The sequence below is a fragment of the Bifidobacterium sp. SO4 genome (assembly GCF_018555355.1).
GTDB lineage: Bacteria > Actinomycetota > Actinomycetes > Actinomycetales > Bifidobacteriaceae > Bifidobacterium > Bifidobacterium miconisargentati.
Genome location: NZ_JAFEJP010000002.1, coordinates 1 through 57671, shown reverse-complemented (window position 1 = coordinate 57671; position 57671 = coordinate 1). Strand labels below are relative to the sequence as shown.

45 protein-coding genes and 3 tRNA genes (1 of these 48 running past the window's edge) are annotated in these 57671 nt (G+C 64.1%); 12 read left to right on the top strand and 36 right to left on the bottom strand.

All coding sequences use genetic code 11. The annotated features are described in order from the left end of the window. The 5 genes from JS536_RS01705 to JS536_RS01685 all read right to left on the bottom strand — a co-directional run. On the bottom strand, window positions 1-1836 hold the 5' portion of the coding sequence (locus JS536_RS01705; protein ID WP_214355543.1) for a helicase. 1890 nt of this gene lie to the left of the window's left edge; 1836 of the gene's 3726 nt are visible here — the first part of the coding sequence; its start codon is at window positions 1834-1836; the stop codon falls past the left edge of the window. 8 nt (window positions 1837-1844) lie between these two features. After that, on the bottom strand, window positions 1845-3335 hold the full coding sequence (locus JS536_RS01700; protein WP_214355542.1) for an FHA domain-containing protein: 1491 nt from the start codon (window positions 3333-3335) through the stop codon (window positions 1845-1847). A 227-nt stretch (window positions 3336-3562) separates the two neighbouring features. Beyond that, entirely contained in the window at window positions 3563-3943 is a 381-nt protein-coding gene (gene rplL, locus JS536_RS01695) for a 50S ribosomal protein L7/L12 (protein WP_109057862.1), read from the bottom strand. Window positions 3944-4052: 109 nt separating this feature from the next. Continuing rightward, on the bottom strand, window positions 4053-4574 hold the full coding sequence (gene rplJ, locus JS536_RS01690; protein ID WP_109057861.1) for a 50S ribosomal protein L10: 522 nt from the start codon (window positions 4572-4574) through the stop codon (window positions 4053-4055). A gap of 425 nt (window positions 4575-4999) precedes the next feature. After that, the gene (locus JS536_RS01685) at window positions 5000-5875 is read right to left on the bottom strand and encodes a hypothetical protein (RefSeq protein WP_214355541.1); all 876 of its coding nucleotides are present in this window, start codon (window positions 5873-5875) and stop codon (window positions 5000-5002) included. A 413-nt stretch (window positions 5876-6288) separates the two neighbouring features. Between JS536_RS01685 and JS536_RS01680 the strand changes: the two genes are divergently transcribed. Then, complete coding sequence (locus JS536_RS01680) at window positions 6289-7683, top strand: NCS2 family permease (RefSeq protein WP_214355540.1); 1395 nt, start codon at window positions 6289-6291, stop codon at window positions 7681-7683. Window positions 7684-8504: 821 nt separating this feature from the next. On the opposite strand, the gene pstB is transcribed toward JS536_RS01680, so the two are convergent. The 17 genes from pstB to JS536_RS01595 form a co-directional block, all read right to left on the bottom strand. After that, window positions 8505-9284 (bottom strand): phosphate ABC transporter ATP-binding protein PstB, encoded by a 780-nt coding sequence (gene pstB / locus JS536_RS01675; protein ID WP_033890559.1) that lies wholly within the window; start codon window positions 9282-9284, stop codon window positions 8505-8507. 199 nt (window positions 9285-9483) lie between these two features. Then, window positions 9484-10476: a phosphate ABC transporter permease PstA gene (gene pstA / locus JS536_RS01670; RefSeq protein WP_214355539.1), complete on the bottom strand. Its 993-nt coding sequence runs from the start codon at window positions 10474-10476 to the stop codon at window positions 9484-9486. Beyond that, window positions 10476-11432, bottom strand: a complete 957-nt coding sequence (pstC, locus tag JS536_RS01665) for a phosphate ABC transporter permease subunit PstC (protein ID WP_214305066.1) — start codon at window positions 11430-11432, stop codon at window positions 10476-10478. The genes pstA and pstC overlap by 1 nt, the downstream gene beginning before the upstream one ends. A gap of 212 nt (window positions 11433-11644) precedes the next feature. Then, the gene (pstS, locus tag JS536_RS01660; RefSeq protein WP_109057856.1) at window positions 11645-12778 is read right to left on the bottom strand and encodes a phosphate ABC transporter substrate-binding protein PstS; all 1134 of its coding nucleotides are present in this window, start codon (window positions 12776-12778) and stop codon (window positions 11645-11647) included. 241 nt (window positions 12779-13019) lie between these two features. Then, window positions 13020-13724, bottom strand: a complete 705-nt coding sequence (locus tag JS536_RS01655) for a response regulator transcription factor (RefSeq protein WP_214355538.1) — start codon at window positions 13722-13724, stop codon at window positions 13020-13022. A 256-nt stretch (window positions 13725-13980) separates the two neighbouring features. Next, window positions 13981-15285: an ATP-binding protein gene (locus tag JS536_RS01650; protein ID WP_214355537.1), complete on the bottom strand. Its 1305-nt coding sequence runs from the start codon at window positions 15283-15285 to the stop codon at window positions 13981-13983. A 168-nt stretch (window positions 15286-15453) separates the two neighbouring features. Beyond that, window positions 15454-16767 carry an MFS transporter gene (locus JS536_RS01645; RefSeq protein ID WP_214305063.1) on the bottom strand — a complete coding sequence of 438 codons (1314 nt, stop codon included), beginning with the start codon at window positions 16765-16767 and terminating at the stop codon, window positions 15454-15456. A 291-nt stretch (window positions 16768-17058) separates the two neighbouring features. Then, window positions 17059-17772, bottom strand: a complete 714-nt coding sequence (mtnN, locus tag JS536_RS01640; protein ID WP_109057938.1) for a 5'-methylthioadenosine/S-adenosylhomocysteine nucleosidase — start codon at window positions 17770-17772, stop codon at window positions 17059-17061. A 139-nt stretch (window positions 17773-17911) separates the two neighbouring features. Then, window positions 17912-19114 (bottom strand): 3-deoxy-7-phosphoheptulonate synthase, encoded by a 1203-nt coding sequence (locus JS536_RS01635; RefSeq protein WP_214355536.1) that lies wholly within the window; start codon window positions 19112-19114, stop codon window positions 17912-17914. A 712-nt stretch (window positions 19115-19826) separates the two neighbouring features. Then, window positions 19827-20762 carry a hypothetical protein gene (locus JS536_RS01630; RefSeq protein WP_346427448.1) on the bottom strand — a complete coding sequence of 312 codons (936 nt, stop codon included), beginning with the start codon at window positions 20760-20762 and terminating at the stop codon, window positions 19827-19829. Window positions 20763-21105: 343 nt separating this feature from the next. Then, the gene (locus tag JS536_RS01625) at window positions 21106-22242 is read right to left on the bottom strand and encodes a 3-deoxy-7-phosphoheptulonate synthase (RefSeq protein ID WP_109057935.1); all 1137 of its coding nucleotides are present in this window, start codon (window positions 22240-22242) and stop codon (window positions 21106-21108) included. A gap of 434 nt (window positions 22243-22676) precedes the next feature. Continuing rightward, on the bottom strand, window positions 22677-24023 hold the full coding sequence (locus tag JS536_RS01620; protein WP_214355534.1) for a C1 family peptidase: 1347 nt from the start codon (window positions 24021-24023) through the stop codon (window positions 22677-22679). A 172-nt stretch (window positions 24024-24195) separates the two neighbouring features. Then, window positions 24196-25668, bottom strand: coding sequence for a cell division protein (locus tag JS536_RS01615; RefSeq protein ID WP_240544199.1), 1473 nt, complete (start codon window positions 25666-25668; stop codon window positions 24196-24198). Window positions 25669-25828: 160 nt separating this feature from the next. Beyond that, on the bottom strand, window positions 25829-26506 hold the full coding sequence (locus JS536_RS01610; RefSeq protein ID WP_214305060.1) for a pyroglutamyl-peptidase I: 678 nt from the start codon (window positions 26504-26506) through the stop codon (window positions 25829-25831). 108 nt (window positions 26507-26614) lie between these two features. After that, complete coding sequence (locus JS536_RS01605) at window positions 26615-27511, bottom strand: IspD/TarI family cytidylyltransferase (protein WP_214355533.1); 897 nt, start codon at window positions 27509-27511, stop codon at window positions 26615-26617. Window positions 27512-27616: 105 nt separating this feature from the next. After that, window positions 27617-28600, bottom strand: a complete 984-nt coding sequence (locus JS536_RS01600) for a polyphenol oxidase family protein (protein WP_214355532.1) — start codon at window positions 28598-28600, stop codon at window positions 27617-27619. Window positions 28601-28740: 140 nt separating this feature from the next. Continuing rightward, window positions 28741-30432: a U32 family peptidase gene (locus JS536_RS01595; protein WP_214355531.1), complete on the bottom strand. Its 1692-nt coding sequence runs from the start codon at window positions 30430-30432 to the stop codon at window positions 28741-28743. Window positions 30433-30542: 110 nt separating this feature from the next. Here JS536_RS01595 and trmD point away from each other — a divergent pair, with 110 nt between their 5' ends. Continuing rightward, complete coding sequence (gene trmD, locus JS536_RS01590; RefSeq protein ID WP_214355530.1) at window positions 30543-31472, top strand: tRNA (guanosine(37)-N1)-methyltransferase TrmD; 930 nt, start codon at window positions 30543-30545, stop codon at window positions 31470-31472. Window positions 31473-31660: 188 nt separating this feature from the next. Here trmD and rsmD read toward each other — a convergent pair whose 3' ends face one another. From rsmD to JS536_RS01570, 4 genes are all read right to left on the bottom strand, one after another. Next, window positions 31661-32248, bottom strand: a complete 588-nt coding sequence (gene rsmD, locus JS536_RS01585) for a 16S rRNA (guanine(966)-N(2))-methyltransferase RsmD (RefSeq protein WP_214355529.1) — start codon at window positions 32246-32248, stop codon at window positions 31661-31663. Between the two features lie 29 nt (window positions 32249-32277). Next, the gene (locus tag JS536_RS01580; protein WP_214355528.1) at window positions 32278-34926 is read right to left on the bottom strand and encodes an ATP-dependent DNA helicase RecG; all 2649 of its coding nucleotides are present in this window, start codon (window positions 34924-34926) and stop codon (window positions 32278-32280) included. Between the two features lie 179 nt (window positions 34927-35105). Beyond that, window positions 35106-35300: a 50S ribosomal protein L28 gene (gene rpmB / locus JS536_RS01575; protein ID WP_109057925.1), complete on the bottom strand. Its 195-nt coding sequence runs from the start codon at window positions 35298-35300 to the stop codon at window positions 35106-35108. 195 nt (window positions 35301-35495) lie between these two features. Continuing rightward, window positions 35496-36971 carry a PLP-dependent aminotransferase family protein gene (locus JS536_RS01570; RefSeq protein WP_214355527.1) on the bottom strand — a complete coding sequence of 492 codons (1476 nt, stop codon included), beginning with the start codon at window positions 36969-36971 and terminating at the stop codon, window positions 35496-35498. 239 nt (window positions 36972-37210) lie between these two features. On the opposite strand from JS536_RS01570, the gene JS536_RS01565 reads away from it, so the two are divergent. From JS536_RS01565 to JS536_RS01555, 3 genes are all read left to right on the top strand, one after another. Beyond that, window positions 37211-37942, top strand: coding sequence for a LysE family transporter (locus JS536_RS01565; RefSeq protein WP_109057923.1), 732 nt, complete (start codon window positions 37211-37213; stop codon window positions 37940-37942). A 248-nt stretch (window positions 37943-38190) separates the two neighbouring features. Beyond that, window positions 38191-39216 (top strand): PfkB family carbohydrate kinase, encoded by a 1026-nt coding sequence (locus tag JS536_RS01560; protein WP_109057922.1) that lies wholly within the window; start codon window positions 38191-38193, stop codon window positions 39214-39216. Between the two features lie 225 nt (window positions 39217-39441). Continuing rightward, window positions 39442-40722 carry an MFS transporter gene (locus JS536_RS01555; RefSeq protein WP_214305053.1) on the top strand — a complete coding sequence of 427 codons (1281 nt, stop codon included), beginning with the start codon at window positions 39442-39444 and terminating at the stop codon, window positions 40720-40722. A gap of 88 nt (window positions 40723-40810) precedes the next feature. On the opposite strand, the gene JS536_RS01550 is transcribed toward JS536_RS01555, so the two are convergent. The 4 genes from JS536_RS01550 to JS536_RS01535 all read right to left on the bottom strand — a co-directional run bounded on the left by JS536_RS01550 (window position 40811) and on the right by JS536_RS01535 (window position 45986). After that, a complete protein-coding gene (locus tag JS536_RS01550) occupies window positions 40811-43306 on the bottom strand; it encodes a DUF2156 domain-containing protein (RefSeq protein WP_240544218.1) in 2496 nt (831 codons plus the stop codon). A gap of 239 nt (window positions 43307-43545) precedes the next feature. Further along, window positions 43546-44970: an alpha/beta hydrolase-fold protein gene (locus tag JS536_RS01545; RefSeq protein WP_214355526.1), complete on the bottom strand. Its 1425-nt coding sequence runs from the start codon at window positions 44968-44970 to the stop codon at window positions 43546-43548. 305 nt (window positions 44971-45275) lie between these two features. Then, the gene (locus tag JS536_RS01540) at window positions 45276-45656 is read right to left on the bottom strand and encodes a hypothetical protein (RefSeq protein WP_109057919.1); all 381 of its coding nucleotides are present in this window, start codon (window positions 45654-45656) and stop codon (window positions 45276-45278) included. A 6-nt stretch (window positions 45657-45662) separates the two neighbouring features. Beyond that, window positions 45663-45986, bottom strand: coding sequence for a type II toxin-antitoxin system RelB/DinJ family antitoxin (locus JS536_RS01535; RefSeq protein WP_109057918.1), 324 nt, complete (start codon window positions 45984-45986; stop codon window positions 45663-45665). A 169-nt stretch (window positions 45987-46155) separates the two neighbouring features. On the opposite strand from JS536_RS01535, the gene JS536_RS01530 reads away from it, so the two are divergent. Further along, entirely contained in the window at window positions 46156-46836 is a 681-nt protein-coding gene (locus JS536_RS01530; RefSeq protein WP_214355525.1) for a LysE family translocator, read from the top strand. A 72-nt stretch (window positions 46837-46908) separates the two neighbouring features. Beyond that, window positions 46909-48462 carry an amino acid permease gene (locus JS536_RS01525; RefSeq protein ID WP_214355524.1) on the top strand — a complete coding sequence of 518 codons (1554 nt, stop codon included), beginning with the start codon at window positions 46909-46911 and terminating at the stop codon, window positions 48460-48462. Between the two features lie 285 nt (window positions 48463-48747). On the opposite strand, the gene JS536_RS01520 is transcribed toward JS536_RS01525, so the two are convergent. Beyond that, complete coding sequence (locus JS536_RS01520; protein WP_214355523.1) at window positions 48748-49407, bottom strand: HAD-IA family hydrolase; 660 nt, start codon at window positions 49405-49407, stop codon at window positions 48748-48750. A gap of 96 nt (window positions 49408-49503) precedes the next feature. On the opposite strand from JS536_RS01520, the gene JS536_RS01515 reads away from it, so the two are divergent. After that, a complete protein-coding gene (locus tag JS536_RS01515; protein ID WP_214355522.1) occupies window positions 49504-50874 on the top strand; it encodes a triacylglycerol lipase in 1371 nt (456 codons plus the stop codon). A 252-nt stretch (window positions 50875-51126) separates the two neighbouring features. On the opposite strand, the gene JS536_RS01510 is transcribed toward JS536_RS01515, so the two are convergent. The 4 genes from JS536_RS01510 to JS536_RS01495 all read right to left on the bottom strand — a co-directional run bounded on the left by JS536_RS01510 (window position 51127) and on the right by JS536_RS01495 (window position 52142). Beyond that, a tRNA-Val gene (locus tag JS536_RS01510) sits at window positions 51127-51199 on the bottom strand. 46 nt (window positions 51200-51245) lie between these two features. Further along, window positions 51246-51317, bottom strand: a tRNA-Val gene (locus JS536_RS01505). 38 nt (window positions 51318-51355) lie between these two features. Further along, window positions 51356-51428: transfer RNA gene (locus JS536_RS01500), tRNA-Gly, on the bottom strand. A gap of 261 nt (window positions 51429-51689) precedes the next feature. Next, window positions 51690-52142, bottom strand: coding sequence for a GntR family transcriptional regulator (locus tag JS536_RS01495; protein ID WP_214355521.1), 453 nt, complete (start codon window positions 52140-52142; stop codon window positions 51690-51692). Window positions 52143-52429: 287 nt separating this feature from the next. Between JS536_RS01495 and JS536_RS01490 the strand changes: the two genes are divergently transcribed. Next, window positions 52430-52990: an NAD(P)H-dependent oxidoreductase gene (locus JS536_RS01490; RefSeq protein ID WP_214355520.1), complete on the top strand. Its 561-nt coding sequence runs from the start codon at window positions 52430-52432 to the stop codon at window positions 52988-52990. A gap of 189 nt (window positions 52991-53179) precedes the next feature. Here JS536_RS01490 and JS536_RS01485 read toward each other — a convergent pair whose 3' ends face one another. Continuing rightward, complete coding sequence (locus JS536_RS01485) at window positions 53180-54331, bottom strand: Mbeg1-like protein (RefSeq protein WP_214355519.1); 1152 nt, start codon at window positions 54329-54331, stop codon at window positions 53180-53182. Between the two features lie 230 nt (window positions 54332-54561). Between JS536_RS01485 and JS536_RS01480 the strand changes: the two genes are divergently transcribed. From JS536_RS01480 to JS536_RS01470, 3 genes are all read left to right on the top strand, one after another. Continuing rightward, a complete protein-coding gene (locus JS536_RS01480) occupies window positions 54562-55143 on the top strand; it encodes a methylated-DNA--[protein]-cysteine S-methyltransferase (RefSeq protein WP_214355689.1) in 582 nt (193 codons plus the stop codon). A gap of 204 nt (window positions 55144-55347) precedes the next feature. Beyond that, the gene (locus JS536_RS01475; RefSeq protein ID WP_214355518.1) at window positions 55348-56718 is read left to right on the top strand and encodes a DUF2974 domain-containing protein; all 1371 of its coding nucleotides are present in this window, start codon (window positions 55348-55350) and stop codon (window positions 56716-56718) included. A gap of 116 nt (window positions 56719-56834) precedes the next feature. After that, window positions 56835-57518, top strand: coding sequence for a TetR/AcrR family transcriptional regulator (locus tag JS536_RS01470; protein ID WP_109057911.1), 684 nt, complete (start codon window positions 56835-56837; stop codon window positions 57516-57518). Window positions 57519-57671: the final 153 nt, after the last annotated feature.

The following is a 57671-nucleotide window of genomic DNA, read 5'->3' as shown; positions in this document are numbered from 1 at the left end:
ACGCAGCAGGCCCTTGGCCTCCTTGATGTGGCGGCGACGCTCCCAGAAGCCCATGGACGTGCCCTCGGCCTTGCGCACGGCCTTGGGTTTGGTGGCCTCGATCATGGCATCGATGTCCCGTTCGAAGATCTCGGGCTGGAACACGTCGAGCACTCGCCTGAGGTTCTTGAGCACGGTGACCTGCTTGCCCCACTCGTAGCTGCTCACAGGCACGGGGAAGCCGCAGGTCTGCACGGTGCGGGCCACCTGGTCGCGCGTGGCGGGCAGGAACTTGCGCAGCAGGTCGTCCACGCGCTGGTAGGCGGTCACGGCATCCTGCTCGGTGGTCAGGGAGGCACGATACCAGGCCGTGTCTTCGGGGCCGATGGAGAATTCGCCGAGCTCGCCGGCACGCTCCAGCTTGCCGATCCACGATTCCATGTTCTCGCCCACGGTCAGGGCGCTCTGTTCCTTCAGGCGCACGTGGGTGGCCGGGTGCGTGGGCAGCACGGAGATGCGGGCCAGGTTCTGGATGGTCTCGTAGGCGGAGACCTTCCACTTCTCGTTCACGCCGTGCAGGTCGCCCAGATAACGGGTCAGACGGGAGCGCACGCCCACGAGCTCGTCGGCCAGCTGGTCGAAGCGCTGCGTGGCGACGCCCGGCTGGAAGCCCACGGCGGCGATGAGTTGCTGGTCGATGGCCGTGTTCGCGTGCTCGTCCGCCACGTCCAGCAGCTGGGCCTTCATCTCGTTGGCGGCGGCCACCTGCATGAAGCGGCGGCGCTGTTCGGCGACTCCCGGCACGTACAACACGGAGCGGCCGTTCATCAGGCAACGGGATGCGATGGCCACGGCGGTTTCCGCGGTGCCCTTGGAGAAGGCACCGTCCACGACCACACTATGGCCGGAGGCCGCCAGGGATGCGGCGTATCGCACGGTGTTGTCGGCGTCGCCCACCTCGTATTCGGTGTGCGGGTCGGCGTCGAACGGGCTGTACTGCGGCAGGTCCACGGCCTTGAGCGTGGCCTGGGCGCTTTCGCTGCCGGCCAATGCGTCAAGCAGCGTGTTGCCGGTGGGGCCGGCCTTGAGCTGGTCGATGGTGCGACGGGCCTCGCTGACCATCAGCGAGGACGGGTCCATCAGGCAGCCGAGCAGGATCTGGCGTTCGATGCTGAAGTCCGCGATGCGATCGTCCGCCTCGGTGGCAATGCGGGAGAACATGGCGGAGGTCTCCGGGGTGCCGGAGTCGTAGTTGGAGCCGTCGAACAGGGCGTCCTCGTCCAGGAACACGCCCTGCTCACGCAGCGCGTTCACGAATGCGTTGTTGAGGCCCACGCGGCCGGAGAAGCGGATGGAGGGCACGCCGTCCTTGGGCACGGTGACGTCCACCGGATAAAGCAGCACGGGCAGCGCGTTGCCCTTCCACGTGGCCACACCCACCACCAGGGACAGTTCGGCCACGCCGGAGACGCGGCGCTTGGCGGACTGGTCGTCCAGCACGCGGGCCACATGGCGTTCGGCGGCCTTGAGCACGCCGGAATCACGGAACAGCGAGTCCAGCATCACATGGCCGGAGGCGAACAGCTGGGCCACGCCGGAGGGATGGGCGTGGGTCATGTCCAGTTTGGCGGTCAGCTGGCTCACGTCCTCCAGCGGGGAAGGCGCCAGCATGCCGCGGTACTGGTCGCGCCAGCGGCGGATACGGTTGAGTCCGGCCTCGATGGCGCGCTGCTGGGCCTGCGACTGGAGGGTCGGGACCGGCTGCGCGGGCGACTGGGCCGTGTTCTGCTCGGCCGCCTCGCCCTGGCCGTTCTGGCCGTCAATCGACGGGTTTTCGTTCGTCTGGTTCTGAGTCATCCTCGGGCTCACTTTCCAACCGCTTCGCGGTATTCCTGATAGCCCTTGTTGTGTGCCAGGGCCTCATCGATGTCAGCCTCGCCTCGCGCGGCGAGCCATGCGTACATGTCGTCATACAGATACGGGTTCATGGCCAGGAACGCCAGCAGCTCCGGGTGACGGGCGATCTCGAACTGCATCGAGAAATCCTGCGTGCGCTTGGCGTCGTCCGAGGTCAGTCCATCGACCTCGATCACTTCCTCCTGGGCCTTGAGTTCGCCCTTGGCCACACGGTCGAACACCGAACCGGGCTCGAAGGCGGGCGAGTAGACACCGGTGGCGTCCGGGTCGTCGTTGCCGACGATGCCGGCGGCGGCGTTTTGCTGCGTCGAAGCAGCGGCATCGGCGGACGGCTGCTGCGCGCCTTCGTTGGATGCGCCGGACACGGTGCCGGAAGACTGATGCTGATCCGCCGGGTTCGTCATCGCGGAGGGATCGGACGTGACGATCGGTCCGGCGGAATCGTTTCGCGCGTCGCCGGCGGCGGGCTGCTGGCTTCCGGACGGTGATTGGGACTGCCGGCCGCCCTGTTCCGGCTGGGTCACGGCGTTCGCGGCGTTGCCGGCGTTCGTCTCGACGTTCGCGACGGACGGGCGGGTCACGGCGTGGGCGATGGCGTCCACCGGCACCACATCCGGCACCGACGTGCGGATCACCGGACGCGCGGACTGCGGCACCACGCGGGTCTGCTCATCGCGGGAAGCCTCCACCGCACCGGCGACGGGCGTACCCGCGGACGGGCCGGACTGGCCGGGCTCACCGGCACGATCGGATTGACCGGCGTCGGAGGCGCTGGCGCCGGGCACTTCGAAGTCGTCGCCATGCTCCGGCTCGGACTGCTGGGAGAGCGCGTCGGCGAACAGGTCGCGCGGCTTGGCGGGTTCCTCCGGCTTGGTGGCGAGCTGCGGGATGCTGAGGCTGTCCAGGATCATCGCGTCCTCGCGGACCTTGCGCTTGACCATGTCCGCGCTGAACATGGCGGTGGGCTCGCCGGCGCGCAGATCGAGGATGTCGTCCACGGACATGTCCGCGGCGTCCGGTTCCTGCGGGGCCTCCCCCACGGCGTAACCGAACAGGTCAGGGACTTGCGGGTGCTCGTCGGTATCGTCCGACTCCTCGATGCGGATGAAGTCGGCCGGCACATCGCCGAACTGCATGCGCATCGGCGAAGTGGGCAGCAGGAAGTCGGCGTTGGCGGGCAGGCGCAGCAGGTCGCCGTTGTCCCGGACCACGTAGGAGCCGTTGGTGGAGCCGAGGTCGCGCACATAGCCGGCGCCGTTCTCACGCACGCCGAACAGCGCGTGGCGCTTGGACATGGATTTGGTCTGATCGACGATGTCGATGCGCGTGTTGCCGTCATCGGCAAGGGGACGCAGCGGCTTGCGGCCTATCTCCACGCTTTCGCCTGGTTTGACGCTGGCCTGGTCAGCACCATTGATTCGCACCGTCCATTCACTCACCGTGACTGCCTCCCTCAACACACTACTGGCCATACTACGTGCCATTGTGTCATTACTTCACGATTTTCGGCGTATTTGCCGTGGCTTTGGCACAGGACGTACGCCTGACGGTTCCGCCGCTTTCCGCGATGGGGCGCACGACTCCGGAATGCGGAAAACCCCGCAGCCTGCATGCAGGTGCGGGGTTCCCCAAAAAGCTGTGTGAGTTGCGGCTTATGCCGCGCAAATCACTTGAGCTCGACGGAAGCGCCAGCCTCTTCCAGCTGAGCCTTGGCCTTCTCGGCGTCTTCCTTCTTGGCCTTCTCCAGGACGGCCTTCGGAGCGCCGTCGACGAGAGCCTTGGCCTCGGCCAGGCCGAGGTTGGTGATGGCGCGGACGGCCTTGATGACCTGGATCTTCTTGTCGCCAACGGCGGAGAGGATGACGTCGAACTCGTCCTTCTCCTCCTCAGCGGCGGCAGCGGCCGGAGCGGCAGCGGCAACAGCGGCGACCGGGGCAGCAGCCTCGACGTCGAACTTCTCCTCGAAGGCCTTCACGAACTCGGAGAGCTCGACCAGGGTCATCTCGCCGAAGGCTTCCAGCAGCTCATCGTTGGTGTACTTAGCCATTATGGCTTCCTTTCAAATCTTGGCAGTGGACGAAGTGGAGATCCACCGCCTAAATAAACCTTGTTTATTGAATTATCGAAGCATCTGATTCAAGCCGCGAAGGCGAAAATCAGGCAGCCTTCTCCTGCTTTTCGCGCAGGGCGTCGATCGTACGCACGGCCTTGGTCGGCAGAGCGTTGAACAGGTACGCGGCCTTGGCCATCGTAGCCTTGACGTCGCCGGCGAACTCGGCGAGCAGCTGCGGGCGGGACTTGAGGTCCGCCAGCTTCTTGGCACCCTCGGCATCGTAGACGGTGCCGTCAGCGGCAGCACCCTTGATGACGAGAGCCTTGTTGTCCTTGGCGAAGTCACGGATGACCTTCGCAGCCTCAATGAAGTCGCCCTTCACGAAGGTGATGGCGGTCGGGCCAGCGAGAATCTCATCGAGACCCTCGATACCCGCTTCCTTGGCGGCGATGCGAGCCAGCGTGTTCTTAGCCACAGTGTAGGAAGTATCGCGGCCTAGCTTTTCGCGCAGATCGGAGATCTGCGGAACGGTAAGCCCGCGGTACTCGGTCAGGTAGACAGCGTCAGCGTTACGGAACTGCTCCGTAAGCTGGGCGACCACCACTTCCTTTTCGGGCCTCTTCATGGCGTTCCTTCCTTAGTCGGCCGTTGACTTTTGTCCGGAAACGTCTGGCAGGGCAATAAAAAAGCCCTGCGCACAGGCAGAGCAACATAATCTCGCAAGCGCTAACTTGCTGGCCCTTGACGGGCTTATATCTCTCAACCTGCGCTGGCCTGGCGAACCAAACTTCGGAAATACGCTCACGCGCACTTCAACCAACGGTCTGTGGTTTACGAGTGGATAGATTATGATGTGGCGGCGACAACGCGGAATTCGGGCGTGTCGCGGGTGGATTGGGCGTCAGGCGGTTTGGGCGGCGCTCCCCTCAGTCAGCTTCGCCGACAGCTTCCCTCGGGGAGGGGAGCCTGCGTCTCATTTTCCGGTTCCTCTCCTTGAGAGGAGCCGTCGCCGACGATGACTGAGGGGCGCACCGCCTCAGAAAGGCACCGTTACAGCGTGGCGGCGTACTGGGCCACCGATGCGGTGACTTCCTTGAGATAGTCGAGCGAGCGGCGCCAGTGGCCGGGTACCTCGATGGAGTGGTTGGCGTCCGGGTACTCGTGCACGTGCGGGGTCAGGGCGTTGGCGCGGATGCGGTCGTAGAACGGGTCGGCGGTGCCGGCGCACACCAGCGGTGCCGGACCCGGATAACGCGAGCCGGCCGCATGCGAGCTGCCGGAATGCTCGGAACGGATCACCTCGGCCGCGACCTCGACGGACGGGGCCTCGGGCTCGCCCACGATGTCGTCGCCCACGGCGGGCACCGGAATCACGCGCGCGGACGGATCGAAGTCGGCGTGGTGCAGCACCGGCGTGAGCAGTACGAACGGCAGGCCGTAGTGCGAGGCCACATGCGGGTAGGTCATGGTGGTCAGGGACTTGCCGATGAGCAGGAGCCGCTGGGACTTGGCGGGCGATGCGGAACCGGCGGAGGACGACGCTCCCGTCGCCATGCCGGAATCGCCGGCAGACCCGCTGCCGGACGTCACACCGGAATCACCGGAAGCAAGGGCTGTGTTCACGCTCTGGGCGGCATCATCCTTCGCATCCTTGCCCGCTGACTTGCCACGCACGGACCTGACCCATCCATCGATGGCCTCGTTGAGCACAGGAATCACGGTGGACAGGTCGTCCGAGGCGTTGCGCACGTTCATGCGGTCGATGCGCCAGCCGGCCTCGGCCAAGGACTGCGCCGCCCAGTAGAGCAGAGGGCGATCGCAGTTGTAGCCGGTGCCCGGCATGAGCAGCACGCGGCCGTGCTCCTGGCCCGGTTTGACGACGTTCTTCCTCCACGACGTGATACTCACTTCGACCGCTGGCTTCATCTGCTCTCCCCTATCGCGCACTCGAACGCGCCTCTACGCCTTTTTGCCCGTCATTCATTCTTCGGCACCGGCAGACCATATATACGGTGGCACCCGTTGGCGTCCGGCGATGCTCGCTGTCCACATTAGTCCCGCCAAGCGCCAAGGACCTCCCGGACAGCTAAGCAATCAGCGCGAATGGCCGCAGCCCGACCTTGGCCCTCACTTGAAGGCGATGGGATCGGCATCGCCGCCAAAACAAGCGCGTTATAGGCGTGGTTTATAATCGGCCACGGTTCTGATCGGGCGAGCGGCACCGGACGTGTGTCTGCCGGGCCGGTCAGGGCGAGTCGCAATTCTCGCCGGGGCCGCCGCTGCCGAGCATATTTCAGCCGCGACAAAAGAGCCCCGCACAACCCAAGGAAGTAGAGAGTATGGAGAAGTTCTTCCATCTGAAGGAGAACAACACGACGGCCTCGACCGAGATCCTGGCCGGTCTGACCACGTTCTTCGCGATGGCGTACATCATCGTCGTCAACCCGCAGATCCTGTCCAAGACGGGCATGCCGTGGGGCGGCGTGTTCCTGGCCACCATCATCGCGGCCATCATCGGCACCCTGGTCATGGGCCTGTTCGCCAACGTGCCGTACGCGCAGGCGGCCGGCATGGGCCTCAACGCATTCTTCACCTACACGGTGTGCTTCGGTCTGGGCTTCACCTGGCAGCAGACCCTGTGCATGGTGTTCCTGTGCGGCCTGATCAACATCGTCATCACCGTCACCAAGATTCGCAAGATGATCATCATGGCCATCCCCGAGGTGCTGCAGCAGGCCATCGGCGGCGGCATCGGCCTGTTCGTGGCGTACGTGGGCATGCTGAACGTGGGCCTCATCAAGTTCACCCCCGGCGACGCCAAGGAGGCCGCCAAGGGCGGTGCCGTGGCCGCCACCCCGGGTCTGGCCGAGTTCAACGACAAGATGCTGTGGGTCTTCCTCATCGGTCTCGTGCTGGCCATCGTCTTCACGGTCATGAAGGTCAAGGGCGGCCTGCTGCTGGCCATCGCCATCACCACCGTGGCCGGCATCCCGTTCGGCGTGACCAACTTCGGCTCCTCCGTGTCCATCTCCGAGACCTTCTCCCAGCTGCCGCAGACCTTCGGCGCGATCTTCTCCGCCGACGGCTTCCCGGCGCTGTTCTCCGATCCGACCAAGCTTCCGCTCGTGATTGTGACGATCTTCGCCTTCTCCATGTCCGACACCTTCGACACGCTGGGCACGTTCATCGGCACCGGCCGCCGCACCGGCATCTTCTCCGCCGCCGATGAGGAGGCCCTGGAGAACGGCCACGGCTTCTCCTCCAAGATGGACAAGGCCCTGTTCGCCGACTCCATCGCCACGTCCATCGGCGCCATCTGCGGCACCTCCAACACCACGACCTATGTGGAGTCCTCCGCCGGCATCGCCGCGGGCGGCCGCACCGGCCTGACCTCCGTGGTGGTGGCCATCTGCTTCGCGCTGTCCGCGTTCCTGGCCCCGGTGATTTCCGCCGTGCCGTCCGCGGCCACCGCAGGCGTGCTGGTGATCGTGGGCTGCCTGATGGCCGCCTCGCTGAAGGAAATCGACTGGGCCAACATCGACGACGCCATCCCGGCGTTCTTCGCGGCCGTGTTCATGGCCTTCTCCTACTCCATCTCCTACGGCATCGCCGGCGGCTTCATCATGTACTGCATCGTGAAGACCTGCAAGGGCAAGGCCAAGGAGGTCCACCCGCTACTGTGGATCGTCTCCGCGCTGTTCATCCTGGACTTCGTGTGCATGGCGCTGCTGTGATCCAAGCGCTGTAGCTGACGCACATGGGCCCGCATCGATTCGTTCGGTGCGGGCTTTTTTGGCTCTGTTAAACCAAGATTGACATGAATTCCATTGGACTACCCCTCAGTCGGCTTCGCCGCCAGCTCGTCCTGCAATTAGAGACGAACTTCGTTCGCAGTCTGTTGGCTCGACTGTCGTCTCGCACATCGCCTACAAACAGCTCTGCTGTTTGTTTCACGGCGATGTCCTGACAAGGGGAGCCAAGAATAAGGGCCATGTCAATCTTGGTTTAGCGGAGCCTTTTTGCCGCCGGTACATTCCCAATCCACTTGAAGAAGGACTCTCAAACGGGCCATACGCAACCTTCGGCGTCGGTTTCATGCTATTAGCGAGCGGAAACTAGCACGAAACGGACGCAAATCGGCCTGCGAGCGTCGGTTTCACGCTAGGACTGCATGCCTTCTAGCACAGAACCGACGCTGAATGGTGGTTTTGCGTCGGTTTCTTGCTAGTCGCATTAGTCTTCTAGCAAGAAACCGACGCCCGCACGCCCATAGACAGCCCACCGCCTCGCCGCGCCACCACACCGCCGGCCAGCCCCTCTCCAAAACGCGGGAAGCCCCGCACGGCAGATATATGCCATGCGGGGCTTCCGCTGTTGATAGAGGGACGGCGACTTCCGTCGCGGACAACGAGCTACGCACTGGTTGCCGCTCGGCTATCGCCGAGTCTTCGCCTACAAACAGTCCGGTGGACTGTTTGCTTGGCGGCTCAGCAGCTCCGTCACTGATCGTTTGACGGAAAAGCCCCGCCCGAAGCGGGGCCCTTCCGTCAAGCGATCAGCCGAAACGACCGGAGATGTAGCGCTCGGCCTCGGCGTTCTGAGGATTGTTGAACATCGTGGTGGTGTCCGCGAAGTACTCCAGGTGGCCCGGCTGGCCCACGGCCTTCAGGTTGAAGAAGGCGGTGTAGTCGGCGATACGGGCGGCCTGCTGCATGTTGTGGGTCACGATCACGATGGTGTAGTCGTCCTTGAGCTCGTTGATCAGATCCTCAACGGCCAGGGTGGAGATCGGGTCGAGGGCGGAGCAGGGCTCGTCCATAAGCACCACCTGCGGGTGGACGGCCACGGCGCGGGCGATGCACAGACGCTGCTGCTGACCGCCGGACAGACCGATGCCAGGGTTGTCAAGACGATCCTTGACCTCGTTCCACAGGTTGGCGCCGCGCAGGGCCCACTCGACCAGATCGTCCGCGTCGGACTTGCTGATGTGCTTGTTGTTCAGACGCACACCGGCGAGCACGTTCTCGCGGATGGACATGGTCGGGAACGGGTTCGGGCGCTGGAAGACCATGCCCACGTCACGACGGACGGAGACGGGGTCCACGTCCTTGTCGTACAGGTTCTTGCCCTCGAGCAGGACCTCGCCCTCGACGTGCGCGCCGGGGATGAGCTCGTGCATGCGGTCGAGCGTGCGCAGCACGGTGGACTTGCCGCAGCCGGACGGGCCGATGAAGGCGGTGACCTTGTTCGCCTCGATGTTGATGTTCACATCCTCCACGGCCAGGAAGTCGCCGTAGTAGATGTTCTCGTGGTTGACGTCAATACGTTGTCCCATGATGTTTCCTTATTGTTTTTATGTCTTCTGACGATTATGGACTACCCTCAGTCGGCTTCGCCGCCAGCTCATCCTGCAATTAAGGACGAACTTCGTTCGAGACCTGCTGGCTCGACTGTCGTCTCGCACATCGCCTACAAACAGCTCCGCTGTTTGCTTCACGGCAATGTCCTGACAAGGGGAGCCGAGAGAGGTGTCTTTAGCGCTCGGTCTTGACGGCGAAGACCTTCGCCACCAGGCGGCCGATGAGGTTGAGCACCAGCACCACGATGATCAGCACCAGGGCGGCGGCCCAGGCGCGTTCCATCGGGATGGTGGTCACGCAGGCCGCGGTGGCGTTGGCCGGGCAGTTGGCGGAGAGCTTGGAGTACTCCTGGTAGACGTACACAGGCAGCGTGGTCATCTGGCCGGCGAACAGGTTGACGTTCGTGCTGGCGATGTAGCCTGCGGTCATGAGCAGCGGTGCGGTCTCGCCGATCACGCGGGCGATGGCGAGGATGCAGCCGGAGACGATGCCCGGCAGGGCCGTACGCAGCACGATCTTGGTGATGGTGCGCTGCTTGGTGACGCCGAGGGCCAGGGAGGCCTCACGCAGATCGTTCGGCACGATCTTGAGCATCTCCTCGCAGGACTTGACCACGGTGGGCAGCATCAGCAGGGAGAGTGCCACGGAGCCTTCGAAACCGTTGATGGTGCCGGGGCCGAACACGATGGTGAACATCGAGAAGGCGAACAGACCGGCGACGATGGAAGGGATGCCGCTCATCACGTCGACCAGCAGGGAGATGGTCATGGCGAGCTTGCCGCCGTGCGCGTACTCGACGAGGTACACGGCGCACATGACGCCGATCGGGATGGAGATCAGCATGGCGCCGCCGGTGATCTCCAGGGTGCCGATGATGGCGTGGAGCACGCCGCCGTAGCCGCCGGAGGGGGTCGGGTTGCCGCCGACCGCGCCGGTCATGTTGTAGCTCAGGAAGTTGAGGTTCAGACGCTTGAAGCCGTTGACGATGGTGGTGTACAGCACGGAGATCAGCGGGATGCAGGCGATCACGAAGGCCAGCGCGATCAGGCCGGACATGAACATGTCCTTGCCCTTGCGGTACTGCTCGGAGGAGCGGGTGGGGCGGAACTTGTCGAAGTCGATGACGGGCGCGCCGTCAAGGTTCTTCTTCTTGGTTTCTTCAGCCATCAGGCACCTGCCTTCTCAGTGATCTTGCGAGCCGCGAAGTTGACGATGAAGGTAATGAGGAACAGGATCAGACCGGTTCCGATCAGCACGGAAACACCAAGATCGTTGGCTTCGGGGTACTGGGCGGCAATGTTGGATGCGATCGCGTTGCTCTGGGAGGCCTGCAGGATCTTGATGGAGTAGCCGGTGACGCTCGGGGAGAGGATCATCAACACGGCCATCGTCTCACCAAGTGCACGACCGAGGGCCAGCATGGATGCGGAGACGATGCCGGAGCGGCCGAACGGAATCACGGCCAGCTTGATCATCTCCCACTTGGTGGCGCCCAGACCGTAGGCGGCCTCCTGCTGGAGGGTCGGTGTCTGCAGGAAGATATCGCGCGACATGGAGGTGATGATCGGCAGGACCATCACGGCGAGCACCACGGCCACGGTGGCCACCGTGCGCTGCGGGTTGGCGGCGGGGCCGGCGAACAGCGGGAACCAACCCAGGTGGTTGGCCACCCAGTTCCAGAACGGGTAGATGGCGGGCACCAGAATCAGGCCGCCCCACAGACCGTAGATAACGGAGGGGATTGCGGCGAGCAGGTCGATGACGTAGCTCAGGCCGGTGGCGACGCTCTTCGGCGCGTAGTGCGAGATGAACAGGGCTATGCCGATGGACACGAAGAACGCGATGATCAGGGCCAGGATGGAGATGAGCACCGTACCGAACAGCAACGGCAGCACGTAACCCCAGAAGCTGGAGACCTTGCCGCCGGTGAAGCTGGAGATGGTCTCGCTGTTGGCCTTCTGGTCGCCGCCGATGAGCGGCCACGCGCGGAAGAAGAGGAAGAGGAACACGGCTGCGAGCACGACCAGGATCAGGATGCCGCAGGCGTAGGCCACGCCGCGGAACACCTTGTCGGCGGTTTTGCCGCCGGAGGGTTGCAGAGCCGTTTTGTCTTGCGAACTCACGGATTCTCCTTAACGAAGGATTTTCTTGAGGATGGGGTTTCAGCCAGATGATCGGGCCGTTCGGCGCCGTTTTCGGACATGTGCCTTAACCGGCTTTGAGCCGCAGCCGTAGAGGTGCTACGACTGCGGCTCAAAGTTCCGACTGCAGTGCAGTCTGCTATTCGGTTATCGGATCAGGATCCATGCCCGTGCCGTATGTGAGGCCCGTGCGATCACTTGGTCTTGATGGCTTCGATGGACTTGGTGATCTGCGAGGTCAGGCTGGACGGCAGCGGAGCGGAGCCGGCGGCGTCCTGAGCGGCCTTCTGGCCCTCGGCGGAGGTGACGTAGGTCAGCCAAGCCTTGGCGAACTCGCCCTGCTTGGCGTCCTTGTAGGCCGGGCAGACGATGTCGTAGGAGACCAGGACGATCGGGTAGGCGCCGTCGGCCTCGGTGGCGTGGTTGATCTTGACGACCACGCGGTTCTCGCCCTTGGCGGTGTCGTCGAGCTTGGAGTCCTCGATGACCTTGGAGCCGGCCTCGGCGGAGATCTCGTTGTACTTGTCGCCGACCTTGATGGCGGCGGTGCCCAGGTCGCCGACCTGGGAGAAGTCGGCGTAACCGATGGTGCCGTCGGCCTGCTTGACGGTGGAGATCACGCCGGAAGTACCCTTGGCGCCCTGGCCGACCTCGTTCGGCCAGTTCTCGGACAGGTCGTAGGTCCAGGCGTCAGGAGCCTGATCCTTGAAGTAGGAGACGAAGTTCTGGGTGGTGCCGGACTTATCGGAACGGTGGACCACGGTGATCGGGGTGGCCGGCAGCTTCAGATCCTTGTTCTGGTCCTGGATGGCCGGATCGTTCCAGGTGGTGATCTTGCCGTCGAAGATCTTGGCAGCGGTGGCGGCGTCGAGGTTGACGTGCTTGCCGGCGTCGGAAACGCCCTTCAGGTTGAAGACGATGGCGATCGGGGAGATGTAGACCGGCACGTCGAAGGCCTGGCCGGAGGCGCAGACGGACTTGGACTTGGCGATGTCGTCGTCGGACAGGGCCTTGTCGGAGCCGGCCCAGGCGGTGGCGCCGGTCAGGAAGGTGGTCACGCCGGCGCCGGAACCGGTGGGGTTGTAGGCGATCTTGGCGTCCGGGTTGGTGCCCTGGAAGCCGGCGATCCAAGCCTCGACGGCGGCCTGCTGGGAGGTGGCGCCGGCGCCCTGGAAGTCACCGGAGATCGGGGTGGACTTGGAGGAGGAGTCGGTGGAAGAAGAGTTGGTGTTGGTGGAAGCGGTGTTGTCGCCGCAAGCAGCCACGGAAGCAAGCATCACAATGCCGGAAAGGGCGGCAAGGGAGCGAACGAGAATGTTCTTCTGCATGATTTCTTGAATTCCCTCTATCAATGTTCGCGGGTCCGAACGGCCCGTTCGATTCATGACAACTACAAGCCTATGGGCGGTTGGAGGGCGGGGAGCACGAAATCAGTAAACGGAAGATGAACACTTGCTGATGAATGCGACTACGTTTGCGCTACGTAGTTTGCGGGTGCGCGACCGGAATAAAAAATGCTCCCGGCATCGGGAGCATGGTATGCGGGCCTTGGTCGGGCGACCGACCTGCTTACTCGGCGGGCGTATCGATCTTGTAGCCGAGGCCGCGCACGGTGGTCAGGTACTTGGGGTGTGCCGGATCCTCCTCGATCTTGGAGCGCACGCGCTTGACGTGCACGTCGAGGGTCTTGGTGTCCCCCACGTAGTCGGATCCCCAGATGCGGTCGATGAGCTGGTGGCGGGTCATCACGCGGCCCTTGTTCTGCATGAGGTATTCCAGCAGCTCGAATTCCTTGAGCGGGAAGAACACGGTTTCGCCGCGCACGGTGACCTGGTGCTGGCCCACCTGCATGGCGATGTCGCCGCAGACCAGCGGGATGTCGTCGTCCACGGAGCCGGAGGCCTGCATGGTGGTCTGGTTGCGGCGCATGACGGCGCGGATGCGGGCCAGCAGTTCACGGAACGAGTACGGCTTGGTCACATAATCGTCCGCACCGATCTCCAGGCCCACGACCTTGTCGATCTCGGCGCTTTTGGCGGTGAGCATGATGATCGGCACACGGCTCTGCTCGCGGATGCGGCGGCACAGCGCGGTGCCGTCGATGCCGGGCAGCATGAGGTCGAGCAGCACCAGATCGATGCCGCCCTTGGTGAACAGTTCCAGCCCCTCCTCGCCGGTGGCGGCGGCGGACACGTCGTAGCCTTCGCGCGTGAGCTGGTAAACCAGCGGCTCACGATAGGATTCCTCGTCTTCGACGATAAGAATGCGCGTCATAGTAGCCTTTCTCGGGTAGGTTCCCGTGCGCATCGGCACAAAATTTCCAGATTCCATCGTAACCATTCGCTCTCTGTTTGCCTGCTGTTTGACTGAAGTACGTAATTCTGCGGTATGTCTACGCCGGATGCCGCGCATAGTGTCCCCGCCCTGCAACGTGTGGCGCAAGTCGCACGGCGCTTGGCAAGGCCTGCCGTATCACATGTGTTCCACGTATCCGAGGACACGGTTGCCTACGGACGCGACCGCCCGTGCGTCACTGCCGCATGCGTCCGCCCGTGCCGTCACCGCCGTGTTCCTCCGGAGCCTCGGGCATGGTGATGGTGAACGTGGACCCCTCGCCCTCGCGCGACCATACGGCGATCTTGCCGCCGTTCTCCTGCACGCAGTGCTTGGTGATGGCCAGCCCCAGTCCCGAGCCGCCGGTCTGGCGGGAGCGGGCGGGATCGACCCGGTAGAACCGCTCGAAAATGCGGTCCAGCGACTGTTCGGGGATGCCGATGCCCTGATCGACCACTCGGATGACCACGCGGCCATCCTGTTCGCTCACGCCCACGGCCACGGTGGTGTGCTCGGGCGAATAGTGGATGGCGTTCTCCACCAGGTTCTTGACGGCGGTGTTCATCGCCTCCTTGTCGGCGACGATGGCCGGCGCCTTCGGGGCCTCGGCCGAATCCTCGCCCTCTCCCTCGTCCAGTGGCACGGGCTTGCCGTTGACGCTCAGACGGATGTCCACATGCCGCGCGTCCGCCTGCACGCGGTTGGCGGCGATGCCGGCGCGGGCCACGTCCAGCGCCGAAATGCGCTCCGGGTTCATCACGCCCTGCGAGGTCTGGGCCTTCTGCAGGTCGATGAGATGGCGGACGAGCTCGGTCAGTCGCGCGGATTCCTTGGTGATGCGACCGGAGAAATAGCGGACAGCGTCCGGGTCGTCGGCGGCGTCGGTGATGGTCTCGGCGAGCAGCGAAATCGCGCCGGCCGGGGTCTTGAGCTCATGCGAGACGTTGGTCACGAAGTCGCGGCGCACGGCCTCGAAGCGGCGCTGCTCGGACACGTCGTTGATGAGGATGGCGTAGAGGTCGTCGTCGATATCGCCGATGCGCACGCGCAGGTACAGCGTGTTGGACGGCAGCGACTGGCCGGCCTCGATGCCCTTGCCGTTCAGGGTCGGGAACTGGTTGCGGTGGACGGGCAGCTGGACTTCGCGTTCGCGCACGCCGCCGTCGGACGCGGCCTGGGTGAGGATGTCCTCGACCTCGCGCGAGTTGAGGCGGCCGCTGGACACCAGGCCGAACGGCACCGAACCGGGACTGGCGTAGTGGACGGTGCCGTTGCGGTCGGTCACGATCAGGGCTTCGGGCAGGACTTCGACGAGACGGCGTTCGGTGGGACGCACCGGCACGTCACGGCCGAAGAGCGACCATGCGTCCTCGTCCGTGGCGGCGGCCTCCTCGGCGGCTTTGCGTCCGGCGACGCGACCCTTGTTGTACGCGATGACGACGGCCCACGCCAGAACCAACGCGGCGAGCACCACAAGTACGACGAATTTCCAGATTCCCATGGCTTCTAGCCTAAAACGCCCGGGATGTAGCGCCACGGCCAAACTACGTAAGTTCGCCTACTGTTCATCTAGTTTTGCGTGCGACGACAACAAAAAACGCCGCCTCCCGCGAAAACGGAAGACGGCGTTTTGTCTGCGTCAGCCTTGATCAGGCCTGTCTGTCAGGGCTCACAGATCGTAGTCCTTGTCCTTGCTTTCCTTGATGAGGAACAGGGCGAGCAGGGCGACGGCGGCCATGATGGCCATGTACCAGCCCACACCGGCCACGCCGAACTTGGAGGTGACCAGGGCCTGGGCGATGGTCGGGGCGAACGCGCCACCGAAGATGGCGGCGAGGTTGTAGCTCAGGCCGGCGCCGGAGTAGCGCACATGCACCGGGAACAGTTCGGGCAGGTAGGCGCCGCACGGTCCGAAGAGGCTGCCCATGAACACGAAGCCCACGCACAGGAAGATCATGATGTGCGCCGCTGAGTGCACGAGGAGCAGCGGGGTGAAGAAGCTGAACACCAGCGTGCAGAAGGTCGCCGCGATGAGCACCTTCTTGCGGCCGATCTTATCGGCGTACACGCAGGAGATGATGATGAAGATGGCGAAGAAGACCACGGAGGTCATCTGCATGAGCAGGTACTCGCCCTGCGTGAACTTCAGGCCCTTGACGCCGTAGGCCAGGGACCAGGTGCCGAGGATGTAGAACAGCGTGTAGGTGATGCCCATGGCCACGGTGCCGAGAAGGACTTCCTTCCAGTACGGCAGCAGGTCGGTCAGCGGGTGCTTGGAGGTGCGCTTCTCGTCGGAGGCCTTCTGGAACACCGGAGTCTCGGACATGCGGGCACGCACGTACAGGCCGATGGCAACCAGCACGGCGGAGCACAGGAACGGGATACGCCAGCCGAAGGCCACCATCTGCTCCTGGCTCAGGTTGGACTCGAGCAGCAGGTTCAGGCCGTAGGCGCAGAAGAAGCCGATCGGGGCGCCGAGGTTCGGGAAGGAACCGTACAGGGCGCGCTTGTCGGCCGGGGCGTTCTCGGTGGCCACCAGCGCGGCGCCGGACCATTCGCCGGCGAGGCCCACGCCCTGGCAGGCGCGGCAGATGCACAGGATCACCACGGACCATGCGCCGATCTGGTCATAGCCGGGCAGGCAGCCGACCAGGAAGGTGGCGATGCCCATGGTCATCAGGGCGATCACCAGGGTCTTCTTGCGGCCCATCTTGTCGCCGAAGTGGCCGAACAGCATGGAGCCGAACGGACGGGCCAGGAAGGAGACGGCGAACGTGACGAACGCCATCAGCGTGGCGAGCGCCTGGTTGGACTTGGCGACTTCGGTGAAGAACACCATACCGAAGTAGCTGGCGGCTGCAATGGAATAGCAGTAGTTGTCGTAGAACTCGATGGCCGTACCGACCATGGATGCGGCGATGATCTCGGGAACCGAATCCTTCTTCACCGGTTTCGTCATCGCTGCGGATGCACTTGCAGACATGTTTCCTCTTCCCCTCATGCTGCATGGATTCCGCGTATTACCTATCCGCGGATATCTGTCTTCACGAAATGAAGCACAGCGACCGGCATGCGGAGGAAGGGTTGGTATGGCTTGTGGCCCCAGCGACGTTACCCCCACACATCGCTGTGCCTGACGCATGAGTATGGCTCAAGCGACGGCGGGGTTGGCGGGAACGCTCACATAGTGAACAGGCGGTCCGTGAGGGGCGGCGGGTCGGCGGGGAGGGGCCGGGGCTTGCCCTGAGCCCGCCCCGAGCCCCCGGCCGGAACCTTACAGACGCTTGACGATGTCCACGGCCAGACGGGCGGCGGTGTCGGCGTATTCGGAGATGTCGAATTCCTTGAACACCTCGTAATCGGTGTCGGCGTTGTCGGAAAGGGCGCGGATCACGAGCGCGGGCACCTCGTTGCGGGCGGCCACCTGGGCCACGGCGGCGCCTTCCATCTCCACGGCGTCCGCGCCGGTCAGGCGGATGACCTCCTCGACCTTCGCGGGAGTGTCCACGAAGTAGTTGCCGGAGGCGATGATGCCGGTGATGTGCGTGATGCCGGCGGCGGCGAGCGCCTGGTCGGCCACTTCGATGAGATGGTCGTCGGAATGGAATTCGGTGACGGGCGTCTCGGCGGTGCCCGGCTTCCACTGGCCCACCAGACGCATGTCCGTGTCGAGGTAGCGCAACGTGCCGCCGAGGACCACGTCGTTGATGTGCAGGTGGGTGTTGAGGTTGCCGGCGATGCCGGAGAAGATCACGGCGTCCGGGGCGAACTCGCTGATGAGCAGCTGCGTGGTGGCGGCCGCGTTGACCAGGCCCATGCCGCCCACGGTGGCGACCACCTTGATGACGTGCGAGCCGAAGGAGTCCACGGTGCCGGACACGATGTCAAGGCTGCCCTTGGCGGTGTGGGTGACGTGGGTGAGAGACTTGGCGATGAGCGCCACTTCCTCGTCCAGGGCGCCGATGATGGCGACGGTCTTCATGCCCATGTTGGTTTCCTTTCGTGGAGTAGTTGGCTGTGGTGGGGGTGGTCGACCCCGCGGCCCGGAGCGGTTGCGGATTGGCGGTGGCTGTGGGCTGTGGGGGCGGCGGCCTGCTGCCGCCGTTTATTGCCGGGGTTATGGAGGTTCAGTTCCAGCGACGGGTGGCCACGGCCTCGGCGAGCTCGCGCAGCAGCGCCTCGGTGTCCGGCCAGGAGATGCACTTGTCCGTGATGGACTTGCCGTAGACGAGCTGGCTGAGCGGGGCGGCCGGCTGGTTGCCGCCCTCGATGAAGCTTTCCATCATCACGCCGGTGATGCCGCGCTCCCCCGCGGCGATGCGCTGGGCGATCTCCCTCACCACCGCGGCCTGACGGTGCTCGTCCTTGCCGGAGTTGCCGTGCGAGCAGTCGACGATGAGGCCGTGCGCGGCGGCGGAATCGGCCGGCATGCGCTTGCGGATCGTCTCCAGCGCAGCGGCGATATCCTCCTTGCCGTAGTTCGGGCCGGAGCTGGAGCCACGCAGCACCACGTGACAGTCGGGGTTGCCGAGCGTCTTGACCACGGCGGCACGGCCCATGTGGTCGATGCCGAAGAACGTGTGCTGCTGTGCGGCGGCGAAGCAGGAGTCGGATGCGGCCTTGACCGAACCGTCGGTGGCGTTCTTGAAACCGATCGGCATGGACAGGCCGCTGGCGAGCTGGCGGTGAACCTGACTCTCGGTGTTGCGCGCGCCGATGGCACCCCAGCTCACGGCGTCGGCGATGAACTGCGGGCTGGTGGGCTCCAGGAACTCGGTGGCGGCGGCCAGACCCGTGCCGAGCACGTCAAGCAGGGTCTTGCGCGCGAGCAACAGGCCCTTCTTGATGTTGCAGGAGCCGTCGATGTCCGGATCGTTGATGAGGCCCTTCCAGCCGACCGTGGTGCGCGGCTTCTCGAAGTACACACGCATCACGATGAGCAGCTGCTCGCCGAGCTCGTCCTTGAGTTTGGACAGACGGCGGGCGTAATCGAGTGCGGCCTTGGGGTCGTGGACCGAGCAGGGTCCGACGATCACCAGCAGACGGTCGTCCTGGCCGTACAGACAGGCGCGAATCTCGTCGCGGGAATAAGCCACGATCTCCTGGGCCTCGGGGGTCAGCGGCTGGTCGGCCAGGACCTGGGCCGGGGTGGGCAGCACCTCGAATTCGAGGACACGACGGTTCACGATGCGGCTGATGCCCACCTGGTCCTCCCAGCGCGGCACATCGGTGACCACCAGCGGGTTCTTGCCCTCGTCCATGGCCTGGCGGATGGCCTTCAGATCCTCCGGACGGTTCAGCGGACGGATGCGATCGTCCTGTTGTTGCATAACGGGTACTCCTTGGAAATTTCTGCTTCCCAAGGATACCCAATGGTGGTGGCAACGGGGTGGTTGGGCAGTCCGATGGCCTGGCGCCGCTGTTTTCGGCTCGGTTTTCATGATGTACCGTGACTGGAAAGCTTGTCGTGCAGCAGTTACCAGCAATCGCGTTACTTTTTTCGAGATAAGCCCATACTTCGTGAAAAAGGAACGCTGGCATCGTCTCAGCGTTACTTTTTCTCGAAATCAGGCCATATCTCGTGAAAAAGTAACACTGACTAACACTCAGTGTTACTTTTTCACGAAGTTCCCTATTATCTCGAAAAAAGTAACGCCGGAATAGGAAAGCGAGACGGTATAGGGAAAATAGCAAGAGCCTAAGCAACCTTCAAAAGCGCGAGACGCATAACGTCATAATCACAGCATGACGATAAGCCTTGTCAATCCAAGTTTGCCGGGCTAGCTCCCAGCTGGCTTCTCGCCAGCGGCTCCTCCGAGAGGGGAATCAAAAGGCTCTGTTAGACCAAGATTGACATGAATTCCATTGGATTACGCCTCAGTCGGCTTCGCTGCCAGCTCCCCTGACAGGAGAGAACCAAGGAATATAGGATTCATGTCAATCTTGGTTTAACAGAGCCAATCAAAAACAGGAACCATACCGGTCTTGGCCGAACAAACCCGTTGACGTTGAATAGATTTCACGTCACAGCTCGTTATATCCTCATCGAATCTTAGGAACTCCGGCGTTTATGAGTTTGTTCTCCAATTTCGAAGGTGACATCAGCTCTTCGAACACTACATGAACGATCACGGTAACGCCCTGACTTTTCAGGTCCTGCTCTCGTCGGCGTTCATATTCCATTTTTGCCTGGAAGCTTGCACGGTTTGGGTTGCTGACATCGGCGTATTTGGCCATACCATCGTATTCCGCCACGATAATGCGCCCATCGGCAAGTTTCCAGCAGAAATCCGCCCGATATGGCATGGACCGATTGTATGGATTCTCAAATTCCCGCTGCAGCAGCGGCACCGCGAAATCTTGGTCGATCATAATGCCGCGCATCAGGGATTCGCCGCCGTTTTCACTGCGCGAATCCGCATATCGCAACAACCTCGACACCGCCTGCTGATCGCACACGGCCTGCACCGCCGCCGAGCCGATTGCATTCACCGTCGTCAAACCGATTCTTAGCGCGGAATCATATATTGCCAGCGCTTGGACGAATGGCCGCTCCGCGCAATCAATCAAAGTACGTTCCGGCGACGTGACAAAAATCCCCTTACAGGTGCGCTTCGGAACACGATTCATATAAAAGCGTCTGAGTCGGGGTTCGTCATGCCCACCGACACCGCCCGACGATGCGATACACACGGTTCCATCATGCAAGGCGTTTGCGTGCTGCAGCCCATAGAGGCAGACGGCGCTCAACTCCGCAAACACCCATTGGGGATGCTTACAAGCCAAAGCCCGTATGACATGCAACGACCGTTGCTCGGTGCCGAGATTATGCCAATATGTCTGCGCGGAATACAGGCCACGGTAGGGAGATATCAATTCGCCGGCACATTCCCTGCGTTTCAGGGCCATGCGTTGTGCCCGGTCACTCCCGTAGGCGCAACGACACTCCCGTTCCGCCGCGCGCAGGAGTGCGGTCACTGCTTTGTGTTCCTTCATGGTTCGACGCTAGGCATATTGCGGCGCGTGGCACAAGGGCAGCCGGGAAATGTGGATAACTCGACGGGGCGTTTCACGTCATATCGGTGGATAAGTCAGAGACCAGCCCAACAGTGTGGACAACTCGACAGGTTCCGAACTCTACGGAAGTTCCAATCAGTAAAACCAGCCCGAAGCTCGAGCACTTCACGTGGGGCCTTAACACCACCGGCAGACCAAGAACCTTGTCATCCTTGGGCGGCAACCAAGCACCAACAAAAAGCGTCCACCGCCAATAAGACGATGGACGCTTCTGAAAAGTTAAGGATGATGCCGGAGATGCGGATTACCTCGCGGCGGCGCGGCGCGCGGTGACGGCGTCGGCGAGCGTGTGCAGGAGCTCGTTGGTGCGGTCCCACGGCACGCAGGCGTCGGTCACGGACTGGCCGTAGACCAGCTGGTCGAGCGGGGCGGGTTTCTGGTGGCCGCCCTTGAGGAAGCTTTCCATCATCACGCCGGTGATGCCCTGTTCGCCGGCGGCCAGACGCTCGGCGATCTCCTCGATCACCTCGGCCTCGCGGTTCTCGTCCTTGCCGCAGTTGCCGTGCGCGGCGTCGATGACCAGGCCGTGCTCGCTGGGGCCGGACGCCTTGGAGGCGCGCAGGGCCTCAAGTGCCTCACGGACGGATTCGGCGTCGTAGTTCGGACCGGAGCTGGAGCCACGCAGCACCAGATGGCAGTCCGGGTTGCCCTTGGTCTCGGCGGAGATCACGCGGCCGTCCAGGTTGATGGACAGGAAATGGTGCTCGAAGCCCGCGGTGAAGCAGGAATCGGCGGCGGCCTTGATGGAGCCGTCGGTGGAGTTCTTGAAGCCCACCGGCATGGACAGGCCGGAGGCGAGCTCGCGGTGGACCTGGCTTTCGGTGTTGCGCGCGCCGATGGCGCCCCAGCTGATGGCGTCGCAGATGTACTGCGGGGTGATGGGGTCGAGCCATTCGGTGGCGGCGGGCAGGCCGAGGCTCAGCACGTCGGTGAGCACCTTGCGGGCCAGCCACATGCCCTTGCGGATGTTGAAGCGGCCGTCCAGGTCGGGGTCGTTGATCAGGCCCTTCCAGCCGATGGTGGTGCGCGGCTTCTCGAAGTACACGCGCATGACGATGACGAGACGGTCCTCAAGCTCGCGCTTGACGGCGGCGAGCTTTTCGGCGTACTCGTGCGCGGCCTTGGGATCGTGGATCGAGCAGGGGCCCACGATGACGAGCAGTCGGTCGTCGCGGCCGTTGAGGACGTCGCGGATCTCCTGGCGCGAGTGGAGCACCAGATCGCTCATCTCGTCCGTGAGCGGCTGCTCCTTGAGGAAGGCGCGCGGCGCGGGAATCGGGTCGAGCTGACGGATGTTGACATCGACCGTCTCCGGAAAGACGGCCTGCTCCCCCAAACGACGTTCGTCCTCGGAACTATCCGGACCACGAAGTGCTGCCATGCCGACTCTCCTCTCTTGTGTTGACGTATCGATAGGCATACAAAGGCGTAAGTGTACCTGTGGACGCGGGGATATGGAAACGGCCGCCCGTTTCGTGAAACGGACGGCCGTTGTGGGCGTTGATGAGGCTGGAAATGCTCCCCTCAGTCAGCTTCGCTGACAGCTCATCCGCAATTAGGGACGAACTTCGTTCTCGTCTCGCTAGCTCGACTGTCGTCTCGCACATTGCCTACAAACAGCTCTGCTGTTTGCTTCACGGCAATGTCCTCAGAGAGGGGGAGCCGGAGAACCGAGCAATTAAGGAATGCCGGCTCAGGAGCGCTTCGGTTTACGCCATCCCCAAGTGGGAGCTACCGGCCTGTCGGCCGGGAAGCCGGGAAAACAGTCCACTGGACTGTTTTCTACTTCCGGCTTCTAGCGCTGGCCTGACGAGGTCAGGCCAGCGCTCCCATCGGATCCCATGCCGGGAGCATGGTGGCGGGCTCTTCGAGGGCCTTCTGGTACTCCTCGGGGAGCATGGTCTTCGGGACGGCGACCTCGTAGACGTACTCGGTGAACCAGTCGTCGGACATGGTGAAGTAGCCCTTGTCGGCGATCTTGGTGCCCCAGGAGTTCTCCACGCGCCAGCGGCGGGTGGTGGTGCCGTCGTCGGCCACGTCCACGCCGGCGAAGGCCATGGCGTGGTTCATCGCGGAATCGGCGAAGCGCACGCGGGCTTCCTTGTCGAGGTCGAAGTCAACGTCGTAGACGCGGCCGTACTCGAACAGATCGGTGGCCCAGGCGCCGTTCTCACGGTCCATGAACGGGTGGCAGTCGGCGCCGAACCACACCGGGATGCCCTGCTCGACCAGGATCTTGCGCACGCAGTCCTTCATGAACTGGTTCGGCACGTTAAGGTACTCGGTGGCGTCGCCGCCGGCGACGTTGCCCAAGTGCTCGATACCGATCTTCTTGCCCTTGGCGTGCTCGGCGCGCGGGTCGTCCACGAGGCACACGTAGTCCTCGAGGCCGGCCGGGCCCACGTACTTGTTCCAGAACTCGACCGGCGTGATCTCGCCGTCGCGGTGGAACTCGCCGTCCTTGTCGGTCCACTCCCAGTCGAAGGAGACCGGCGGCTCGCCCAGGTGGATGGTCAGGATGCGGTGGCCGGCGGCGGTGGCCTCGGCGATGATCTCCTCGGTCTTACCGGCATCGCCCTTGGCGGCGTACAGGTGGGCCACGGCGGTGTGCAGCATGTGGCGCAGCTGGGTGTTCATCTCGCCGGTGTTCATCGAGGAGGCGGTCTCCGGGAACAGGTCCTTCGGCACCGCGCCGTACTTCTTGTACACGTTCATGGCCATGGTCCACTGGCCGCCGTCGCCCATCACGTCGGCGAGCAGGTGCTGCATCAGACGGGAGTCGGCGGGCTCGCCGGCGGCCACGAGGCCGGCCACGTCCTTGAGGAAGTAGTTGACGCGCTCGAGCTTGTCGAAGTACATCGCGTAGTTCTGGGAGAACTCGAACTCCTTGAGGTTCATGTTCTTCTTGGCGATGAAGCGGGCCACGTTCAGCGAGCTGAACAGCCAGCAGCGGCCGGAGCGATCCTGGTGGGTGGCCTCGCCGTTGTCCACGATGGTGGAGAAGCGGCGCTGCATCAGGCGGGCGCGGTCGTAGTTGCGGGCCACCTTGTCGATGCCGGCCGCGGTCACCGCGTTCATGGCCATACGATTGGTGCCGTCGGCATCGAATTCGCCGCGCAGGGCGTTCAGTGCGTCGCCGGTCAGCGGCGTCAATTCACTCATGTCTGCTCCTTTTTGGATTGGTGCGCTTGTGGCGCATACTCAATTCACCGTTCGCAAGCATATAAATGCGGCATCTGGCCGGAGCACAGATGCCGCAATTCTTGCCGTTAGTAGTCTAATCGATGGCTTGTCATTGTGGATGGGCCGCTACAGGGAAGCCGCAGACCGGGAATCAGTTCTGGGTGTTCTGGGGGATGGCCTGAGTGGATTCCTCGCCGCCGTCCTGCGCGGCGGCATCGCCCTGAGGCCCGTCCTCGCCCTTGTCCGGGGAGTCAGCGGACCGACCATCATCCTCGGCCTCGCCGGGAACCGGGTTGACCACCGGCAGCGGAACGGTGGCGGCCGGCGCAGCACCCTGCTTGCCGGCGGCCGCGGCGGGATCGGCGAACGCGAATCCGGCGAACGCCTGGGAGAACATGGCGCGCAGTTCGGAGACACGCTGGGTGATGGCGGACTCGCGCTGCTGCAGCTCGTTGATGTGCTTGGTCAGGCCGTCCAGCTCGCTCTGGGCCGCGGTGCGACGCTCCTCGATCTGGGCATCCGCGTCCTCGCCGGCCTTATGCACGATGGCGGCGGCCTGGTCGTCCGCCTCCTGACGCTTGGCGGCGGCGTACACGTCCGCGTCCTCGCGCGTGGCCTTGGCCTGGCTGATGAGCTCGTCCGCCTCCTTCTTGGCGGCGGCGCGGCTCTCCTCAAGGTGGGCCAGCAGCTCGTTGACCTTCTTGGTGGCCTCGTCCTGCTGGGCGGCGATGTCCTTGCGAATCTGCTCCACCTCGGCGTTGACCTTGCTCATGGTGGTGGTGCGGTTCACCTCGGCCTCGTCGGTGATCTCCTGGGCCTTGGCCTTGGCGGTGTCGGTGATCTCGCCGGCCTTGCGCTGGGCCTCGGTCATCATCTTGGAGACCTGCTCGCGCACGTCGGCCAGCTTCTTGTTGGCCTCGGCGAGCGCCGCCTCGATCTGGTCGTTGGAATCGGACTTGAGCTTGGCGATCTCCTCATTGGCGCTCTTGCGCAGTTCGGCCACCTTGCGCGTGGCCTCCGCCTTCATGTCGGCGATCTCACGCTCCTGGGTGGAGCGTTCGGAGGCGAGCTTCTTGTTGTGCTCCTCGCGGGCGTTGCTGAGCTCCAGCTCCACAGTCTGGCGCTGCTCGGCCACGTCCTTGGCGGTGCGGGCGCGCAGCTGGGCGGCGTCCTCGTTGGCCGAGGTGGTGACGGACTGGGCCTGATTGTTGGCGTTCGTCAGGATGGAGGTGGCCTTGGCGTTGGCGTCGTCCACGATGTGCTTGGCGTCCAGCTTGGCGTTGTTGATGAGGGTTTCGGCCTGCGCCTGGGCGCTGGTGCGGGTGGCGGAGGCGTCCTGCTTGGCGCGTTCGAGCAGTTCGGCGCTGGTCTGTTCGGCGGAGGCGAGCATCTGCTGGGCGTTCGCACCGAGGGAGGCGAACGTGTTGCCTTCCGGCTTCTTGTTCTTCTCCTCCTGCAGCTGGGCCTGGAGCTGCAGGATGCGGTCATCGTCCGCCGCGATCTGCTCGCGCATGCTGGCCAGCGTCTGCTGGGCCCGGTTCATGCTTTCCTGGGCGGCATCGAAGGCCGCATCTACCTTGTCCTTGTCATATCCACGCAGCACCACCGGGAAACGATCCACCATGGCTGTATTTTCCTTTCGCCCAACGCATGCGCCCCTTGGCGCGTACTCCATGCACTGTAGCGCATAGTCACGGCGGCACGCGCCATGCGTTCTGCAATCGTTACAATGCGTGCGAACCCTGTTCTATTCCGGGGCGCGCAACGGCGAAAAACAGCACCAGTCACGCAATGAGGATGTCGGAACTGGAGGGCTTGAGATAGTAGCGCACGGCCTCGCGCACCACGTCGCGGCCGGCGGCGATCTGCTGGTCCAGCGGCAGGCCGTGCTGGCTGGAGTGGGCCGGCCCGATCAGCGGAAAGCTCACGAATCCGCCGAGCACGCGATCCTGCGCGGACATCCAGTTGAGCAGGTTGTAGAACAGCGAATTGCATACGAAGGTGCCGGCGTCCGAACTCAGGGAGGCGGGAATCGAGTCGGCGGCGAAATCCTTGAGGATCGACCTGAGCGGCAGGCGCGTCCAGTAGGCGGCCGGACCGTCCGGGTCGATGGGCTCGCGGCGGGGAATGACGTTGTCCGCGTCCGGCTTGGCCGCGTCCATGAGGTTGGTGGCGCAGCGCTCCAACATCACGCTGCGGGCCGCGTGCTTGAGGCCTGTGGCGATGACGATGTTGGGATGCACGGCCTCGATGCTCTCCAGCAGGGTGGGCCATGCCTTGGCGAAGCTCACCGGCAGGCTGACGGCGTGGATGTTCACCGTGACCTGGTCGAACGGGTCGTCCGGGCCGCCGGCGGCGCCCAGCCCCTGCTCGGCAAGGGCCTTGGGCACTTCGACGGCAGGATTGACGTCCACGCCCTCGTACTGGTCGAAACCGGAGATCACCACATTGAGTTCACGCATACGCCTAAGTCTAGCGTCCGCCACGCTGGGGCGGCGGAAGCCCGGCCGGCGAGAGCCCGCGCTCCGGCAGGCCCGTCACGCATCGGGACGCCCGGAATCAACCGGGGATTATCGCAGCTGTCCGGCGGCCTGCGCGAGGAGCGCGTGCATGCGGGCGCGGGCCTCCTCCTTGGGGTCGCGGCCCAGGATCTCCTCGGCGATGCGTTCGGCTGTGGGGATGTCCGCCAGCGTGGTGACCTTGAGGTTCGTCTCCGAACCGGCCACGATGGCCACGGGTTCGTCCGGCAGGTAGTCGACCACCACGCGCGTATCGTCCGTGGGGTGGAAGTCCGGGTCGGCGGCGGCCAGCTCGTAGGCGTGACGAATGGTGGCGAAGCGGAACGACTGCGGGGTCTGCGCGCGGTAGGAGTCCGTGCGGTCCGGCACCGAGCGAATCACCTTGAGATCGCCCAGATCCTGGGTGAGCAGGATGGTGTCGGTGGACGCGAAGGCCACGGTGGCGGCCTTGAACTGGTCGAGCGCGTCGATGGAGCCGTCGATGGCGGACTGCTCCACGAACGGGCGGACGGCGTCGTGGATGAGGATCTTGGCGTCGCCCGGAATGCCGGCGGCCGCGAGCGTGTCCAGCGCGGCGGCGGTGCTGTCCACACGCTCGGCGCCACCGTCGATCACGATGCGGACCTTGCCGTACCCCTGCTCGTCGATCAGCGATTCGACCGTGCCGCGCACCTTGGCGTTGACCACCACCACAATGTCGCTCACGCGCTCGCAACGTTCGAAGGCCTCGATGCTCCAGCACACGATGGGCTTGCCACCCACGGAGACCAGCTGCTTGGGGTTGTCCGGATCGAATCGGGTGCCGAAGCCCGCGGCCAGCACCACGGCCACCACCGGCACGTGCTGCGCCGGGCGTACGGCCGGAGCGGGCTGCTCGGCTGCGGGTTCGGAACCGGCGGCGATGCCGGTCGTGGCGTCAACGGGAATATCGGATGCTCTCTCAGTCATAGGCACCACCGTAGGGTGAGGGCTGCCCGAGCGTGACCCGCGTCACACGTTCTCCACGGAATGTGCTCGCGGACCACGCCCCATCGGCCGTACCGCAATCGGACGCTACTGACGCACGACGAGGGCCAGCAGGCGGCCTTCGTGGGGCTTGCCGGCGAGCGCGGCGCGGCGGTGGGAGTACCACAGCGGGTTTTCGAGCGTGCACATGCTGCGGTTGATGGAGCCGATGCGTTCCGCGAGCGAGGCGGGGCCTTCGCCGTCGGTGCGGCACAGTTCGGCGAGCTCGGCGTCCTCCTCCAGGTATTCGGTGGCGGCGTGGACGCGCGGCATGGAGTCGACCACCTGATGCACGCCGGCGAAGGCCAGGTCGATCATCGCGGCTTCGGCGATGTCGATGCCGGCGCCGCCGAAGCGGGTGGTGGTCTTGGTCAGCGGGAAGCGCTTGATGAAGGTGTCGGCGATCTCGTCGCCCACCTCGTAGCAGTCGCCGCAGATGCGCGGGCCGAGCGTGGCGATGATGTTCTCGGGGGCCGCTCCCTTGAGCTTCATGAGTTCCACGGTGGCGCCGATGATGCCCTTCTCCAGGCCGCGACGGCCGCAGTGCGCGGCGCCGATGATGCCGGTGACGGGGTCGGCCATGAGCACCGGCAGGCAGTCGGCGGCGAACATGCCCAGGGCGATGCCGGCTTGGGAGGTGACCTGGCCGTCCGCTTCCAGCACGGTCACAGTGTCCGGGTCGACGCCCTTGGTGCCGGAGGCGTCGAAGCCGAACGGGGCGTTGGACTCGTACACGTCATCCACATCCACGGCCACGCCGGAGTGGACCTGCGAGACCAGGGAGAGCGGGGCGCCGACCGCCTCGGCGAGGGCCAGACGGTTGGAGAGCACGGCTTCCGGGTCGTCGCCGGACTTGCCGCCGAGGTTGAGGTTGCCCCAGTCGCCCGTGCTCAGGCCGCCGAGACGGGTGGTGTAGACCACGGTGATGCCGGGGGCCAGAGCGATCGGGATGGTCACCGGGATTGGCCGGCCTGCCTTGTCGGTGGAGCTGATGGCGTTGGAGTCGATGATTTCGTCGCTGTATTCGGGCATGGTATGCGGCTTTCTGGGGAGGATTCCTTATGGGTGAGACGGGCTCCCCTCAGCCCGCGGGTGCGGGCAGCTCCCCTCGGCGAGGGGAGCCAGAAAGAGCTATCGGTTCAGTGTTCTTTCCGGAAGAGAGCCAGGAAGGACTATTCGGCTTTGAGGGTGGGGCGCTTGGTGCGCGAGCGGATGGCGGCGTTGATCGGCACCTGATGCGGGCAGGGCATCGAGAACACGTGCGCCGGGTTGTTGATGGCGGGGACCGGCACGCCGTCCGCGTCCTTGAGGCCGCTCGCGGGCACGGTGTAGGCCAACGGCTGCGAACCGGGCAGGAGGAACTCGACCTGCTGGCCGGGCTCGATCTTGTTGCGGCTCATCAGCGTGACGCGACCGCCCTCGTCGGAGCTCCAGCTCAGGACCTCGCCCACCACCATCCAGGAGCGGAAGTAGGCGGAGCGGTCGGTGTTCTGCGTCACCTTGTGCTCCGGGTAGTAGAAGCCGGTGGAGTAGTCGCGGTGGGCCACCTTGTCCGGCTCGTCGATCAACCATGCGGGCAGCGTGACGTGCGGGGCGGGGCGGACGGCCGCATGCTTCCAGTCGGTCGTGATCTCCTCGGCCGCGGTGTTGGACTTGCGGCGCGTGGAGCGGGCGTGGTAGCTCAGGTTGTCAGGCTCGTTCAGCGGGCCGGACTTCGCGGACGCGGAAGTCGCGGGGGTGGCGGAGACGTCGGCGGCAGCATCCTGCGACTTGTCCGGCTCGGACGCAATCGTAACCGGTTGACGCTCGGCGACACCGTCGTTTGCGGCGTTCGCCTCCGCCGCACCAAGCTGCTCGTAACCCTCATCGGACACACCGGAGAAGGCGGCGTCGGCGTTGCGCATCACCTGATCCTCGCCGACCGCGGCCATCGCCTCGGCGAAGTCGGGGTCGGACGGGCGGATCACGCGGTCACGGAAGGGCTTCAGGACGGTGCCGTCGGCGGTTTCGAAGCCGCGCTGGATCATGTATTCGTTGACCGCGGTCTTGTAGGCGTTGGTCATGGCGGCGATGTAGTACGCGCTCTTGGCTCGGCCCTCGATCTTGAGGCTGGTGGCGCCGGAGTCGATGAGGTCGTCCAGGTGCTCCAGCATGTTCATGTCCTGCGAGTTGAACAGGTAGGCGCCATCCTTGGTCTGCTCGATCGGGAAGTACTGGCCGGGGCGCTTCTCCTCCACAATCGAGTACTTCCAGCGGCAGGGCTGGGCGCATTCGCCGTGGTTGCCGTCACGGCCGGTCAGGTAGTTGGAGAACAGGCAGCGGCCGGAGAAGGCCATGCACATGGCGCCGTGGACGAAGCATTCGATGTCGAGGTCGTCCGGGATGTTGGCACGGATGTCGCGCACGGCCTGCAGGTCCATCTCGCGGGCCAGCACCACACGGCGGGCGCCGAGCTCGTAGAAGGCGTTGGCGGCCTGGTAGTTGGTCACACCGGCCTGGGTGGAGACGTGCAGCTCCAGGTTCGGGGCCACCTGGCGCGCCATGAGCATCACGCCGATGTCCGAGACGATCAGCGCGTCCACGCCGGTGTCCTTGAGCTGGCCTACGTATTCGCGCAGGGCCTCGACCTCGTTGTTGCGCGGCAGCACGTTGCAGGTCACGTACACGCGGGCGCCGTGCTCGTGGGCGTAGCGGGAGCCCTCCTCGAAGTCCTCGAGGCTCAGGTTCTTGGGCGCCGAGCGCATGCCGAAGGCCTTGCCGCCGCAGTAGACCGCGTCGGCGCCGTAGTCCACGGCGGTTTTGAGGCCTCTCAGGTTGCCGGCGGGCGCCAGCACTTCGGGCTTCTTTCGTGTGGGGAGGTTCATCGTCGTATTCATCACCGCAATAGTGTAGTGGTGGCCGTGTAATGCGGCGGACTGCGGAGCGGGTGCCGTCGGGCCGCGGCGCGGGCGGGGCGGACGGTAGGCTGGAGCGCATGAAGATCGATATCGTGAGCGTGTTCCCCGAATACTTCGACGTGCTTGGCCTGAGCCTCATGGGCAAGGCGCAGGCCAAGGGTCTGCTGGACATCACCGCGCACAACCTGCGCGACTGGACCCATGACGTGCATCATTCGGTGGACGATACCCCGGTGGGCGGCGGCGCCGGCATGGTGATGAAGCCCGAGGTGTGGGCGGAGTGTCTGGACGATCTGCTGGGATTGCAGCCCGCGACCGTCGGCGAAACGGAGCGCACGTCGGACGCCGATGATTCCGCGACGATCGCCGATTCTACTGACGCTACCGTGTCCGATGAGTCGGACGGCGTACCTGCCGATATCACCGCGGAAAATGCCGCCGAAACCCACGACGCCCCGGTGCTCATCTTCCCGAATCCGTCCGCCCCGCTGTTCACCCAGCGCGACGCCACCGAGCTCAGCCATGCCGACCATCTGCTGTTCGGCTGCGGCCGGTACGAGGGCTACGATTCGCGCATTCCCGACTACTACCGCGCGCAGGGCATCGACGTGCGCGAGTATTCCATCGGCGACTACGTGCTCAACGGCGGCGAGGTGGCGGTATCCGTGATGCTGGAGGCCATCACCCGCCTGATGCCGGGGTTCATGGGCAATCCCGATTCGATCGTGGAGGAGTCGTACACCGGCGAGGGCGCATTGCTGGAGCACCGCCAGTACACCAAGCCGGCCACGTGGCGCGGGCTTGCGGTGCCGGACGTGCTGCTCTCCGGCGACCACGGCAAGGTGGACCGCTTCCGCCGCGACGAGGCGTTGGCCCGCACCAACGAGATTCGCCCGGACCTCATCGCCAAGCTGGATTGCAAGGCGTTGGACAAGGCCGACCGCAAGACGCTGATGGCGCTGGGCTGGGAGGTTTCCGCCGCCCATCCGCGCAAGCTGGGCGAATAAACGGCTCGCCCTACCGCACGGGCACAAGAACGTTCAAGGCGCCCATGATGTAGGGATTTGCCCATGATGTAGGGAATCCTCCATGGTGTAGGGACGGAAAACGGCCATTTTCCGCCAATCCTCGATTTCGCATCCCTACATCATGTGAAATTCCCTACATCATGTACGGCTGCATCACGCGGGAGCCGTCACTCGGCTTGGTCGTCGGCAATCGGCTCGATGTAGAACACGGCGGTCTCGCCGTAGTTGCGGCTTTCGGTGATCTCCCACCCTTCCGGGGCAGCGGGGGCGTCGGAGCGCACCGAACGCTCCAGCATGATTACCGTGCGGTCATTGGTGGCGGTTCCGGCGGCCAGATCGGCCAGCAGCTGGTTGCACGCGGCGGTCTCGAAGGCGTAGGGCGGGTCGATGAAGATCACGTCGAACGGTTCGCCGAAGCCACCAGCCACCACCTCGGCCTTCTTAGCGAGCACGCGGGCCTTGAGCTCCGGGCTCCACGAACGGTTGCGCTGCAGCTGGGCGATCGTCTTGGCGATGAGCGCCGCGGCCGGGCGCGAACTCTCCACCGCCACGAGCTCCCGTGCGCCACGACTCAACGCCTCGATGCCGAGCGCGCCCGTGCCCGCGAACAGGTCCAGCACGCGGGCGTCGTCCAGCACGCCCCATGAGTCGAGGTGGGAGAAGATGGCCTCCTTGGTACGGTCCGTGGTGGGACGGGTGCCTGTTTTCGGGGTGGCGAGCGCCACGCCCTTGAATCGTCCGGAAATTACGCGCATGGGCACTAGCTTAACCGCACGTCACGGCTTCAGCTGGAGGTCAGGAACGTCTCGTTGCCGCGGGTGAAGTCGACCACGGCCCCGGCCAACTGCACTTCACCGGACAGGTCGGGGTCCGCGGCCAGCAGTTGCTCGGCGCGGGCGCGGGCGTCGGCGATCAGGTCGGCGTCCTTAACCACGCGCAGCAGCTTCAGGCTCGATTTGCCGCCGGATTGGGCGTCGCCCAGCACGTCGCCGGCACCGCGGAACTCCAGGTCGGCCTGGGCGATTTCGGCACCGTCCAGCGAATGATGGATCACTTCCAGCCGCTGTTCGGCCACCGAGCCGGGCTCGGCACGCGAGATGAGGAACGCCCACGAATTGGTGCCGCCACGCCCCACGCGACCACGCAGCTGGTGCAGCTGGGACAGGCCGTACCGGTCGGCGTCGAAGATCACGATGCAGCTGGCCTGCTTGACGTCCACGCCCACCTCGATGACCGTGGTGGAGACCAGCACCGGAGTCGCACCGGAGTCGAAGCCGGCCATGACCTCGGTTTTCACGTCGTCCTTGTCCCGGCCGGTGAGCGTGGCGAACGGGATGCCTTGGAATTGCGGGAGTTTCTGGAGTCGCGCGGCGATCTCCTCCACCGAATGCAGCGGCGGGCGGGCCACGGTCTCGCCGTTGTCGTCGTAGGTTTCGTACGGGTCGTCGATGCCGATGTCGTTGCCGGCGCGGGATGCGCGCGAGGACCGGGAGCCGGCGGACGACGAACCCGCACCGGACGTACCGGATGCGCCAGTCTCCTCGTCCATGTCGATGCGCGGGCAGACGATGTACGCCCGCTCCCCCGCGTCGATGCGCGCGCGGATGTGCGCGAACATGCGGCCCATCGTGTTCGCGTCCGCCTCGTTGACCACCACGGTGCGGATGGGCTTGCGGCCGCCGGGCAGCTCGGTGAGCCAGGAGATGTCGAGGTCGCCGAACCAGGTCATGGCGGCGGTGCGCGGAATGGGTGTGGCGGTCATCACCAGCAGGTGCGGCGTGGTGCCGTCGTCCGCCTTGGCGTTGAGGCTTTCGCGCTGCTCCACGCCGAAGCGATGCTGCTCGTCGATCACCACCAGCGCCAGACGCGGCGCCTGGAAGGTCTTGGAGAACGCCGCATGCGTGGCCACGATGATGCCGGGCGCGCCGCTGGCCGCCACCCCAAGCGCCTTGCGACGGGCGGCGAGTTTCATGCCACCGGTCAGCAACGTGACGGGGATGTCCCCGCCGGATTCGCCGAGTCCCGCCACCATGCGGGAGATCGTCTCGTAATGCTGTTCGGCGAGCACCTGCGTGGGGGCCACGAGCACGGACTGGTAGCCGGCGCCCACGGCCTGCAGCATGGCGGCGAGCGCCACCACGGTTTTGCCGGAGCCCACCTCGCCCTGCAGGAGTCGTTGCATGGGCCAGTCGCGGGACAGGTCCGCGGCGATGTCGTCGATGACCTGCCGTTGGCCGCGGGTCAAAGTGAAAGGCAGTGATGCGATAAACCGGTCGCGCAGGTTGCCGGGGTGGCTGCCGCTGAAGCTGGCATCGGCGACGATGGCTGCGGCACCGGTGCCGTTGTCCGCACCGGCTGCAGCACCGATCAATGGGCAGGCATGCGCGGACGACTTGTGCGCGTGCTGCCGGGCCTTGACCAGCGAGGTCTGGGAGACGAACGCCTCCTCATAGCGCAGCGTTTCGATGGCCTGGTTGAACCGGGCGCGGGAATCGGGGTCGTGAATGGCCAGGAACGCCTCCGCACGATGCATCAGGCCTTTGGCGGCACGGATGGACTCGGGCAGAATGTCCGGGATGGCGCGTTCGAGTGTGTCGGCCCCGGATTCGGCGGTGGATTCGCCGGATTGGACGGCGATGTCGTCGGTGGATGGCGCCACAAGTGCGGATTCGGACCTTCCGGTCGTGCCGGGCACTCCGGATGTCCCAGCCATTCCGACCTCTGCCATGCTCGGCGCGATGGCACCCGCATTCCCCGTCGGCAGCGTACTGTCGCCGGCAGCGACGGGCAGTCCTTCGGGCATGGACGACGTGCGCGCGCCCATCATCCACAGCAGCCCCAGGATCGTATCGTGAATATGCGCCGAGGAGATGCGTGAACTGGCATGGTACACCGGGCGCGGGCGGGTGACGCGCAGTACCGCATCCTCCAGGGAATCGGCGTCGTATTTGAGTTTGGCACCGGCTGCCGCAGCGGATGCGAGCGCGGGCGGTGCCACGGTCAGGAAATCCGGATGCGTGAACTGCAGCTGGCCCATGTATTCGCTGGGCGTGCCTGAGACCACCAGCATCGGGCTTGATTTGAGCCGCATGCTCACCCAATCGATGTAGTTCTTGCGTCCACCGAAGAATGTGAGTTGCGCCGTGCCTCCGGGCATATTGCGGGTTCGTGCGAAATCGGCATCGTCAACGGTGGCGATGACGCGCAGCATGCGACCGGGCACCACGCGCACATCGCGCACGGTGGCCACGAACGCCATCTGCTGGCCGATCTGCGCCTCGCGGATGGTCTGCAGACGTACGGGATCGGTGACGCGGAACGGATAGTAGGTCAGAGCGTCGCCCACCGTGGTGACGCCCAATGATTTGAGCGCGGACACACGTCGCTTGTTGGTCATCAACGACCCCAGTGCGGTGCTCAACGTAATGCTCATAGCTGCCTATTCTATTGAAGTTTGATGTCCACGCCTCTTCCGGGGCCTCACCCACCACACCGTGTGGTTCCGACCACACCGTGCACGAATTGCCGCACCGCGGAAAACCTGCGGAAACAACAAAACCCGCCGAGCCGAAGCTCAAGCGGGTTTTGAGACGTAGTACGTTAGTACGCGATTCACGCGGCCACGCGCTGAACCTTGCCGGCCTTGAGGCAATTGACGCACACGCGCAGGCGAGTGTTCTCGCCGTCGATCGTGGTGCGCACAGACTGCAGGTTCGGGCGGAAGCTACGCTTGGTACGACGGTGCGAATGGGAAACGGTGTAACCGGTCTGCGGACCCTTACCGCACACTGCGCAACGAGCTGCCATGATGGACTCCCTTAAACCTTGTTGTGTCAAGTCTTTTCCGTGTCCAACCGGCGGTGTTACCCGACATGCCGAACACACAACTTCACAAATATACAGCTCAATACTGACAACCGCAACTCTTGCGTGTATCATGCCGCGCGCGGCGCGTCCGACGCACCGCCGGAAGGCAACGCTCGGACCGGAACCGGAACCCGCTCACACCAGTTCGGCGAGCACGGCAGCGGCCCGCGCGAACTCCTCAGGCGTGACGTAGGCGTAGCTCAGACGCAGCGCATTGTCGCTTTCGAAGTCATAGATGTCCCCGGGATTGAGCAGCACGCCGCGCTCGCTGGCCCGCTGGAACAGCCGGCCCATCTTTACCGGCCCATCGAAGGTGAGCCAAATGTAGAAGCCGCCGTGGGGCACGTTCCAATGCGCCCTGCCGGAGAACAATCCGTCCAGGGTCCCCAGCGCCGCATCACGGCGCCGGCGCAGCTCGGCACGCAGCGTGTCCAGATATTCGGAGTACAGACCGGAAGTCAGGAATCGCGCGAACACCCATTGGCTGAGCGTGCTCGCGCCGTAGTCCATCTGCATCTTGACGTCCGCCAGCCGGTGCACGATGCGTTCGTCGGCCACAATCCAGCCGATGCGCAGGCCCGGCGCCAACGATTTCGAGGCGCTGCCAAGAGTGATGACCATGCCGGTGCTGTCGTAGGTCTTCAGGGACCGCGGGGTCTCGCCCTCGAACACCAGATCCTGGTACGCGCAGTCCTCGATGATGGGCAGGCGACGCTCCACGCACGCATCGATTAGCGCGCGGCGGCGGTCCGCGGGCATCGTGACGCCGGTCGGGTTGTGGTTCGTCGGAATGGTGTACAGCACGGCGCCGCCCCGTGCAGGAGCACCCGGCACAACGTCCGGGGCCGGCAATACGCCGCGCAGCGCGTCCACATTCAGTCCTCGGGCATCCATCGGCACGCCGGCGAGCTTCATGCCGGCCGACTGGAATACCTGCAGCGACTTGATGTAGCTGGGCGCTTCGGCATAGACGGTCGAACCGGCGGACAGCAGGCTCATCGAGATCATCTGCAACCCCTGAAGAGCACCGGAGGAGATAAGCACCTGTTCAGGCCGGCAGTCGACGTCCCACTGCTTCATGTGGACGGCGACGGCTTCGCGCAGCACGTCCAAGCCTTCGGGCGGCGGGTAGCCGAGCGAGTCGATTTCGTCGGCCGCCTCGCGGGCCACGCGCCGCCACATGTCGCGCGGGAACAGCCTCGGGTCGAGCTCGCCGGTGCCGAGCCTTACTTTGGCGGGATCGAATTCCAGCCTATTGATGGCCTGGATGGTGTCGTTGTTCGCCTTGAAGAATCCGGAGGAGACATAGTCCGCCCAATCCGGTGCGCCGGACAGCATCAGCGACCAGGTGTTGCTGGCGATGCGCGTGCCGGCGCCGTGACGCCCTTCCACGATGCCGTAATCGGTCAGTTCCTCGATGGCGGCGATGATGGTGGACCGGTTCACGCCGAATCTTTCTGCCATGGCGCGTTGGCTGGGCAGTCGGGAGCCGATGGGCCACTCGCCGGAGGCGATGCGACCGCACAGGTAGTCGACGATCTGCTCGGTGACCGGCTTGCCGCTCTCGCGGTCCGGCCGCCAGTCGATATCCAGCGGTGCGCTACGGGCCATGGTCGGCTCCTCTCCCTCTATGAACACCCGACCATTACCGAAGATTTGGTTGGGTACAACAAGCATCACTTGGCTGGTTGCCAAGTGTAATCTACTGCATACCATAGAGCAACAGTATTGAAACATAAGGGATTTCCGGCATAGGTAATCCAAGAACGAATAACCAGCCGGACAAGGTTTGGCTGGTTTTGGTTGGGTGAATATGACCCAACCAAACAGAGGGTAGAGGGAACGGAATCATGGGTCTGTACATTCAGGGACTGACGATGGGACTGGCGTACATCGCGCCGATCGGCATGCAGAACCTGTTCGTCATCAATTCGGCGTTGACACGCACGCGCCGCAACGCCCTGATCACCGCGCTCATCGTCATCTGCTTCGACATGGCCCTTTCGCTCTCCTGCTTCTTCGGCATCGGCGCGCTCATGCAGGCGCACCCCTGGCTGGAGACCATCGTGCTGGGCCTGGGCGGACTTGTGGTGGTACGTATCGGCATGGGCCTGGTGTTGCCGAAGCGCCACGGTTCCGGCAAGGAAGCGGACGGCAATGGACGTGCCGAAGCCGTCAGCGGCACCACCGCGTCCACCCAGCCGGCAATCGCGGCCCGCGCGGACGCCTCCGCCGCGGTCGCGCCCACCGCCGCACCCGCTCAGCATCTCGGCATGCACGGCCTGCTGAGCACCATCGGCACCGCCTGCGCCGTCACCTGGTTCAACCCGCAGGCCATCATCGACGGCACGCTGATGCTCGGCGCGTTCGCCGCCACCCTCAGCGCGGGCCAGACCACCCCGTTCATCACCGGCGTCGAGACGGCCTCCGTGCTGTGGTTCCTCGGCGTCACGCTTATCGTCAACGCCTTCGCGCACAAGTTCAGCCCGAAGATCATCGACGTGCTCAACCGCGTGTGCGGCGGCGTCATCACCCTGTACGGCGTCAAGCTGCTGGTGGACTTCGCACTCGTCATGCTGTGAGCGCGTCACACCGCAAGCGCGGCGCAAACATGCATGCCGCAAACACGACGAGGCCGCTGTGAGCCGATTCACACCAGCCACAGCCTCCCTGAAATCCCCCTGAAACACCGGTAAACCATACAGCTTATCCAATAATGCGCGGCGATTTGTCCATTCCACGCACGCATCGCTCCCATATAATCTGCATATAAGAGACGTCAGGGACGAAGGGGCCCAGGACGTTCGATTTTCCAACGAAGGAGGCTGCGATGTTGAATCTGCGGCGTGGAATCGGTACCCACCAGCCCAGCGTGATTTCCTTGGGACAGGTCTGGGTGGACATCATGATGAACGTGGACGAGGTGCCACCGCAAGGCGGATTCGCCGTGGCCGACCATCCCAAGCCCTCCATCGGCGGCAGCTACCGCGTGCTTGAGGCCGCCAGCCGCATGGGCGTTCCGGCCGAGCATGCCGGCATCCTGGGCAACGGCCTGTGGGCGCACTTCATCCGCCAGTCCTTCCAGGACAACGGCATCACGCACATCGGTCAGGACCGTCTGGACGAGGACTCCGGCTTCCGCGTGGTGCTGAGCGCCGAGGAGCCCACCGATTCGCACAAGAAGACCTTCATCGCCTCCTACGGCGCCGAGGCGCACGGCGATGCGGACACCTTCGCGATGCTGGAGCCGCAGGCCAACGACGTGGTGCACATCAGCGGCAACACGCTGATGGACCACACGGCCACCGGCGTGGACGGCTTCCTGCTCAAGGCCGGCACCGACCCGGCCAAGCGCGACTACACGCTGGTCATCAACCCCACCAACACACTGCGGCTGGTCAACGACCACATGCTCGAGGATCTGGTGCTCGCACGCCCGATCTGGTCCTGCAACCGCCAGGAGGCCATGACGTTGGCCGAACGCCTCGGCGCACCGATCGACGACAGCAAGGTGACCATCGGCGGCGGACTGGACGACTTCATGCACCAGCTGTGCGACGGTTTGGGCTCCACGCTGCGTGCCCCGCTGGTGGTGCGTGTGGGCTCTCGCGGCGCATGGGTGCGCGAACCAGGCGGCGAGACCACGCATATCGAGGGATTCCCCACCAAGGCCGTACACACCCGTTCGGCCGGTGGCTGCCACACCGGCGCGATGTGCGCCATGCTGGCCGAGGGGCGTGATCTGGCGGAATCGGTGAAGGTGGCCAATGCCGCGACGTCCGTGGCGATCGCGCACAGCGTCAACGGCGTGCCCCAATGCCCCGACTACGACGAGGCCGCCGCCCTGCTGCAGTAGCGATTATCACCTCGGCTCCCCTCTTTGAGGGGAGCTGTCACCGTAGGTGACTGAGGGGAGTCTTCTCCACAGGGGCGTCGTTTACCTCGCTTACGGGAAGCCCACTGGGCTTCCCGCTTCACGGCTCGGCCCCAATATTGTTCACGCTCCGTTCAACTTAAACGGCACTTCGCCCATATCCTCGGCTTTTACGATGGAATGCAGTCAACGAATCCGAGGAGCATTATGAGCGCTGCCAGCATCGCAACGCCGCCGCAGAACGGCGCAAACGGCAAACTGTCCGCACACGAGAAAAAGTGGATCGTCTACGACGTGGGCAATTCCGCGTTCGTATTGCTGTCCACCGCGGTCATCCCGATCTACGCGAAGTCGCTGATGCCCGCGGACGGCAACATCGTGTCCGCATGGGGGTACGCGCAGACCATCGCCTCGCTCGTCATCGCCCTGCTGATGCCGTTGCTCGGCTCCATCGCCGACGTGCAGGGCATGAAGATCAAGTTCTTCCTGGGCTTCTTCGGCACGGGCGTGGTGATGTGCTGCGCGATGGCGCTGCCGCTGACCTGGCTGCCGTTCCTCATCGTCTACGTGCTGGCCACCATCGGTCTCAACGGCTCGCTCACGTTCTACGATTCGATGCTCATCGACACCACCACCAACGAGCGCATGGACAAGGTCTCCTCGCACGGCTACGGCTGGGGCTACGTGGGTTCCACCGTGCCGTTCATCGTCTGCATCGCACTGATCTTCGGCGGCCCGGCGCTGTTCGGCTGGTCCACGGTGGCCTGCACGCGCGCCTCGTTCGTCATCACCGCCGTGTGGTGGGTGGCGTTCACCATTCCGCTCATCACCAGCTACCGTCAGGTGCACTACCGCGCCACCCGCGACCACGCGCGCGAGGCGATCCGCGGCACATTCCGTGAGCTGGGCTCCACATTCGGCAAGATCGTGAAGAACAAGCCGCTGTGGATGTTCATGGTGGCGTTCTTCTTCTACATCGACGCGGTGAACACGGTGATCTCGATGAGCACGTCCTACGGCACGCAGCTTGGCATCGACTCCACGCAGCTCGTGGTGGCCCTGCTGGTCACGCAGTTCGTGGCGTTCCCGTGCGCGATCCTGTACGGTCGGCTGGCCGGCCGGTTCGGCTGCAAGCCGATGATCACGGTGGCCGTCGCGGCGTACATGGGCATCGTGTTCTTCGCCACGTTCTTCCTGAAGTCCGCGCTCGAGTTCTGGATCCTCGCGATTCTGGTGGGCATGTTCCAGGGCGGCATCCAGGCGCTTTCCCGCTCGTACTACGGCAAGATCATCCCCAAGGAGCACGCCAACGAGTACTACGGCTTCTACGATATCTTCGGCAAGACGGCTTCCATCCTCGGCACGTTCCTCGTGGCCACCACCACGTCCCTGACCGGCAACGCATCGCTCGGCGTGCTGTCCATCGCGATTCTGCTGGTCGTGGCCCTCGTCTTCCTCTTCCTTCAGAAGGATCCGACCAAGGCCTGATTGACCGACTCAGTGATGTGATAATGACTGTCCCCCCAAGGCGATACTCTCCCATCGTCTTGGGGGACAGTCGTTATCACGGGCGAGGCTACGCGCGCAACGTCTTGAGCATGCCGGTCACTTCGGCGGGCGTGACGGACGGCACGTAGGCACGCACCACCGCCAGCCCGATGGTCGGCAGCGCGGCCGGATCGGGATAGCACACGTACACGGGCACCTCGGCGGGCTGGAACTTGCGCTTGAAGTTGAACAGCGAGTGGAATCCGTAGGCCGGCTCCATCCAGTCAGCCACGATCTGCAGCGCGTGCTGAAGCACCTGCACGCCCTCGTCCGGCGCAGCTGCGTTTCCGGCATCCGCGGCACCGCCAACGCCCGCGCCGGCATCGCCATCGCCGCTCCGGTTGTCCCGCTCGGGATTCATGCCGGCCAGCGGCGCGGCGGACAGACTCATGAACTCCACGGCATGCTCCGGATCGGCCTGACCGTCGTCGCGCAGACGTTCGGCCATGCGCGCGATGAGAAACTCCATGATGCCGTTGGGGCTGTCCGTGCGGTGACGCATGAAATCGAGCGTCCAGCCGATCACGCGGCCGTCACGCCACGTGGGTAGCCAGCTGGTGACCGCCAGCACGCGGCCGTCCGCGTCCACGGCGTATAGCAGCCGCACGCGCGGATCACGCAGCTCCTCGACGCCGCCGAGCGTGAACTTCATCTCCGGCAACGCCTTGAGCTGCGCCCACTCCTCGGAGATGTCCTCGATCTGCTCGCGCACGTCCAGCGGCGCTTCCAGGAACGTGGACTGCACGTCGGTGATGCCGTCGCGCTTGGCCTTGTTGATGGCCGTACGCACGTCCTGCCATTTCTTGCCGGTGGTCTTCCACGCACGCGGATCGACCACCATCTCGCTGCCGACCTCGATGGACTGCCAGCCGCTTGCCACCAGTTGATCGCGCTGTTCGCGATGCACACTGTAGAACACCGGCGACCAGGACTGTTCGACGCAGTACTGCGTGAAGCCGACCAGATCGTCCTTCCATTCCGCGGGGTCGCCGAACGGTCCGGTGCAGGTCAGGGCGATGCCGTTGAGCACGCGGTACGCCACGGCCGATTTGCCGGTGGGTGACATCCAGTAGCTGTTACCCTCCCATGTGGTCATGAAGCTCATCGATTCACCGCCGGTCTCCACCAACCGGCCGGCGCGTTCCTGCGCACGTTCATTGGAACGGGTGACATCGCCCATCCAACGAATCACCACGCCCAGCACCACAATCCAGAACACCAGGCCGACACCCTGGTAGATCACGGACGCCATCGGGGTGCGCGGCACGAACGACAACTTCATATGGCTCAGGAATCCGATGGGCAGGAACCGGCCCGGCAATTCGGCCAGCAACGATGCGGCCGTGGCGTTCGGCGAGAATTCGTCCGGCTGGGCCAGTCCGTACAGCAGGTACACGCCGGCGCAGGCCAGCAAGGTCACCAGCATCGTCCCGATGCCGCCGATGAGACGACGCCAGCCGATACGAACCGGGAAATGCCGCATCGATACGATCAACGCGACGGCGAACGCCAGCGGAGGCAGGGTGTTCGCCACGCATGCGGACAGCGCGCCATGCTCCATCAGCGACGCCATGCCGTCCGGCGCGAAACTCAGCGGAACGACGAGATAGTAGGCAATGGCGAGCCCCGCGACGACCAGGTTGATTCCCACGGTCGCGATGGCGGCGAAACGGCGGCCCCGGTACAGGCCCCACGCCAGCACCAGCATGACGGCCGTGGGCAGCAGCGAGCGCAGCACGGCCCCCGGCATCGAGGCGCGCATCAGGTCGAACTGCAGGAAGCAGCCGTCATGGGTGGCGTCCGCCAGACAGCGGGCCAACGTACCGTCGTCGGCGGAGACGGGGCTCATCAGCAGGCCGATGGTGCTGAGCGGGCCGGCATGGTTGTGCGAGGTGATGGCGACGACCGGGCCCAGCGCCAGTACCACGGCGATTGCGGCGAACATCCTGCGGGCCTCGAAGGAGGTGCTGCGCAGCCAATGCCAGCCGATTTCGGCCGTTGAGGAGGAATCAGCTGATTCGGCAGCGGAGGAAGCAGAACGTTTCGCCATCACGTGTCCGGCGATATGCCCGGCGAGCGCGGCGACCAGAATGCAGTAGACGCCGGGGTTGCCGCTGTACAGCAGCACGACGAGGATTGCCGCATAACCGATGATCCGTATGCGGCGACGCCACAGATGGCTGCACCGTGCGCTGGCCGCCATCATCGCGCCGATCGGCAGTGCCAGCGGGCTCAGCGTGAATCCCATCCGCGCAACGAAGCTGGAATCCTGGAATATCCAGCCGATCGCCGAGCACAGGGCGAGTCCGACGAAGATGCCGATGACGGCGCAGGTGAACGCGGTGATGATGGTGAGGCGACGCCCCAATCGCGTTTCGGCGATGGACAGCATGACGATCCATAGCACGGCGTCGATGACGAGCTGCAGCACGCCTCGGGCCAAGAACAGGGTGGCGACGAGTTTGCCGAAGCTGAATTCGGCCATGCTGGTGCTCAGGCGCAGCGGAAACGCGAATCCGGCCATGACGGCCACCAGCCAGACCACGAGGTTCAGCACTACCAATCCGGCAGTGGCAGTGACGCAGAGACGGTGGCTACGCACCCAGCGCCGCGCGTCATCGGCCAACGCCTTCCAGTTGCCGGCCGCGTGGGAGGAGGCCGGGCGGCGCGGGGCTTGTTTCGGCTTGTTCGTCGCGGTGTTCGTCACTGTGGCTGTTGCGGCGTTCGTTGCGGCATTCACCGCTGTGTTCATTGCGGTTCCGCTCATTGCAGCACCTCCACTTGACTGTATTCCTTCACTGATTTCGTCATGGCTCCCAATCCGGTTCGCTGTCCGAACCATTCAAGTCCGGGTTTCCAGACGGCCTGCACGGCGTGCCAGTCGTGGCCGGTGCCGGGCACCAGCAATTCCGTGACCTCCATACCTGCCTTGCGAGCGGCCGCCGCAATCGTGCGCATGTTCCTGATTGATTCGGCGTCCCTCTCGCCAGCACCGGCGAACAACGCCTGACTGGAGGAACCGGTCGCGGCGATGGCGTTGACCGGCACCTGCGCGTCATAGGCGTTACGGTCGCCGGCGAAGTAGTTCTGGACCATCTCGTCGACGGTGCCGTTGGTCGGCTTCAGCTCGCCGTCCACCGGCAGCATGGCGCCGTAAAGGTCCGGGTGACGCGGGGCAAGCTGGGTGGTGCAGGTGCCGCCCTGCGAGAACCCGCCGATGGCCCACATCGAAGCTTTCTTGGCCACAGGCAGGGTGCGCTTGGCCCATGCCACCACGTCCTGGGTCAGATAGGTTTCCGCCTTGCCCTGGGTGGTGTCCGCGCACAGGCTGTTGTGGGTGTCGGCGCCGTTCTGGTCGGGCACCAGCACGATCGGGGCTAGGCCATGATGGCTGGCGGCGTACGTGTTCATCATCGCGGCAATGCCGCCGGCGGCGACCAGTCGCCCAGGACTGCCGGGCTGGCCGGCGAGCAGCTCCATCACCGGCAGCGCGGGCGGTTGCTTGCTCAGCGCCGCGGGCGGCAGGTAGATCATCGCCTTGCGGGCCGCGAAACCGGACTTGGTGTTCGGGATATCCACGGTGAGCACCTTGCCCTGCTTCGGCATGTCCGGCAGGGCGTTCTGCTGCGCCTTGTTCAGCCATTGCTCCACGCTCATCGAGACTTTATGGACATCGACCGAATCGATGGAGGCATAGGGCGTGTATCCCACGAGGCTACCGACGGTCTGGTACTCGCCGTAGATGCCATCCACACCCAATCCGGTGGACAGTATGATGAGCGGGATCAGTACGATCGCGCAGATTCGGCGAAAACTATGGGTCCTTATGGCCGCCGTGAGCGCGAAGCCCAACGCGGCGAATCCGGCGCCCACGGTGAAGATCACGGGCCAGCCCAGCGAGACGCCGAACACCACGAACACGTCGGAGACCAGCCATGCCGCGACCGTGCCGAGCACCTCGCATATCACCATGGCGATGAGCGAAACCAGCAGCGGCCGCAGCCAGACGGAGTCGCGCAACGCTTCACTTCGACCGCCGTTCCGGCCGACATCGCGTACCGCATCCACGAGCATCAGCACGATCAGCACGGCCGCGACGACTGCGGTCACGCCGAATACGGTCCGCGGCAGCGCACCACGGACCAACGACCACTCCATCACCGTTTTCATCCATACGGAGTTCTGCATGCCATCCTCCCCCACGGATTCCAAGCGCGTAACCCTAACGCGCAGACCATGGAGTATCGGCCAATTTCATAAAACCCAATGAAAGTTCCCAAGCTTTCTTCAGGTTTGGCTCTGTTAAACCAAGATTGACATGGCCCTTATTCTTGGCTCCCCTTGTCAGGGGAGCTGGCGGCGAAGCCGACTGAAGGGTAGTTCAATGGAGTTCCTATCAATCTTGGTGTAACAGAGCTTCAGGTTCCACCCATGTCGAAAGGAGTTCAACCTCCGATTGCCCAGTCTCCCTCTCCAGCCCTCAACGGACCGAATCACAGCCAGATAGATTCATCAGGAGGCACGCTGCTCAGCGCACCCACCAGCCTGATGGCGTCTTCCCTACTCAGCGTTCCCGTATATCCTTGCAAATCCTTGCGTTTGAAACGAACCAGCTGCGCACAGCGAGCGGTGGTAACGTGCGTCAAACCAGCTTGCTCCCAATCAAGCAGTTGAACGTCACCGGCACCTTCCCACTTCGGATTGCTGGTCAGCTTCACCGCTACGCCACCATCACCATCCACGTCGATGACGATGCACGTGACATAGTGGTTGCGCGAACGGGTCTTGTCCTCCTCGAACCTGACTGGCATGCGGTACACATCGAACGTGCGCAAAATCTCCGGCACGGGTTTCAGAACAGGACGGTCAGACATGATGATTCAGTCTTTCCATGATTGCGGCAGCACCGGCGTACCGTCCGCGTCACGTTTTGGCTCGGCAATCATTCTGCCGGGAATAGAAACAATCGGATACCCTCGATCGTCCAGCCCCTGATACACTACTCCATTCGCCGCAACCGTACCCGCTTCGGGCAATGCCGGAGCTACAGGCGCGGCGCTCGGCTGGAAGGGCATACGCTGCTCCTTGACCGACTGGCGCAGGAATACGTTGATCGCGGTGTTCAGGCTCATGCCCATCGATTCGTACAATTCGGCTGCTTGCTTCTTCAAATCCGCATCCACCCGATATGTTGACGTGACCATGACCTACCTCCACCATTTTGATTTCATTTGTATTCTATTCCGAATATAAACGAAATCAAAATGACGTCAACATGACTTAACTGCACCACCATCCGTAACATGTCGCCAATGAAAGGCGGGTTCAATGGGCGGAAGACAGCCACGGCAGTGAAGGAGGCATCACATCACCATGACATACGCACAGGCATTGCTGGGGTTCGCGTTGGTGGCGGGGTCGATGGCATTGCTGCCGGGACTCGACATGATGATGGTGGTCAACGAGACCATCAACACCACCCGCAGGCGCGGCATCGCGGCGGCGTGCGGCATCTCGTTCGGCGTGCTGGTGTGGGCGATGGCGGCCGCGGTGGGCCTTGCCGCCATCATCAACGCCCTGCCCGTCGCCTATGACGCCATCCGACTACTCGGTGGACTGTACCTGCTGTACCTTGCGGTCAGCCTTGTCCGCAAGCCGAAGGACGAGCACAAAGCCGAGCAATCACAGGAGCGCGCTTCGCAACTTGCACCAACCGAAGCCGCCGGATCCCGCTTCCCCATCGTCTCCTCGTTCGTGCGCGGCTTCCTCACCGACTTGTTCAATCCGAAGATCGGCGTCTTCTACATCGCCGTGATCCCGCAGTTCCTGGTGCCCGGCGTGGACCATCTGCAGATGGGCGTCTCACTGGGCCTTATTCACTTCGTCGAAAGCATGGCCGTACTCATCACGCTGGCATGCATGGCCGCGTTCTTCGCCAGCAGACTCAAGTCCGGCCGTTCGCGCCGAATCCTGAGCTTGGTATCCGCCGGCATCATGGCGATTTTGGGCGGCGTGACCATCACCGAAGCCGTACGGAGCCGTCTGGCCGCGTAGCCCCGTGCCGGTATACTGTTCCGGGCCGTCTTGAGGCGGCCGCCATGGAACACGCATGTCAGAGAGAGCAGCATGAGCCAACCCGACCTTGATACGACGGCGCAGTCGCCGTCCCAGCCCGCAGCGGCATCGCCATCGATTCCCGCCGCGTCGAGCACCGGCGAACCCGCTACCGTTACCGGAACCAACCGCGAAACCGACGGCAAAGACCATACCAAGCACGCACTGCACACGAATCTCAAGCGCGGCATGGAATCGCGCCACCTGCAGATGATCTCGCTGGGCGGCGTGATCGGCACCGGCCTGTTCCTGAGCTCCGGCTACACCATCCAGCAGGCGGGCCCGATCGGCACGATCCTGGCGTACGGCATCGGCGCGGTCATCGTGTACCTCGTGATGCTGACCCTCGGCGAGCTGTCGGTGGCCATGCCGGTGACCGGCTCGTTCCACGTGTACGCCGAGAAGTTCATCGGCCCCGGCACCGGATTCGTGGTCGCCATCCAGTACTGGCTCACCTGGACTGTGGCGCTCGGCTCCGAATTCACCGCGGCCGGCCTGCTCATGCAACGGTGGTTCCCGCACACGCCCACTTGGATATGGAGCGCGGCCTGCATCATACTGATTTTCACGCTCAACGCGCTGTCCGTGCGGTTCTTCGCGGAGGCAGAGTTCTGGTTCGCCTCCATCAAGGTGTTCGCCATCTGCGCGTTCATCGGCATCGGTCTGCTGGCGATCTTCGGCGTACTGCCGATGAAGGGCTACGACCATGCCCCGCTGTTCGGCAACCTCACCAAGGACGGCATCTTCCCGAACGGCTTCATGCCGGTGTTCGCCACGATCCTGACCGTCAACTTCGCGTTCTCCGGCACCGAGCTCATCGGCGTGACCGCCGGCGAGACGCGCGACCCCGAGACCGCCGTGCCGAAGGCCATCCACACCACGCTGTGGCGTCTGGTGCTGTTCTTCATCGGCTCCATCGTGGTGATGAGCGCCCTGATTCCGTGGCGTCAGGCGGGCGTGGGCGAAAGCCCGTTCGTGCTCGTGTTCAGCTCCATCGGCATCCCGTACGCGGCGGACATCATGAACTTCGTGGTGCTCACGGCCGTGCTGTCCGCCTCGAATTCCGGCCTGTACGCCTCCACGCGCATGGTGTGGTCGATGGGCAACGAGGGCATGATCCCGCGCTGGTTCGCCAAGACGAACCGTCATGGCGTGCCGATGCTGGCCCTGTGCGCCGCGATGGCCGGCGGTCTGCTGGCGTTGCTGAGTTCGGTGATCGCCGCCTCGACCGTGTACCTGGTGCTGGTGGCGCTTTCCGGCTTGTCCGCGGTGGTGGTGTGGATTGCGATCGCGTACTGCCAGATCGTGTTCCGCAAGCGCTGGATCGCGTCCGGACATTCCGCGGACGAGCTCAAGTACAAGACGCCCGGCTACCCGTGGACCTCGTGGGCGGCGTTCATCCTGTGCACCGCCTCGTTCCTGCTGGTCTTCTTCGACAAGGAGCAGCGGTTCGCGCTGGGGGCCGAACTCGTGTTCATCGTGGTGTGCTACGCCGCGTATTTCGTGCAGCGCTGGTGGCGCAAGTCCCATCCGCGCGAGGAGGACAAGCCGCTGCAGCTGCCGTGAGGCTGTGCAAGGTTACGTAAGGCTGCCGATACGCACGATACGAAGTCGTGACGATCGCCTCTGTGCCGGACCTGTATGCAAACGCATGCGGCCCGGCACAGTTGTTAGCTCTGTTAAACCAAGATTGACATGTCCCTTATTCTTGGCTCCCCTTGTCAGGGGAGCTGTCGGCGAAGCCGACTGAGGGGTAGTCCGGCGGGATTCATGTCAATTTTGGTTTAACAGAGCCTAATTGTTTGCGGCACAGTTAGCACAGTTATTTGACCGAATCCGACTGAATCGTTTTCAGTCCAACAGCCGCGCCCGCAACGACGCGGCGTCGGTGAAACGGATGCCGGTCAGACCCGCCGCGGTTCCGGCTTGGGCGTTCCACGGCTTGTCGTCCACGAAGGCCGTATGCGCGGGCTCCACGCCGAATCGGGTGATGGCGCGGCGGAAGATCTCCTGATCCGGCTTGTGAATGCGTTCGGCGCTGGAGACCACCACATCCTTGAGCAGTCGCAACGCGGGGAACAGCTCGCGTGCGGCATCCACGTATTTGACGGTGAAGTTGGTCAGTCCCCAGCAGCGCACCCCGGCCGTGTCCAAGTCGCGCAGGAGTTCGGGCATGCCGGGCAGCATGCCGACCAGGGCCAAACGTTGCCGTTCGAAGTAGCGACGGAACGCCCGCAAGGCGGCGGTATCAGCCGTCGTACCATCACCGCCGTCACCCTCGCCATTACCGGAGTCGTCAAGCCCATGATGCACGGCATAATCGGCGAGAATCCGCTCCTCACTCCAACCCAGATCGGACAGCTCGTCGTAATGCCAGAAACCGTATGGATCAGCGCGGTCGAACAGCCGGTCGATGACCTCGGCCGGGACCTGCCCCTCCAGCGGCACGCGGGGTTTCCAATCGACCAGCACATCGCAGAAATCGAAGATCACATCGGTAAACGCAGCCATGGCCACTACCCTAGCCGGCCCACGCACCGTCGTTCCCGCAAAGTTCATCTACGGACCGCACCGCCGCGGCGCTACGGTGAATAGACTGAGATTGACATGGCCGTCAACGTAGGGGGAACAGTGGGGCATATGACCGGTCGCATCACCGCGTGCAGGTTCGGTGTCAACATGCTGAGGCTGTTCTGGTGGACCACGCTCATGGCCACCATCGGGCTCGCGGCAACGCTCATCACCATGCTCGCCATATCATGGCCAGCGCCATGGGGCACGGCGTGGCCGGTCTGGACTGCGGGGCTCACAGCCGTAATCGTCATCGAATCCATCGTCTTCTGGATCGGCATCATCACCGTATACGTCACGTCGGTGCAGCTCGGCCTCAAAATCCGCGTGATCGGCATACTGTGCGGCTGGATACCCGTTGCGAACCTCATCGCGTTGCGACTCATCATCCACACGGTCGGCGAGGAGGTGCGGTTCGAGACCGCCAAGGAACAGCTGGACCGCGCGCGGGCGTCCGAACGCATCTGTGCCACGCGATACCCGGTCCTGCTGGTGCATGGCGTGTTCTTCCGCGATACCGCACTGCTCAACTACTGGGGCCGTATCCCGGCGGAACTCCAGCGCAACGGCGCCACGATCTATTACGGCGAGCACCAGTCGGCCGCGTCCGTGCCGGATTCCGCCCGCGAGCTGACCGCGCGCATCCGGCATATCGTGGAGACGACCGGATGCGGCAAGGTGAACGTCATCGCGCACTCCAAGGGCGGGCTTGACATGCGTTACGCCATCGCCCGCTGCGGGGCGGCGCCGTTCGTGGCCTCGCTCACCACCATCAACACGCCGCATCGCGGCTGCGGGTTCGCCGACTATCTGCTGACCAACATCCCGCTCGCCGTCCAGCGGAAGGTCGAGGCCGCATACAATGCGGCGGCCGCACGACTCGGCGATGCCAGACCCGACTTCATGGCCGCGGTGCATGACCTGACTCAGGCCGGCTGCACGCGGCTGAATGCCGAAATCGGCGACCGGGCGGAACTGAACGGCACGTGCGGAAGCAACGCCGACGGTGATGCCGTGCCACGCGACGCCGGGATTCGGACGCCGCAATCGCCGCACCCGCAATTCCCCGTACCAGCGCACGGACCAGCTGCCGGGCCGGCGGATTCCGATCCCTTCGCCGGCATCGTCTGCCAGAGCGTCGGCTCGAAACTGGCGCACGCCACCACCGGCAAGTTCCCGCTGAACTTCACATACCCGCTGGTCAAGTGGTTCGACGGACCAAACGACGGGCTCGTGGCCCAACCGTCGTTCCCCTGGGGCGAACGGTTCACCTGGCTGGAGCCGAACGGCACGCGCGGCATCTCGCATGCGGACATGATCGACCTCAATCGCGAGAACATCCCCGGATTCGATGTACGCGAGTTCTACGTGCAGATCGTCGCCGCCCTCAAACGCCGGGGATTGTGAAAAATCACAGGGATTCCGTCTGTACCACTGCCGTTTCTGGGCATATACCTACCATGAATCGACCGCCATTCCCGATTCTGTGCATGCACGTACCACGAAGGCCCCGTTTCCCTGGTTTTCGTGATACGTATATGCCCAGACATTCGTTTGTGGTACGTATATGCACAGAATAACTGGCTGGTATATGCCCAGAATCGGGGCGAAGAGCCTGGCGAAACAAAAATCCCGCCAAACTTGGCGGGAGATGAAGGGTGGGCGATGTAGGAATCGAACCTACGACCCCTTCGGTGTGAACGAAGTGCGCTAGCCGCTGCGCCAATCGCCCAAGGGCACATAACAAAACCGGCAGTCGCCTGCCGGCCGCATGTGAGTGGGCGATACAAGATTCGAACTTGTGACCCCTTCCGTGTCAGGGAAGTGCGCTACCTCTGCGCCAACCGCCCGGGTCTAGGTCATCCGGCCGAGTGGCCGGCCTTCTGAGAGCGGACAACGGGACTCGAACCCGCGGTCTCAACCTTGGCAAGGTTGCGCTTTACCAACTAAGCTATGTCCGCATGTCGCTTGCGAGAAGCAACAGGTGAATAAGATACGCGCTTTTGCGAAAAAATGCATCTTACGGCGTGTCTCGGCGGAATTCCGCGGTTTTTGGATTTTCGCCATCAGACGCAAATCACCTCAAGCCACCTGAATCGAGTCACATTTCAATCGCAAATCGACCCGCACATCGGAGTGTCGCGAGCAACAGACCGCACCACGAACACCCGCCCGACGACCTCCACCTCACTCCAATCCATTCCAATCCGCGTTCCATAATCTCACAATTCGGGCGCCGGCATATCCCACATCGTGCCGATCACGTCCTGCACCTCACGCCGACTCACGCCTCGCCGATGCGCCGCGGCCACGAGCACCTGCACGGCGGCCAGAACCTCGCACGGCGCCTCCTCCTGCTCCGCCACACGGGACGGCCGGCCGGCGCTCGTGACGATCAGCCCCTGCGATTCCAACTCGCCGTACGCCCGCCGCACGGTCCCCGGAGCCACGCCAAGCTCGGCGGCAAGACCACGGATCGACGGCATTTCGGCGCCCGACGGCAACTCGCCGGAACGAATCAACCCGGTGAACCGCGCCACGATGCCGTCGGAACCGCTGACATCCGTTCTGGCGCATGCCCTGCAATCCACACCCGAATCAGTACCCATATCGGCACCTGCATCAGCACCGGCAAGCACGATCGAACCGGTCGCGCTACCATCGATGGAAGCCATCGTCGTGTCCTTTCCAACAGGGTCGGCATCCAAAACGCCGCAGCACCGCAGCCGGCGCACGGGTCCACCGCCCGGCATCACCCTGTATCAGCCAAAACCTGTATCAACCAAACGACACAGTACCACCCATTCGATACCGCAGAATTCCGCCATTCTTCACCCAAGGTGAAGCGTGTCCGCGGCACAATCGCACAATACTGAAGGTGATACGAATGCCACATCGGACGCAGCGCGTCGGCCGCGTCACCGGATGGCATCCGGCAGTCAATGAAACGAAGGGAAACATCATGACCAAGCTTCTGTTCATCGTGGGCAGCCTGCACAAGTACGGCTTCAACGACCAGCTGGCCGACGAGGCCAAGGCCCTCATCGGCGACCGTGCCGAGGTGAGCTTCCTGGATTACTCCGACGTGCCGTTCTTCAGCCAGGACGAGGAGTTCCCGACCCCGCCGGTCGCCGTCGCCGAGGCCCGCAAGGCCGTCGCCGAGGCCGATGGCGTGTGGATCTTCTCCCCGGAGTACAACTACAGCTACCCGGGCGTGCTGAAGAACCTGCTCGACTGGCTGTCCCGCCCGCTGGAGCCGTTCCCGGCCGAGTCCGCCTCCGTGCTGGCCGGCAAGAAGATCGCCATCTCCGCCGTGGCCGGCCAGTCCGCCGGTGCCGGCACCCGCGCCAAGCTGAACGAAGTGCTGGGCTTCAACAAGGCCGAGCTGCTGCCCGAGTCCGAGCAGGTGGGCGTGGCCCTGGCTCCGGAGGCCTGGGGCACCGGCAAGCTGGCCCTCTCCGACGAGGACAAGGCCAAGCTCGCCGCCGAGGTCGACGCCTTCCTCAAGTTCGTCGAGGCCTGATCCTTACCTCAGCGACCGAGTGACCGAGCGATACGTATAGCCTTACGTAACCTCGCATAAGCCTCACGGAAACGGGCCGGTAGCGCACTTCAGCGCCGCCGGCCCGTTTCGTCGTATTTGCCTGACTATTTGCCTGACCATGAGCCCCGCCAAGGCAAGGGCCGACGAAGCAGGGACGACCGCTCACTTTCAGCGCTCGTCCTTCAGCGACCTGGCGGCCGACTGCGGAATCGCCTTGAGCACGCTCGCGATGACCGCACGGGCCTCGGGATCGGTCCCGCGGGCGGCCGCCACGATCTTCGGCAGCGCCTCGGTCCAATGCTGGGCCAGATCCGCGAATTGGCCGTACCCGGCCGCGGCGAAGATGCCGTACACCTCGTCCACCACGATGCGCCTGCGTTCCTCGGGAATGCGGTCCAGCCATCCGCTGATGGTACGGTCGATGAGCTGCGCGCCGCGCGTGAGCTCGGGCACGGTCTCGAACTCGCCGTCTGCAATCTGCCAGGTGCCGCACATGTGCTGCAGGATGCTCACCGCATCCGATCGTACGACGGTCCGCTGGGCGCCGGAATCCAGCAGCATGCCGATGATCGACGATTCCGGTACGGTCTTGTCGATTCGCCCCTCGACGCCCTGGTAGTCGTCCGACTGCACGACCGCAGCCGGGAATCCCGGCCCGTCATGCGAGAAGATGCGCGAGACACGGCCGGTTTCGCCGTGCTGTTCCAGCATCATCGTGGCGTAGGTGGCGAGGTTGCCGCCTTTGGAGTGACCGCCCGCCATGAGTTGCGCGGGATTGCCGCCGAATGGCCCGGCACTGCGCGCGGCGATCGAGCGGAGATAGTCGGCGGCCAACCGTTGCGCAGGCACGGGGAAGGTGACGGCCATATTGAAGTCCTCCTTCCAGCCGACAAGCGTGCCTTCGGTGCCGCGGAACGCCACGTATAGGGTGGGATTGCGCGACCCGTAGCCGGCGCAGTCGGTCAGGTCGAAGGTCATGGCGGCGAATTGCGTTTCACTGGCCGGATCGGTGTGCTCGGCGGATTCGCCGATGGCCAGGCCGCGCCATCGCGGCGATTCGGCGAGCGCACGGAGCAGGTCGAGCCGTTCGCGGTTCACCGATTCCGAGCCGGCGCAGAACATATCAGGGTAGTCCTCGGCACGCAGCATCGCGCCCAAGGGCACGGTAGCCACGGTTTTGGCCGCGTCGAATGCCGGCACGACGGCCATGGGCGGATGGACGTAGGAGAAATCGGACAGGACCAGCGAGTCCACTGCGGAGAACGGCTTGTCCACGAAGGTGCGGAACTCGGTGCGCACGTATTCAAGCAGATTGCCCATGGCTCCACTGTAGCCGCCCTGGAGTGCCGCCGTGAATCTTGCGTTTGCGGCACAGGATTTTGCTCTAAGGTCTACGGCAAGCCGAATCAATCGTCCGCGTTGCCGTCGCTCGACGGTTATGCCGACGCATAATGGTTGTCATGTCCCAATCCGCACGATTCGCACGGCCGGCGCAGCCCGCACACCCCTCGTATTCCGCCACGGTCGTCACACCGATCGGCCGCATGCACATGGCGTCCGACGGCACGGCGCTGACCGAACTGTGTCTGGAGGACTGGTGGTGGGCGAGAAGCCGGAACGACGATGACTGCGGAACCGCGACCGGCGACGCCGCGGACGCCAGCATCCCCGATAGCACGACCACTGCGGGCGATGCGCACTTGGATACCGTTGTCCTCATCGCACCGGAACACCGCGCTTCCGAAGGCGCCCGCGATATCTTCCGCCGGACCAGTGCCTGGCTCAGGGCCTACTTCACCGGCGAGCGCCCCGATTTCGGTTCCGCTCCCCCGCTCCACGCGCAGGGCACGCCGTTCCAGCATGAGGTGTGGGACCTCATCGCCGAAATCCCGTACGGCCGGACGGTCAGTTACGGCGACATCGCCGCCGAGCTGGCGGAGCGACGCGGCGGCGGCCGCATGGCGGCGCAGGCCGTGGGTGGCGCGGTGAAGCGCAACCCCATCACCATCATCGTCCCCTGCCACCGCGTGGTCGGCTCCGGCCGTTCCTTCGGCGGCTACGGCGGCCGCCTCGACATCAAGGCCACTCTCCTCGACCTGGAAGGCGTGGACCTCTCCCGTTTCGACCTGTAGGAAAACGATCGGCGAGCACCATCTCCGTCATACCCCACATCACCGGGAATTATGGCGGGAAAACGGGCGGGGATGTTCGCCGTGGGATCATCGTCGGGAAGCCGCGCGCGGCGGAATCGTAGAATTTTTCTTACGTATGCAAACCGGCGTAGGACCGGCAGGAGCGTCGAAACGGACCGAGGCACACCAAAGGAGGGCAGCGGCATGGGCGACATCATCGAATACGCACGCACCGAGACGCGAACGTTTGCCGAACTGCCGCTCAACGAGGTGGACGCGCTGATCTTCGGCACGCTCATCTACGAGGACGTGGCCGCCATCTGCCCCACGCTGATGCTGGATGAATCGCAGCCGCAATCCTCCGGCGGCTCCTTCGCGGCGCGCATCCGCGCATTCGAGCCCCGCCATCCTCTCGTCTGGTTCAAAGCGCTGTGGCATCCGGCGTTGGAGTCGGTCAGTCTCGCGGACGCGAACCAGGAACTGCACCGCTCACTCACCACCGATGCGGACGACAAACCGCACGAGCCGCAAGTCGTTTCGGTCATCGATCCAAGCCTGACCCACCGTCTGTTCGAGGCGTGCGCGGTCTCCCCGCGATTCGCGGACGTGCGTCTCGGTGCGGTGGTCGAACACATCAACCGCGGCGAGCAGACACAGTTCGCGGCGGCCACCTTCCAGTTGCCGGACGGCCGCAACCGCCGCAATCCCACGCATAAGGGCACGCTTGTCATCTCCTTCCGCGGCACCGACGATTCGCTGATCGGTTGGAAGGAGGATTTCAACATGTCCTTCCAGTACCCGGTGCCGGCCCAACGCGCGGCGAGCGCCTACCTGGACACGGTGGCGCGCCTGTGGCAGGGGCCGATCATTCTGGTGGGCCACTCCAAGGGCGGCAATCTGGCGATCTACTCGGCCATGAACGCCGAACCCAAGGTGCAGCGGCGCATCGAGCACATCTACTCGCTGGACGGCCCCGGCTTCCCGCCGGAGATCGTGACCAGTCCGGCGTATCAGGCCGTGCAGCCGAAGGTGACGAAGATCGTGCCGGATTCGTCGATCGTGGGCATGATTTTCGAGACGCCCGAACCTTGCCGCGTGGTCTCGTCTGATTCCGACGGCATCATGCAGCATTCGGCGTACACCTGGCTGGTGGACGGCGATCGGTTCGTGACCGAACCTGATTTGAGTTCCAGCTCGCAACTGTTCAACGAGCAGCTCAACCATTGGATCGCGGCGCTGACCCCGGAGCAGCGTGAGCGTGCCGTGGACGCGCTGTTCCGTGTGCTGCACGCGAACGGCGCCACCAGTCTGAGTGACCTGATGGGCAGCCTCCCCGCCGCGATTCCCTCCATGCTGGGCGCATACGTGGGGCTCACGCCCGAGGACCGCCGGCATCTGACCGAAGCGTTGGCGATTCTGTTCAAGGCGTCCACCGCCAAACGCAAGCGCGCGACGACGGCCGGACCCGCGGCGCAGAAGGACGAAGAGCCCGGTTCGGCCGATTCCGAACCTACGGCAACGACCGACGGTGATGCATCCGCTGTCAACAACGACCGCGGTCTTCCGGCCGAGTAAGGCCATTCGCACTCAAGCCAGCAAACCCTCCGCAATCAGATATTCCGTAATTGGGTATACTGTACAATAAATTATTTAGACAGCATGACCAACACAACCAGCGAAAAGAGGGAACAATGCCACGCCCACGCCATGATTCCGAAGTGCTCCCGGCCAAGGAACGCCTTGAAAACGCCTTCTGGGAGCTGCTGGCCGACCGCGACTACCGCAAGATCACCGTCACGGACGTGGTGCGCGAGGCCGGCGTGAACCGCAATTCCTTCTACTACCACTTCTCCGGCCTGCCCGAACTGGCCGATTCCGCCATCCTGCATCAGGTGGAGGCCATCCCGCTTCCCCAAGCCCCGGATCCGAACGGCAATCCCGGCGAGCAGTGGCGCGAACGCATCACCGCGCTGCTCGCCGCCCCCGCTCCACGCCAGCGCCTCGACCGCCTGGCCCTGCTCGCCGGCCCGCACAGCACGCTGGATCTGACCGAATCCCTGCGTGATTTCGCCCGTCTGCAAATGCTCAGCATGCTTCAGCTCAACCCCGAGCACATCAGCCTCAAAACCGATCTCATGGTGGAGTTCACCGTGGGCGGCATGCTCGCCGTGCTCCAGCGCTGGCCGGAACTCAGCGACACCATCGAGATCAAGGACCTGCTCAAGGAGGACGTGGCCGTGCTGGCCATGGGCATCTACCTGGCCATGAGCCGCGAGGACATGCTCGCCTACTGGAACCGCATCTTCGTCCACAACGCACAGGGCCTGTCCGCAACCGGTACGCCGGCCGGTGAGGTTTCTCACAAGGCGCAATAGCCTGCAATGCTGGCGTTTTCGCGCCGCTCACGGGAAGATGGAACCATGACTGACGAGAACATCATGAATGTATCCGATCCCCGCGGCGGCAGCGACGCCGTCATCGCGGCCAACGCCAACATCCCCACCACCGGCACCGCCCCGGAACCCACC

Excerpts from the sequence above, each read along its gene's own strand:
- JS536_RS01600 (WP_214355532.1), bottom strand. The coding sequence starts at position 28,600 with ATGCCCGAATACAGCGACGAAATCATCGACTCCAACGCCATCAGCTCC.
- pstB (WP_033890559.1), bottom strand. The coding sequence starts at position 9,284 with ATGGGACAACGTATTGACGTCAACCACGAGAACATCTACTACGGCGAC.
- JS536_RS01580 (WP_214355528.1), bottom strand. The coding sequence starts at position 34,926 with ATGAGCATTACGTTGAGCACCGCACTGGGGTCGTTGATGACCAACAAG.
- JS536_RS01485 (WP_214355519.1), bottom strand. The coding sequence starts at position 54,331 with ATGGGCAATCTGCTTGAATACGTGCGCACCGAGTTCCGCACCTTCGTG.
- JS536_RS01655 (WP_214355538.1), bottom strand. The coding sequence starts at position 13,724 with ATGACGCGCATTCTTATCGTCGAAGACGAGGAATCCTATCGTGAGCCG.
- pstS (WP_109057856.1), bottom strand. The coding sequence starts at position 12,778 with ATGCAGAAGAACATTCTCGTTCGCTCCCTTGCCGCCCTTTCCGGCATT.
- JS536_RS01615 (WP_240544199.1), bottom strand. The coding sequence starts at position 25,668 with ATGGTGGATCGTTTCCCGGTGGTGCTGCGTGGATATGACAAGGACAAG.
- JS536_RS01620 (WP_214355534.1), bottom strand. The coding sequence starts at position 24,023 with ATGAGTGAATTGACGCCGCTGACCGGCGACGCACTGAACGCCCTGCGC.
- rsmD (WP_214355529.1), bottom strand. The coding sequence starts at position 32,248 with ATGCGCGTAATTTCCGGACGATTCAAGGGCGTGGCGCTCGCCACCCCG.
- JS536_RS01530 (WP_214355525.1), top strand. The coding sequence starts at position 46,156 with ATGACATACGCACAGGCATTGCTGGGGTTCGCGTTGGTGGCGGGGTCG.
- JS536_RS01490 (WP_214355520.1), top strand. The coding sequence starts at position 52,430 with ATGACCAAGCTTCTGTTCATCGTGGGCAGCCTGCACAAGTACGGCTTC.
- rplJ (WP_109057861.1), bottom strand. The coding sequence starts at position 4,574 with ATGAAGAGGCCCGAAAAGGAAGTGGTGGTCGCCCAGCTTACGGAGCAG.
- JS536_RS01470 (WP_109057911.1), top strand. The coding sequence starts at position 56,835 with ATGCCACGCCCACGCCATGATTCCGAAGTGCTCCCGGCCAAGGAACGC.
- JS536_RS01535 (WP_109057918.1), bottom strand. The coding sequence starts at position 45,986 with ATGGTCACGTCAACATATCGGGTGGATGCGGATTTGAAGAAGCAAGCA.
- JS536_RS01570 (WP_214355527.1), bottom strand. The coding sequence starts at position 36,971 with ATGGCCCGTAGCGCACCGCTGGATATCGACTGGCGGCCGGACCGCGAG.
- JS536_RS01680 (WP_214355540.1), top strand. The coding sequence starts at position 6,289 with ATGGAGAAGTTCTTCCATCTGAAGGAGAACAACACGACGGCCTCGACC.
- JS536_RS01475 (WP_214355518.1), top strand. The coding sequence starts at position 55,348 with ATGGGCGACATCATCGAATACGCACGCACCGAGACGCGAACGTTTGCC.
- JS536_RS01685 (WP_214355541.1), bottom strand. The coding sequence starts at position 5,875 with ATGAAGCCAGCGGTCGAAGTGAGTATCACGTCGTGGAGGAAGAACGTC.
- JS536_RS01480 (WP_214355689.1), top strand. The coding sequence starts at position 54,562 with ATGGCGTCCGACGGCACGGCGCTGACCGAACTGTGTCTGGAGGACTGG.
- mtnN (WP_109057938.1), bottom strand. The coding sequence starts at position 17,772 with ATGGGCATGAAGACCGTCGCCATCATCGGCGCCCTGGACGAGGAAGTG.
- JS536_RS01515 (WP_214355522.1), top strand. The coding sequence starts at position 49,504 with ATGGCCGTCAACGTAGGGGGAACAGTGGGGCATATGACCGGTCGCATC.
- rplL (WP_109057862.1), bottom strand. The coding sequence starts at position 3,943 with ATGGCTAAGTACACCAACGATGAGCTGCTGGAAGCCTTCGGCGAGATG.
- JS536_RS01650 (WP_214355537.1), bottom strand. The coding sequence starts at position 15,285 with ATGGGAATCTGGAAATTCGTCGTACTTGTGGTGCTCGCCGCGTTGGTT.
- JS536_RS01540 (WP_109057919.1), bottom strand. The coding sequence starts at position 45,656 with ATGTCTGACCGTCCTGTTCTGAAACCCGTGCCGGAGATTTTGCGCACG.
- pstA (WP_214355539.1), bottom strand. The coding sequence starts at position 10,476 with ATGGCTGAAGAAACCAAGAAGAAGAACCTTGACGGCGCGCCCGTCATC.
- JS536_RS01525 (WP_214355524.1), top strand. The coding sequence starts at position 46,909 with ATGAGCCAACCCGACCTTGATACGACGGCGCAGTCGCCGTCCCAGCCC.
- JS536_RS01610 (WP_214305060.1), bottom strand. The coding sequence starts at position 26,506 with ATGCGTGAACTCAATGTGGTGATCTCCGGTTTCGACCAGTACGAGGGC.
- JS536_RS01635 (WP_214355536.1), bottom strand. The coding sequence starts at position 19,114 with ATGCAACAACAGGACGATCGCATCCGTCCGCTGAACCGTCCGGAGGAT.
- JS536_RS01625 (WP_109057935.1), bottom strand. The coding sequence starts at position 22,242 with ATGGCAGCACTTCGTGGTCCGGATAGTTCCGAGGACGAACGTCGTTTG.
- JS536_RS01495 (WP_214355521.1), bottom strand. The coding sequence starts at position 52,142 with ATGGCTTCCATCGATGGTAGCGCGACCGGTTCGATCGTGCTTGCCGGT.
- JS536_RS01595 (WP_214355531.1), bottom strand. The coding sequence starts at position 30,432 with ATGAACCTCCCCACACGAAAGAAGCCCGAAGTGCTGGCGCCCGCCGGC.
- JS536_RS01550 (WP_240544218.1), bottom strand. The coding sequence starts at position 43,306 with ATGGCCGGATTCGCGTTTCCGCTGCGCCTGAGCACCAGCATGGCCGAA.
- JS536_RS01520 (WP_214355523.1), bottom strand. The coding sequence starts at position 49,407 with ATGGCTGCGTTTACCGATGTGATCTTCGATTTCTGCGATGTGCTGGTC.
- JS536_RS01605 (WP_214355533.1), bottom strand. The coding sequence starts at position 27,511 with ATGACTGAGAGAGCATCCGATATTCCCGTTGACGCCACGACCGGCATC.
- JS536_RS01545 (WP_214355526.1), bottom strand. The coding sequence starts at position 44,970 with ATGCAGAACTCCGTATGGATGAAAACGGTGATGGAGTGGTCGTTGGTC.
- rpmB (WP_109057925.1), bottom strand. The coding sequence starts at position 35,300 with ATGGCAGCTCGTTGCGCAGTGTGCGGTAAGGGTCCGCAGACCGGTTAC.
- JS536_RS01645 (WP_214305063.1), bottom strand. The coding sequence starts at position 16,767 with ATGTCTGCAAGTGCATCCGCAGCGATGACGAAACCGGTGAAGAAGGAT.
- JS536_RS01565 (WP_109057923.1), top strand. The coding sequence starts at position 37,211 with ATGGGTCTGTACATTCAGGGACTGACGATGGGACTGGCGTACATCGCG.
- JS536_RS01555 (WP_214305053.1), top strand. The coding sequence starts at position 39,442 with ATGAGCGCTGCCAGCATCGCAACGCCGCCGCAGAACGGCGCAAACGGC.
- trmD (WP_214355530.1), top strand. The coding sequence starts at position 30,543 with ATGAAGATCGATATCGTGAGCGTGTTCCCCGAATACTTCGACGTGCTT.
- JS536_RS01560 (WP_109057922.1), top strand. The coding sequence starts at position 38,191 with ATGTTGAATCTGCGGCGTGGAATCGGTACCCACCAGCCCAGCGTGATT.